This is a genomic window from Pseudomonas sivasensis (assembly GCF_052938085.1).
Map to the genome: position 1 here is coordinate 905,302 of NZ_CP176442.1, position 55,109 is coordinate 960,410.

55 protein-coding genes and 1 pseudogene (2 of these 56 only partly in view) are annotated in these 55,109 nt (G+C 59.4%); 25 read left to right on the forward strand and 31 right to left on the reverse strand.

Annotation, left to right across the window (positions count from 1 at the left end):
- The 5 genes in view from ACKZ62_RS04320 to ACKZ62_RS04340 are tightly spaced (at most 57 nt apart) and all read right to left on the reverse strand, a layout consistent with a single transcriptional unit that may run on beyond the window.
- Positions 1–249, reverse strand: the 5' portion of a protein-coding gene (locus tag ACKZ62_RS04320) for a DUF1244 domain-containing protein (protein ID WP_010206472.1). The gene continues 48 nt to the left of window position 1, outside the view; only the first 249 of its 297 coding nucleotides appear in the window; it begins with the start codon at positions 247–249; its stop codon lies beyond the left edge, outside the window.
- A gap of 16 nt (positions 250–265) precedes the next feature.
- Positions 266–637 carry a dihydroneopterin triphosphate 2'-epimerase gene (gene folX / locus ACKZ62_RS04325; protein WP_032857710.1) on the reverse strand — a complete coding sequence of 124 codons (372 nt, stop codon included), beginning with the start codon at positions 635–637 and terminating at the stop codon, positions 266–268.
- A 2-nt stretch (positions 638–639) separates the two neighbouring features.
- Positions 640–1,200: a GTP cyclohydrolase I FolE gene (gene folE / locus ACKZ62_RS04330; RefSeq protein WP_032885602.1), complete on the reverse strand. Its 561-nt coding sequence runs from the start codon at positions 1,198–1,200 to the stop codon at positions 640–642.
- A 20-nt stretch (positions 1,201–1,220) separates the two neighbouring features.
- Positions 1,221–1,931, reverse strand: coding sequence for a dihydromonapterin reductase (folM, locus tag ACKZ62_RS04335; protein WP_032885603.1), 711 nt, complete (start codon positions 1,929–1,931; stop codon positions 1,221–1,223).
- A gap of 57 nt (positions 1,932–1,988) precedes the next feature.
- Entirely contained in the window at positions 1,989–2,549 is a 561-nt protein-coding gene (locus ACKZ62_RS04340; protein WP_447096363.1) for a putative antibiotic biosynthesis monooxygenase, read from the reverse strand.
- 214 nt (positions 2,550–2,763) lie between these two features.
- Here ACKZ62_RS04340 and ACKZ62_RS04345 point away from each other — a divergent pair, with 214 nt between their 5' ends.
- Positions 2,764–3,723, forward strand: coding sequence for a MerR family transcriptional regulator (locus ACKZ62_RS04345; protein WP_447096364.1), 960 nt, complete (start codon positions 2,764–2,766; stop codon positions 3,721–3,723).
- A gap of 2 nt (positions 3,724–3,725) precedes the next feature.
- Here ACKZ62_RS04345 and ACKZ62_RS04350 read toward each other — a convergent pair whose 3' ends face one another.
- Both ACKZ62_RS04350 and ACKZ62_RS04355 read right to left on the reverse strand, forming a co-directional pair.
- Entirely contained in the window at positions 3,726–4,331 is a 606-nt protein-coding gene (locus ACKZ62_RS04350) for a hypothetical protein (protein ID WP_032885606.1), read from the reverse strand.
- 59 nt (positions 4,332–4,390) lie between these two features.
- Entirely contained in the window at positions 4,391–4,858 is a 468-nt protein-coding gene (locus tag ACKZ62_RS04355; protein ID WP_032885607.1) for a PAS domain-containing protein, read from the reverse strand.
- A gap of 128 nt (positions 4,859–4,986) precedes the next feature.
- Here ACKZ62_RS04355 and ACKZ62_RS04360 point away from each other — a divergent pair, with 128 nt between their 5' ends.
- The 4 genes from ACKZ62_RS04360 to ACKZ62_RS04375 all read left to right on the forward strand — a co-directional run bounded on the left by ACKZ62_RS04360 (position 4,987) and on the right by ACKZ62_RS04375 (position 8,355).
- Positions 4,987–5,442 carry a flavodoxin gene (locus ACKZ62_RS04360; RefSeq protein WP_095186375.1) on the forward strand — a complete coding sequence of 152 codons (456 nt, stop codon included), beginning with the start codon at positions 4,987–4,989 and terminating at the stop codon, positions 5,440–5,442.
- Positions 5,443–5,640: 198 nt separating this feature from the next.
- Complete coding sequence (locus tag ACKZ62_RS04365; RefSeq protein WP_447096365.1) at positions 5,641–6,423, forward strand: class II aldolase/adducin family protein; 783 nt, start codon at positions 5,641–5,643, stop codon at positions 6,421–6,423.
- Positions 6,423–7,325, forward strand: a complete 903-nt coding sequence (locus ACKZ62_RS04370; RefSeq protein ID WP_032885610.1) for an alpha/beta fold hydrolase — start codon at positions 6,423–6,425, stop codon at positions 7,323–7,325. Before ACKZ62_RS04365 ends, ACKZ62_RS04370 begins: the two co-directional genes overlap by 1 nt.
- Positions 7,326–7,443: 118 nt before the next feature.
- On the forward strand, positions 7,444–8,355 hold the full coding sequence (locus ACKZ62_RS04375; RefSeq protein ID WP_032885611.1) for an SDR family oxidoreductase: 912 nt from the start codon (positions 7,444–7,446) through the stop codon (positions 8,353–8,355).
- Between the two features lie 127 nt (positions 8,356–8,482).
- On the opposite strand, the gene ACKZ62_RS04380 is transcribed toward ACKZ62_RS04375, so the two are convergent.
- Positions 8,483–8,758, reverse strand: a complete 276-nt coding sequence (locus tag ACKZ62_RS04380) for a hypothetical protein (RefSeq protein ID WP_163034890.1) — start codon at positions 8,756–8,758, stop codon at positions 8,483–8,485.
- Between the two features lie 79 nt (positions 8,759–8,837).
- Here ACKZ62_RS04380 and ACKZ62_RS04385 point away from each other — a divergent pair, with 79 nt between their 5' ends.
- From ACKZ62_RS04385 to ACKZ62_RS04395, 3 genes are all read left to right on the forward strand, one after another.
- Positions 8,838–10,616, forward strand: coding sequence for a DUF1302 domain-containing protein (locus tag ACKZ62_RS04385; protein WP_032885612.1), 1,779 nt, complete (start codon positions 8,838–8,840; stop codon positions 10,614–10,616).
- Between the two features lie 26 nt (positions 10,617–10,642).
- Positions 10,643–12,001 carry a DUF1329 domain-containing protein gene (locus ACKZ62_RS04390; RefSeq protein ID WP_032885613.1) on the forward strand — a complete coding sequence of 453 codons (1,359 nt, stop codon included), beginning with the start codon at positions 10,643–10,645 and terminating at the stop codon, positions 11,999–12,001.
- A 228-nt stretch (positions 12,002–12,229) separates the two neighbouring features.
- On the forward strand, positions 12,230–14,731 hold the full coding sequence (locus ACKZ62_RS04395) for a LuxR C-terminal-related transcriptional regulator (RefSeq protein ID WP_122680702.1): 2,502 nt from the start codon (positions 12,230–12,232) through the stop codon (positions 14,729–14,731).
- Here the strand turns inward: ACKZ62_RS04395 and ACKZ62_RS04400 are convergent.
- Positions 14,728–15,600, reverse strand: a complete 873-nt coding sequence (locus ACKZ62_RS04400; RefSeq protein WP_032885615.1) for a helix-turn-helix domain-containing protein — start codon at positions 15,598–15,600, stop codon at positions 14,728–14,730. The two genes, ACKZ62_RS04395 and ACKZ62_RS04400, sit on opposite strands and share 4 nt — an antisense overlap.
- A gap of 136 nt (positions 15,601–15,736) precedes the next feature.
- Here ACKZ62_RS04400 and ACKZ62_RS04405 point away from each other — a divergent pair, with 136 nt between their 5' ends.
- On the forward strand, positions 15,737–16,639 hold the full coding sequence (locus tag ACKZ62_RS04405; protein WP_095186380.1) for a DMT family transporter: 903 nt from the start codon (positions 15,737–15,739) through the stop codon (positions 16,637–16,639).
- Between the two features lie 126 nt (positions 16,640–16,765).
- Here ACKZ62_RS04405 and norR read toward each other — a convergent pair whose 3' ends face one another.
- A complete protein-coding gene (norR, locus tag ACKZ62_RS04410; protein WP_447096366.1) occupies positions 16,766–18,310 on the reverse strand; it encodes a nitric oxide reductase transcriptional regulator NorR in 1,545 nt (514 codons plus the stop codon).
- A gap of 147 nt (positions 18,311–18,457) precedes the next feature.
- On the opposite strand from norR, the gene hmpA reads away from it, so the two are divergent.
- The 8 genes from hmpA (at position 18,458) to queC (ending at position 26,784) form a co-directional block, all read left to right on the forward strand.
- Positions 18,458–19,639, forward strand: coding sequence for an NO-inducible flavohemoprotein (gene hmpA, locus ACKZ62_RS04415; protein WP_032885618.1), 1,182 nt, complete (start codon positions 18,458–18,460; stop codon positions 19,637–19,639).
- 210 nt (positions 19,640–19,849) lie between these two features.
- The gene (locus ACKZ62_RS04420; RefSeq protein ID WP_032885619.1) at positions 19,850–20,356 is read left to right on the forward strand and encodes a disulfide bond formation protein B; all 507 of its coding nucleotides are present in this window, start codon (positions 19,850–19,852) and stop codon (positions 20,354–20,356) included.
- Positions 20,357–21,148: 792 nt separating this feature from the next.
- Positions 21,149–22,090, forward strand: coding sequence for a ubiquinol oxidase subunit II (gene cyoA / locus ACKZ62_RS04425; protein ID WP_447096367.1), 942 nt, complete (start codon positions 21,149–21,151; stop codon positions 22,088–22,090).
- Between the two features lie 3 nt (positions 22,091–22,093).
- Positions 22,094–24,112 carry a cytochrome o ubiquinol oxidase subunit I gene (gene cyoB, locus ACKZ62_RS04430; protein WP_032885621.1) on the forward strand — a complete coding sequence of 673 codons (2,019 nt, stop codon included), beginning with the start codon at positions 22,094–22,096 and terminating at the stop codon, positions 24,110–24,112.
- 3 nt (positions 24,113–24,115) lie between these two features.
- Positions 24,116–24,742 (forward strand): cytochrome o ubiquinol oxidase subunit III, encoded by a 627-nt coding sequence (locus ACKZ62_RS04435; RefSeq protein ID WP_032885622.1) that lies wholly within the window; start codon positions 24,116–24,118, stop codon positions 24,740–24,742.
- Positions 24,742–25,083: a cytochrome o ubiquinol oxidase subunit IV gene (gene cyoD, locus ACKZ62_RS04440; protein WP_017734785.1), complete on the forward strand. Its 342-nt coding sequence runs from the start codon at positions 24,742–24,744 to the stop codon at positions 25,081–25,083. Before ACKZ62_RS04435 ends, cyoD begins: the two co-directional genes overlap by 1 nt.
- A gap of 11 nt (positions 25,084–25,094) precedes the next feature.
- On the forward strand, positions 25,095–25,982 hold the full coding sequence (cyoE, locus tag ACKZ62_RS04445) for a heme o synthase (protein ID WP_014719864.1): 888 nt from the start codon (positions 25,095–25,097) through the stop codon (positions 25,980–25,982).
- Between the two features lie 103 nt (positions 25,983–26,085).
- Entirely contained in the window at positions 26,086–26,784 is a 699-nt protein-coding gene (gene queC, locus ACKZ62_RS04450) for a 7-cyano-7-deazaguanine synthase QueC (RefSeq protein ID WP_032885623.1), read from the forward strand.
- A gap of 41 nt (positions 26,785–26,825) precedes the next feature.
- On the opposite strand, the gene ACKZ62_RS04455 is transcribed toward queC, so the two are convergent.
- Together ACKZ62_RS04455 and ACKZ62_RS04460 are read right to left on the reverse strand one after the other, a co-directional pair.
- Positions 26,826–27,704 (reverse strand): queuosine precursor transporter, encoded by an 879-nt coding sequence (locus ACKZ62_RS04455; RefSeq protein ID WP_032885624.1) that lies wholly within the window; start codon positions 27,702–27,704, stop codon positions 26,826–26,828.
- Entirely contained in the window at positions 27,691–28,293 is a 603-nt protein-coding gene (locus tag ACKZ62_RS04460) for a helix-turn-helix transcriptional regulator (RefSeq protein WP_095186382.1), read from the reverse strand. The genes ACKZ62_RS04455 and ACKZ62_RS04460 overlap by 14 nt, the downstream gene beginning before the upstream one ends.
- 308 nt (positions 28,294–28,601) lie before the next feature.
- On the opposite strand from ACKZ62_RS04460, the gene ACKZ62_RS04465 reads away from it, so the two are divergent.
- Positions 28,602–29,957 carry a serine hydroxymethyltransferase gene (locus tag ACKZ62_RS04465; protein WP_447096368.1) on the forward strand — a complete coding sequence of 452 codons (1,356 nt, stop codon included), beginning with the start codon at positions 28,602–28,604 and terminating at the stop codon, positions 29,955–29,957.
- Positions 29,958–30,102: 145 nt separating this feature from the next.
- A complete protein-coding gene (gene ptaA, locus ACKZ62_RS04470) occupies positions 30,103–31,197 on the forward strand; it encodes a pyoverdine biosynthesis transaminase PtaA (protein ID WP_447096369.1) in 1,095 nt (364 codons plus the stop codon).
- 54 nt (positions 31,198–31,251) lie between these two features.
- Here ptaA and ACKZ62_RS04475 read toward each other — a convergent pair whose 3' ends face one another.
- From ACKZ62_RS04475 to ACKZ62_RS04505, 7 genes are all read right to left on the reverse strand, one after another.
- Positions 31,252–31,968: a hypothetical protein gene (locus tag ACKZ62_RS04475; RefSeq protein WP_122680697.1), complete on the reverse strand. Its 717-nt coding sequence runs from the start codon at positions 31,966–31,968 to the stop codon at positions 31,252–31,254.
- A gap of 131 nt (positions 31,969–32,099) precedes the next feature.
- Positions 32,100–33,350 carry a 2-aminoadipate transaminase gene (locus ACKZ62_RS04480; protein ID WP_447096370.1) on the reverse strand — a complete coding sequence of 417 codons (1,251 nt, stop codon included), beginning with the start codon at positions 33,348–33,350 and terminating at the stop codon, positions 32,100–32,102.
- A 217-nt stretch (positions 33,351–33,567) separates the two neighbouring features.
- Entirely contained in the window at positions 33,568–34,581 is a 1,014-nt protein-coding gene (locus ACKZ62_RS04485) for a diguanylate cyclase domain-containing protein (RefSeq protein ID WP_032885630.1), read from the reverse strand.
- 136 nt (positions 34,582–34,717) lie between these two features.
- On the reverse strand, positions 34,718–36,616 hold the full coding sequence (locus tag ACKZ62_RS04490) for an alkaline phosphatase D family protein (RefSeq protein ID WP_447096371.1): 1,899 nt from the start codon (positions 36,614–36,616) through the stop codon (positions 34,718–34,720).
- A 512-nt stretch (positions 36,617–37,128) separates the two neighbouring features.
- Positions 37,129–39,372: an ATP-binding protein gene (locus tag ACKZ62_RS04495; protein WP_447096372.1), complete on the reverse strand. Its 2,244-nt coding sequence runs from the start codon at positions 39,370–39,372 to the stop codon at positions 37,129–37,131.
- Positions 39,369–39,983, reverse strand: coding sequence for a biliverdin-producing heme oxygenase (locus ACKZ62_RS04500; RefSeq protein WP_447096373.1), 615 nt, complete (start codon positions 39,981–39,983; stop codon positions 39,369–39,371). The genes ACKZ62_RS04495 and ACKZ62_RS04500 overlap by 4 nt, the downstream gene beginning before the upstream one ends.
- Positions 39,984–40,177: 194 nt before the next feature.
- Positions 40,178–40,558, reverse strand: a complete 381-nt coding sequence (locus ACKZ62_RS04505) for a response regulator (protein WP_122755884.1) — start codon at positions 40,556–40,558, stop codon at positions 40,178–40,180.
- 277 nt (positions 40,559–40,835) lie between these two features.
- Between ACKZ62_RS04505 and ACKZ62_RS04510 the strand changes: the two genes are divergently transcribed.
- On the forward strand, positions 40,836–41,210 hold the full coding sequence (locus ACKZ62_RS04510) for a c-type cytochrome (protein ID WP_032885636.1): 375 nt from the start codon (positions 40,836–40,838) through the stop codon (positions 41,208–41,210).
- Here ACKZ62_RS04510 and ACKZ62_RS04515 read toward each other — a convergent pair whose 3' ends face one another.
- From ACKZ62_RS04515 to ACKZ62_RS04535, 5 genes are read right to left on the reverse strand one after another with little or no spacing between them, the layout of a single operon-like run.
- Positions 41,211–43,232 carry an LTA synthase family protein gene (locus ACKZ62_RS04515; RefSeq protein WP_447096374.1) on the reverse strand — a complete coding sequence of 674 codons (2,022 nt, stop codon included), beginning with the start codon at positions 43,230–43,232 and terminating at the stop codon, positions 41,211–41,213.
- On the reverse strand, positions 43,232–43,816 hold the full coding sequence (locus ACKZ62_RS04520) for a hypothetical protein (RefSeq protein ID WP_122680690.1): 585 nt from the start codon (positions 43,814–43,816) through the stop codon (positions 43,232–43,234). The genes ACKZ62_RS04515 and ACKZ62_RS04520 overlap by 1 nt, the downstream gene beginning before the upstream one ends.
- Positions 43,816–45,084: a sialidase family protein gene (locus tag ACKZ62_RS04525; protein ID WP_095186393.1), complete on the reverse strand. Its 1,269-nt coding sequence runs from the start codon at positions 45,082–45,084 to the stop codon at positions 43,816–43,818. The genes ACKZ62_RS04520 and ACKZ62_RS04525 overlap by 1 nt, the downstream gene beginning before the upstream one ends.
- 22 nt (positions 45,085–45,106) lie before the next feature.
- Complete coding sequence (locus ACKZ62_RS04530; protein ID WP_099602188.1) at positions 45,107–45,652, reverse strand: cytochrome b/b6 domain-containing protein; 546 nt, start codon at positions 45,650–45,652, stop codon at positions 45,107–45,109.
- Positions 45,652–45,918: a PepSY domain-containing protein gene (locus ACKZ62_RS04535; RefSeq protein ID WP_447096375.1), complete on the reverse strand. Its 267-nt coding sequence runs from the start codon at positions 45,916–45,918 to the stop codon at positions 45,652–45,654. The genes ACKZ62_RS04530 and ACKZ62_RS04535 overlap by 1 nt, the downstream gene beginning before the upstream one ends.
- Positions 45,919–46,065: 147 nt before the next feature.
- Here ACKZ62_RS04535 and ACKZ62_RS04540 point away from each other — a divergent pair, with 147 nt between their 5' ends.
- Positions 46,066–46,728, forward strand: coding sequence for a response regulator (locus ACKZ62_RS04540; protein WP_032885641.1), 663 nt, complete (start codon positions 46,066–46,068; stop codon positions 46,726–46,728).
- On the forward strand, positions 46,725–48,104 hold the full coding sequence (locus tag ACKZ62_RS04545) for a sensor histidine kinase (RefSeq protein WP_122763881.1): 1,380 nt from the start codon (positions 46,725–46,727) through the stop codon (positions 48,102–48,104). Before ACKZ62_RS04540 ends, ACKZ62_RS04545 begins: the two co-directional genes overlap by 4 nt.
- A 203-nt stretch (positions 48,105–48,307) precedes the next feature.
- Here ACKZ62_RS04545 and ACKZ62_RS04550 read toward each other — a convergent pair whose 3' ends face one another.
- The 3 genes and pseudogenes from ACKZ62_RS04550 to ACKZ62_RS04560 all read right to left on the reverse strand — a co-directional run bounded on the left by ACKZ62_RS04550 (position 48,308) and on the right by ACKZ62_RS04560 (position 50,181).
- Positions 48,308–48,532 carry a pyocin S6 family toxin immunity protein gene (locus tag ACKZ62_RS04550; RefSeq protein ID WP_122763880.1) on the reverse strand — a complete coding sequence of 75 codons (225 nt, stop codon included), beginning with the start codon at positions 48,530–48,532 and terminating at the stop codon, positions 48,308–48,310.
- Positions 48,529–49,662: pseudogene (locus ACKZ62_RS04555) on the reverse strand (colicin E3/pyocin S6 family cytotoxin). Before ACKZ62_RS04555 ends, ACKZ62_RS04550 begins: the two are co-directional and overlap by 4 nt.
- A 147-nt stretch (positions 49,663–49,809) precedes the next feature.
- Positions 49,810–50,181 (reverse strand): PH domain-containing protein, encoded by a 372-nt coding sequence (locus tag ACKZ62_RS04560; RefSeq protein ID WP_032885644.1) that lies wholly within the window; start codon positions 50,179–50,181, stop codon positions 49,810–49,812.
- Between the two features lie 127 nt (positions 50,182–50,308).
- Between ACKZ62_RS04560 and ACKZ62_RS04565 the strand changes: the two genes are divergently transcribed.
- A complete protein-coding gene (locus ACKZ62_RS04565; protein WP_122763879.1) occupies positions 50,309–50,944 on the forward strand; it encodes a LysE family translocator in 636 nt (211 codons plus the stop codon).
- Positions 50,945–50,950: 6 nt separating this feature from the next.
- On the opposite strand, the gene ACKZ62_RS04570 is transcribed toward ACKZ62_RS04565, so the two are convergent.
- Positions 50,951–51,280 carry a hypothetical protein gene (locus tag ACKZ62_RS04570; protein WP_122763878.1) on the reverse strand — a complete coding sequence of 110 codons (330 nt, stop codon included), beginning with the start codon at positions 51,278–51,280 and terminating at the stop codon, positions 50,951–50,953.
- A gap of 198 nt (positions 51,281–51,478) precedes the next feature.
- Between ACKZ62_RS04570 and ACKZ62_RS04575 the strand changes: the two genes are divergently transcribed.
- Together ACKZ62_RS04575 and ACKZ62_RS04580 are read left to right on the forward strand one after the other, a co-directional pair.
- Positions 51,479–52,375, forward strand: coding sequence for a hypothetical protein (locus tag ACKZ62_RS04575; protein ID WP_032885647.1), 897 nt, complete (start codon positions 51,479–51,481; stop codon positions 52,373–52,375).
- 18 nt (positions 52,376–52,393) lie between these two features.
- A complete protein-coding gene (locus ACKZ62_RS04580; RefSeq protein WP_032885648.1) occupies positions 52,394–52,678 on the forward strand; it encodes a hypothetical protein in 285 nt (94 codons plus the stop codon).
- A gap of 2 nt (positions 52,679–52,680) precedes the next feature.
- On the opposite strand, the gene ACKZ62_RS04585 is transcribed toward ACKZ62_RS04580, so the two are convergent.
- The 3 genes in view from ACKZ62_RS04585 to ACKZ62_RS04595 are tightly spaced (at most 54 nt apart) and all read right to left on the reverse strand, a layout consistent with a single transcriptional unit that may run on beyond the window.
- A complete protein-coding gene (locus tag ACKZ62_RS04585; protein ID WP_447096376.1) occupies positions 52,681–53,127 on the reverse strand; it encodes a hypothetical protein in 447 nt (148 codons plus the stop codon).
- 8 nt (positions 53,128–53,135) lie between these two features.
- Positions 53,136–53,876 carry a hypothetical protein gene (locus tag ACKZ62_RS04590; protein WP_099602183.1) on the reverse strand — a complete coding sequence of 247 codons (741 nt, stop codon included), beginning with the start codon at positions 53,874–53,876 and terminating at the stop codon, positions 53,136–53,138.
- 54 nt (positions 53,877–53,930) lie between these two features.
- Positions 53,931–55,109: the 3' portion of a hypothetical protein gene (locus ACKZ62_RS04595; RefSeq protein WP_447096377.1), read on the reverse strand. 315 nt of this gene lie beyond the right edge of the window; the window shows 1,179 of its 1,494 coding nt (coding positions 316–1,494); its start codon lies off the right edge, out of view; its stop codon occupies positions 53,931–53,933.

Sequence of the window (55,109 nt, forward strand, 5' to 3'; positions counted from 1 at the left end):
GGCTTCTTTCTGGTATTGGGCTTTCCACTCGGCGTACGGCATGCCGTACACCACTTCACGAGCGTCATCGAGGCTCAGCTCGATCTGGCGCTCGTCGGCCTCGGCTTTGTACCACTTGGACAGGCAGTTACGGCAGAAACCGGAGAGGTTCATCAGGTCGATGTTCTGTACATCCTTGCGGCTGTCCAGATGTGCTACCAGCCGGCGAAAAGCGGCGGCTTCGAGTTCGAGGCGTTGTTGATCGTTCATAGGGTCCACTTCAATGTCAGCGGCTGGCCGCCAGGGTAATCGAAACCGATTCGGCAAAGCGCAGCGCATGTGGCTTATCCACTTCGACCTCGGCGTACAGCACCGATTCATTGCTCATCACCAGGTCCAGCAATTCCTGGGTCAGGCGTTCCAGCAGCGCGAAGCGGTTGCCTTCCACGTGGGCGATGATCGCCTTGGTGATGGTGCGGTAGTTCAACGCGTGGTCAATATCGTTGTCACGCACGGCGTCCTGGGCTGCATACAGGATGGTCAGGTTGATCAGCACATCCTGCTTGTTGAGGATTTCGTCCTCATTGATACCGATGAAGGTACGCAGACACAGGTCCTTGACCCGGATGCGCGCCATGCCTGGTTGAAGTTGTGGCATTGCTACTTGCTCCGTCCAATCAGTTGCAGGAACTCCATGCGCGTGGTGTTCGACTCGCGGAACGCGCCGAGCATCACCGAGGTGTTCATGGTTGAATTCTGTTTTTCCACGCCGCGCATCATCATGCACATGTGCTTGGCCTCGATCACCACCGCCACACCGGCGGCCTGGGTCACGTCCTGGATCGCGTCGGCGATCTGCCGCGTGAGGTTTTCCTGGATCTGCAGGCGCCGGGCGAACATGTCGACAATACGCGCCAGTTTCGACAGGCCGAGCACCTTGCCGGTCGGAATATAGGCCACGTGGGCCTTGCCGATAAAGGGCAGCAGGTGATGTTCGCACAGCGAGTACAACTCGATGTCCTTGAGGATCACCATCTCGTCGTTGTCGGAGGCGAACAGTGCACCGTTGACGATTTCTTCGAGGTTCTGCTCATAGCCATGACACAGGTACTGCATGGCCTTGGCGGCGCGCTTGGGGGTGTCGAGCAAGCCTTCGCGTTCCGGGTCTTCGCCCAGGTTCTTGAGGATCTCGCGGTAATGGTGGGGCAGGGATAAGGTCATACAACATCCTCACAAACGGCTTACTTGATATGCCGCCCGCCGTTGACGGTCAGGGTGGTACCGGTGACATAGGGGTTGTCCAGCAGGTAGCGCACGCTCTGGTAAATCACCTCGGGTCCGGGCTCGATGCCCAGGGCTGATTTGGCCAACACCCGAGTGCGATAGGCCGCGTCGTCGTCTTCGTTGAACATCACCATCGCCGGGGCGATGCCGTTGACTTTGATCAGCGGCGCGAACTGCGCGGCAAACGACAGCGTAAGGCTGTCGAGCCCGGCCTTGGTGGCGCAGTAGGCAATGTGCTGGCGGCTGCCCTTGCGCACCACGTCATCGCTGATATGCACGATATCGGCAGGTGAAGAGCGTTGCAGCAAGGTCGAACAATGCAGGTTGATCAGGTACGGCGCAAGCATGTGTACGCTGAACATATCGGTAAACGCGCGGCTTTCGTCGCCCGGCGTTTCCGCGACCCAGGCCGAGGCGTTGTGGATGATCGCGCGCAGGCTTTGGGTGTGGGTACTCAGTTCAGCGATAAACGCCAGGATCCCAGCTTCGTTGGAGAAGTCGGCAAACACACCGATCGCGCCACGCTCGCGCAGGGCCTGCACGCCGGGGCGTTCGCTGCGGTAGCTGAAAATCACCGGTTGGCCCTCGTCCAGCAGGCGCTGGGCGCAATGCAGGCCGACACGTTGGCCGGCGCCGGTGATCAGGATCGGGGCGTTCTTTGCAGTCATGGGAGGCTCGCGTCGCTGGCAGGCGCAAATCATACCAGCGACGGGTCGCCCCTGTACTCACGCCGCCGCTTCGGCGGCCTTGCGCGGTGCAAGCGTGGGATGCAGCCAGTTCGCCAGCAGGTGTGTGGACAGCGGAATGAACCAGTAAACCATCAGAGGCGTGAGTGCCATCGTGCTGACCAGTACGCGAGGCACCAGGTCGAGCCCATTGAGCAACGGCCCCAAGACAAAGTTGAACAGCAGCGACACCGGGAAAAACGCCAGCCAGATTGCCACGGCCTGCTTCCAGCGCGGCGGACGGGCACCCGCGGCGCCAAACCAGCCATCGATGCCGCGCACACGGTGCTCGGAGGGGTCGGCAAACAAATCGCTGCCGCGGCTAAGCCAGGCACAACGGGAGGCGGAGAATTCCCAGGCATGCAGTGTTTTTTCGTCGGCGAAGCGGAAAATGATCTGGAATTCGTCATCGTTGGGCGGCGGTGCAAGTACGCCGGAGCCCAGATAACCGGGGAAGTCGGTAGCCAATTGCTCGCCTTCGCGCAGCCAGGCCATCAGTTCTTCGTAGCGCCCTTTGGCGACGCGGCGCGCAACCATCAAGGTGACGGGAGAGGTAGACATTGTGTATCTCCAAATGTACGGGTGCGCTGATCCGGGTAGGTGGCGCACAAACGAAGCTGCGGGGTGTTGCAGCGACGTAGAAAAAACAGGCAAGGATTATTCCGGTTTTGCCGAAATACGCCAGCGACATTGGTCCGAAAAGTACACACCTTGAAAAAGAGGGGTCTATAGGCGTTAAATGACCGCCCAATTACCGCTGGTTTGTTGGTCTTGAATGCCCGTGATTACTGCTCCTGCTGACAGCATTTCGTATCTGGATTCGCCTGATTGCGCTGAGCTTTTTCCAATTCGTGATGTATCAAGATTGACAGGCGTCAACCCGGTCACCTTGCGTGCATGGGAGCGTCGTTACGGCCTGATCCAGCCCATCCGCACCGAAAGTGGGCACCGCCTCTACTCCAAGGCCGATATTGAGACGGTCAATCGCATTCTTGGTTGGATTGAACGTGGCGTGGCGGTAAGCAAGGTCGGCAAGATTCTCGCCCGCGACGATCAGCAGGCCGAAGCGATTCGCGCTGAGCGCGACTCAGTCGAGGAAAGCGAATTGCCGCAATGGCGGGCGAGGCTGTTGCTGGCGGTCAAGGCCTTTGACGATCGTCAGTTGGAAAGCCTGTATGGCCAGATTCTCGCTACCTATCCCCTCAACGTGGCGTTCCAAGAGATCCTGATGCCTCTCTGGAACGAGCTGTTGCGCCACCAGGGGCGTTTTGGTCAAGCCAGCGAATGGCTGTTTTTCGACGCCTTCTTGCGTATCCATGCCTTTCAGCGCCTGCAAGCGGCGACACTGTCGCCTGCGCCTCGGGTATTGCTGTCAGCCATACCCGGCGAATGCCGCAAACTGGAGTTGCTGGTGGCGGCGCTGTTGATGAGCAGCGATGACCTGGTCGTGAAGGTGCTGGGGATGGGGCAGCCGTTTGATGAGCTGACCCTCATATGTGAAAAGACTCATCCCCAGGCGCTGATCATCTTCTCCAACCACTCCCATAACGTTGATCTGGCTGGCCGCCTCAACCGTTTGGCGTTGACCCTTGATTGCCCGTTATTTCTTGCTGGCGCAGTGTCGGACCTGGCGCAGAGCGCGCTGGCAGGTTCCTCCATCGGTTGTCTGGGCAGCGAAGGGCGCCAGATGCAACGCCGCTTGCAGCAGTTCCTCAGCGGTAATCTGGATACCTGAACTCAGGCGTGCATCTGCGGGTGCACCAGGCGGTGCTGATGCAGGATGAACTGGCGCAGGCGTTCGATTTCATCCGCATCGCTTTGACTGAGGCGATAGGCAAACAAACCCCGCGCGGTTTCCCTCTCAAAGGCGCCGCGCAGGGCAATGCGCTCATAGCCGGAAGGGCTGAACCAAAGGGAAAAGGTTTTTGGTGGTTTGATCCGGCCACGAATCTCCACCAGCACGCCCTTGAATGACACCTCATGCACCCACAGCGCACTTGCGGTGCCCTTGATGTTCTCCAGGGCCACCGGTGCTTCAAGTGCAAGACGCCAGGCGCGGATCACCGGGCCGTCTTCAAAAATACTCGGCACACCCAGACGCAGATGCACTGCATTGAACTCATCCTCCACCAATTGGAGGGGAAAGGTCAGTTGCTGGTTGTCGAACTGCGCTTGGATGGTGACATGGTCGTGGGCGGCCAGGCGGGTGAGCAAGTCGCGAATCTGCGCACCGCCGTTGACGGTCAGGCTCGACGACGCATCCCGCAGATTAAGTTGCGGGTTGTGTTGCATGTTCTGAATGAAATCCAGCTCATCCTTGGTCAGAAGCGCATCGCGTTGCATTGTGCTTGCTCAATAGAGGGGCATTAAAGTGCCATTATCCGCTCATATGGCCGTATTTTCTAAATTTTGTTCAATCCATTTGTCGACTTGAACGCGGCCAGTTCGGCTTTGACTTGGGCCAGTTCGCTTTCTAATTGCTCGACACGCTGCTGGGCCTTGACCTGGAGCGTGACGTCTTTTTGTACGCCGATAAAATAGGTTTGCTTATCAGCCGTGTTGAACACCGTTGAAAGCGACAGTTCGTTCCAGAAATGGCTGCCGTCCTTACGGTAATTGCGCAGGGTTTCTCGGCACGAACCACCCTTCGCCAAAGCATCCCGAATAACCGTCAGCGCTGGCTGATCACGGTCGCCCGACTGCAGGAAGCGGCAGTCCTGATAGAGGATTTCGTCCAGTGTGTAGCCGGTCATCCGTTCGAAGGCCGGGTTCACATAAATCAGGGGCTTTTCATCGCCTTCGCGTTCGGCGACCACGATGCCTTCGTTGGAAGCGTCGATCACCATCTGCATCAGCTTGGCGTTAATCATTGAGCGGTCCGTGGCGTGTTGTTGGAATGGGCAGTTTATGGCAAGTCGTGAATCTTGCACGGTGCGCCCCGAAATATTTGCGTCGCTGTTAATATCCCAGGCTTTCGCTCAACTACAGGATCAGATTGATGAAAGTCGCCATCCTTTCCGGCTCGGTCTACGGCACGGCTGAAGAAGTCGCCCGGCACGCCGCCGGCATCCTCAAAGACGCTGGTTTTGAAGCCTGGCACAACCCGCGCGCGACCCTGGCGGATGTGCAGGCGTTTGCCCCTGAGGCGTTTCTGGCGGTGACTTCGACCACCGGCATGGGTGAACTGCCCGATAACCTGCAACCGTTGTATTCGACGATTCGCGACCAACTGCCTTCGGCCTGGCGCGGTTTGCCCGGTGCGGTGATTGGTTTGGGCGACGCCAGCTATGGCGACACCTTTTGTGGTGGCGGTGAGCAAATGCGCGAGCTGTTTGGCGAATTGGGCGTGCGCGAAGTACTGCCCATGTTGCGCCTGGACGCCAGCGAGAGCGTGACGCCGGAAGCTGATGCCGAGCCGTGGTTGGCAGAATTGGTCACTGCACTGCGCGCTTGATTGAGCGGTTCCAGCGGTTTTCAGTCCCTTTATTGACGGCGTCTCTTTGACGCCGTTTGTATAGATCTAAACTATTCTCATAGCTGACTCGTACGGTCATCAAGCTGGCTGCGAAGGCAACTCCGTCCGCCAGGGCGTCTGACTAGACTGGCCCATCACTCGAAAAATAATAAGAAGTGCGCCAAGGAGGTCGTTACCGTGAGCCTAGCCCCTGTTGTGCCGCCACAGAATGTCAAAGATCAGGTCAGTGCTGCCGAGTGGCAAGCCCGTGTCGACCTGGCGGCCTGCTATCGCCTGGTGGCGTTGCATGGCTGGGACGACCTGATCTTCACCCACATCTCGGCCAAGGTGCCGGGCACCGATGATTTCCTGATCAATCCCTACGGACTGATGTTCCACGAGATCACTGCGTCGAGCCTGGTCAAGGTCGACCAGGCCGGCAACAAGCTGATGGACAGCCCCAACGAGATCAACCCGGCGGGCTACACGATCCACAGCGCCATTCATGAAGTTCGCCACGATGTCACCTGCGTGTTGCATACCCACACTGCCGCCGGTGTGGCGGTGGCGGCACAGAAACAGGGCGTGCTGCCGATCAGCCAGCAATCGATCTTCGTGCTGTCGAGCCTGGCCTATCACGCCTATGAAGGCGTCGCGCTGAACCACGAGGAAAAGGCCCGCCTGCAAGCCGACCTTGGCGACAATAATTTCTTGATGCTGCACAACCATGGCCTGCTCACCTGTGGCAGTACCATCGCCGACACGTTCCTGATGATGTTCACCTTTCAGCGCGCCTGCGATATCCAGGTGCTGGCGCAAAACGGCGGCGCTGAATTGATCGCCATTGGTCCGCAGATTCTTGCGGGCGCCAAAGCCATGGTCGCTGCTGTCACCAAGAGCGCTCAAGGTATGGGGGGCGCGCTGGCCTGGCCGGCGTTGCTGCGCAAATTGGATGCTCAAGATCCTGGGTATAGAAGCTGATGCCACTTGCCGAGATCCCGCTCAGAGCCTGGCGCAAACGCAGCCAGAGTTTCGAATTTCACGGACGCACCATCCGTTACTGGGTGTCGGGGCAGGGCGAACCGTTGCTGCTGATCCATGGCTTTCCCACCGCCAGTTGGGACTGGCATTACCTGTGGCAACCCCTGGCCCAGCACAACTTGGTCATCGCCTGCGACATGCTCGGTTTCGGCGATTCAGCCAAGCCTCTGGACCATGGCTACTGCCTGCTGGAACAGGCGGATTTGCAACAGGCTTTGCTGGAGCATCTGCGGGTGGATCAGCCGGTGCACGTGCTGGCCCACGACTACGGTGACAGCGTCGCTCAGGAACTGTTGGCCCGGCACTATGAAGGCCGATTCAAGATGGCCAGTTGTGTGTTTCTCAACGGCGGGCTGTTCCCGGAAACCCATCGCCCGGCGCTGGTGCAAAAACTCCTGCTCAGCCCGCTGGGCTGGATGATCGGCCGCGCATTCGGGCGCAATGCTCTGGCCGACAGCTTCGGCCAGATCTTCGGCCCCAACACTCGCCCCAGCGAAAGCGCACTGGACGATTTCTGGAGCCTGATCGACTGCAACGATGGCACGCGCATCCTGCACAAGCTGATCGCCTACATTCCCCAGCGTCGGCGCCTGCGTGATCGCTGGGTGGCGGCGATGCAGCAGGGTGACGTGCCATTGCGAGTGATCGACGGCGAGATCGACCCGATCTCCGGTGTCCATATGGTGGAGCGTTACCACCAATTGGTGCCCCATGCCGACACGGTGTTACTGGCCAACATCGGCCACTACCCGCAGATTGAAGCGCCGGTGCAGGTGCTCAAGCATTACCAGGCGTTTCGTGATCGGATTGGGCAGGTTGAAACCCGCATGGCTTATTCCTGAGCCTTAGGATCATCCCCCTGCCTTATCGAGCACCATTCAGCCTTGGCTGTCTTTATTGTGACCGGCAGCCCTGTGCCTGACACTCGACCCATTCCCATTGTCGCCATTGGAGTTCGGTATGAGTGAGTCAGTGCAGTTCCAGGATAAGGTCGTGATCGTCACCGGTGCCGGCGGCGGATTGGGCCGGGCCCATGCGCTGTTGTTCGCTAAACATGGGGCCAAGGTGCTGGTCAACGATCTCGGCGGTTCCACCCAAGGCGAAGGCGCCAGTGCTTCGGCGGCCGACCGTGTAGTGGCCGAGATCCGCGAGGCGGGCGGTATTGCCGAAGCCAACCACGACTCTGTCACCGATGGTGACAAGATTGTGCAAAACGCCCTCGACGCTTTTGGCCGCATCGACGTAGTGGTCAATAACGCCGGCATCCTGCGCGACAAAACGTTCCACAAAATGGAAGACGCCGACTGGGACCTGGTTTACCGGGTGCATGTCGAAGGCGCTTACAAAGTCACCCGCGCCGCCTGGCCCCATCTGCGTGAGCAAGGCTATGGCCGGGTGATCTTCACCGCGTCCACTTCGGGCATCTACGGCAACTTCGGCCAGTCCAACTACGGCATGGCCAAGCTCGGCCTGTACGGATTGACCCGCACCCTGGCGCTGGAGGGACGCAAGAACAACATCCTGGTCAACGCCATCGCCCCCACTGGCGCCACGCGCATGACCGAAGGCCTGATCCCGCCGCAAGTGTTCGAGCGCCTCAAGCCGGAATTGGTCAGCCCGCTGGTGGTGTACCTGGGCAGCGAAGCGTGCCAGGAAACGTCGGGGTTGTTTGAAGTGGGCGGTGGCTGGATCGGCAAGACCCGCTGGGAGCGCAGCCTGGGTGTGGGCTTTGATCCCGAAGCCGGTTTTTCACCGGACGATGTGGCGGCGCACTGGCAGCAGATCTGCGACTTCGAAGGGGCGGCTCATCCCAAGGACAACATCGAGGCCTTGAAGGAGATGATGGCCAACTTGCAGAAGTACAGCCTGTGATCATTGCTTGAAAAAGTTTGAATCTTACGGGGCGCTGATGGCGCCCCGTTTTATTTCAGGCAAAAAAAAGCCGCTGCAAACGCAGCGGCTGAAGTAAGACGTTGGATCAAGGAGCGACAAATCAACGTCAGTGAACACCGGTAACAGATTGAATAAAGACATCAATCCATTTGAGTCTGGCTTTTCTTCCGTTTGGGGAAGCGGGCCGTTTGCCCTGAAAGCCCGGCAAGAATAGTCGTTTGCGACAAGATGAGTAATAGCGCTTCGGGACAAGGACTGTTGTAAAAACTGCAACAGTCTTGACGCTCGCCATCCATGGCCCTGATAACCCGCCATCCACACGGTTCATGCCCCCGCCCAGACCCAGGCCAGAGCGCCCGGTAATCCTTTCGAGCGACAACACGAATCCCTCCTTGGTGCGCTTATCGCTCCTGATGTGCGGCAGTAGGGTGGGGCCTTCTGTCACTCACCGGGGAAGACGCATGACAAAAACAACAATGCGCGCCATCTTCACGCCACAGGCGCTGGCCGCTGCGGTTGCCTTGGGTTGCTGTGCCCAGGCTCAGGCTGTTTCGTTCAATATTGGCGAGATCGAAGGGCAATTCGATTCGTCGTTGTCGGTGGGTTCGAGTTGGGGCATGCGTGATGCCGATAAAAAACTCGTGGGTACCGTCAATGGCGGCACGGGCCAGGCTTCCACGGGGGATGACGGGCGGCTTAATTTCAAGAAGGGCGAGACCTTCTCGAAAATCTTCAAGGGCCTGCACGACCTTGAACTCAAGTACGGCGACACCGGTGTGTTCGTGCGCGGCAAGTACTGGTACGACTTTGAGCTCAAGGACGAAGACCGCGAGTTCAAGCAGATCAGCGACCACAACCGCAAGGAAGGCGCCAAGTCCAGCGGTGCGCAGATCCTCGATGCGTTCGTCTATCACAACTACTCCCTGGGCGACCTGCCGGGCACCGTACGCGCCGGTAAGCAGGTGGTCAGTTGGGGTGAGAGTACCTTCATCGGCAACTCCATCAACAGCATCAACCCGATTGACGTGTCGGCGTTCCGCCGCCCGGGTGCCGAGATCAAGGAAGGCCTGATCCCGGTGAACATGCTGTTTGCGTCCCAGAGCCTGACCAACCAACTGACCGTGGAAGGGTTTTATCAGTTGGAGTGGGACCAGACCGTGCTGGATAACTGCGGCACCTTCTTTGGCGGTGACGTGGCGGCGGATGGTTGCACCGGTAACTACACAGTAGGCAGCCCTGGGATCGCGCCGCTGCAATCGATTGCGGCAAACCGCGGCCAGGGTTTTGTGGTGACGCGCGAGGGTGTGGTGGTACAGCGTGCGGGCGACCGTGATGCGCGGGACTCCGGTCAGTTTGGGGCGGCTTTGCGTTGGCTGGGTGACGACACCGAGTACGGTTTGTATTTCATGAATTACCACAGCCGCACACCCACTGTAGGCACCATCACCAACAACACCACACTGCAAACCATCGGTGGCATCGCCGCCGCCGCTGGAGGTTTCGGTCAGGCCTTGGCCCAGAGCACCATGCTCGGTCGTGGCCAGTACTACCTCGACTACCCGGAAGACATCCGCCTGTTCGGCGCGAGTTTCTCCACAACCTTGCCCACCGGCACGGCGTGGACCGGGGAAATCAGCTACCGGCCCAATGCCCCGGTGCAGTTGAATACCACCGACCTGACATTGGCCTTGCTTAACCCAATCGCCGGCCAATTGGCCTCACCCATCCGCAGCAATTTCGGCAGCGACAACAAAGGCTACCGCCGCAAGGAAATCACCCAGATCCAAAGCACCATGACCCAGTTCTTTGACCAAGTCCTCGGCGCCGAACGCCTGACTTTGGTGGGCGAAGCGGCCGTGGTGCACGTGGCTGGCCTGGAGGACAAATCCAAGCTGCGTTACGGCCGCGATTCGGTCTACGGCGCTTACGGTTTCGAGGGTGACACCGACGGTTTCGTCACCTCCACCTCTTGGGGCTACCGCGCGCGGGCGATCCTTGACTACAACAACGCCATTTTCGGGGTGAACCTCAAGCCCAACCTGTCCTGGTCCCATGACGTGGCCGGCTATGGGCCCAACGGGATCTTCAACAAGGGCGCCAAGGCGATCAGCGTCGGTGTGGATGCGGACTACCGCAGCACCTACACCGCCAGCCTCAGCTACACCGATTTCTTTGGTGGCGACTACAACACCCTGACCGACCGCGACTTCCTCGCCCTCAGCTTCGGCGTGAACTTCTGATTTGGCTTAAAGAAGGACAAGAACTTATGCGTAAGACAATTGCAGTGTTGGCCCTGAGTCTGTTGGCTGCTCACGTAATGGCGGCGGTGTCGCCGGAAGAAGCGGCCAAGCTGGGCACCACCCTCACGCCGGTCGGTGCCGAAAAAGCCGGCAACGCTGACGGCTCGATCCCGGCCTGGACTGGCGGTATCCCGAAAAACGCTGGCGCGGTGGACAGCAAAGGCTTCCTGGCCGACCCGTTTGCCAATGAAAAACCGCTGTTTGTCATCACCGCCGCCACCGTCGACAAGTACAAAGACAAACTCTCCGACGGCCAGGTGGCGATGTTCAAACGCTACCCCGAGACCTACAAAATTCCGGTATACCCGAGCCACCGTACGGTCAACTTACCGGCGGACATCTACGAATCGATCAAGCGCAGCGCACTGAACGTCAAGGCGATCAACGACGGCAACGGCCTGGAAAACTTCACCGGCAACCGCTACTACGCGTTCCCGATTCCCAAGAATGGCGTGGAGGTGCTGTGGAACCACATCACCCGTTACCACGGCGGTAACCTGCGCCGCATCATCACCCAGGCCACCCCGCAGACCAATGGCAGCTACACGCCGATCCGCTTCGAAGAAGAAGTGGCGGTGCCTCAAGCGATCCCGGATATCGACGCGGCCAAGGCGGCCAACGTGTTGAGCTTCTTCAAGCAATCGGTCACCGCCCCAGCGCGCCTGGCGGGCAACGTGCTGCTGGTGCATGAAACCCTCGACCAGGTGAAAGAACCGCGCCTGGCCTGGATCTACAACGCCGGCCAGCGCCGTGTGCGCCGTGCTCCGCAAGTGTCCTATGACGGGCCGGGCACCGCGTCCGACGGCCTGCGTACCACCGACAACTTCGACATGTTCTCCGGGGCCCCCGACCGCTACGACTGGAAGCTGGTGGGCAAGAAAGAGATGTACATCCCCTATAACAGCTACAAGCTCGACTCGCCGAGCCTCAAGTACGACGACATCATCAAGGCTGGTCACATCAACCAGGACCTGACCCGCTACGAACTGCACCGCGTGTGGGAAGTGGTCGGCACGGTCAAACCGAGCGAGCGGCACATCTACGCCAAGCGCCACATGTACATCGACGAAGACAGCTGGCAAGTCGCGCTGGTGGATCACTACGACGGTCGCGGCCAACTGTGGCGCGTCGCCGAAGGTCATGCGCAGTTCTACTACGACCACCAGGTGCCGGCCTACACGGTCGAAACCCTGTACGACATCATTGCCGGGCGTTACATCGCACTGGGCATGAAGAACGAGGAGAAGAGCAGCTTCGTGTTCGGCTTCGCGGCCAAGGCAGCGGACTACACTCCGGCAGCCTTGAGGGCTGAAGGCGTGCGCTGATCCCGGATCGAAGCGGGGTCAAAATGTGGGAGGGGGCTTGCCCCCGATGAGGGAGTATCAGTCACTGGATTGGTTGACTGATACACCGCCATCGGGGGCAAGCCCCCTCCCACATTGGGTTCTGTGCATGGCCTTCAATCACCCTGCTGAATACTTCTTCAACAACCCCCCGCCACAGGACTAGGGTACGCATCACGTTGCATAACAATAAAAAAGCAGGATGCAGCAATGACCGCCATGACACGCTGCCTGGACCGTCCTGGATTCATGCCCCGGCTGTCCGCCCATCATTTGCTGCGCCCCCGCCTGGCCGAGCCTTTGCTGGCAGCACCGGTCAGGGTCAAGTTGTTATGCGCCCCCGGCGGCAGCGGCAAGAGCGCGTTGCTCGCCGAATGTGCGTTGCAGGCACCCATCGGTTGCCAGGTGTACTGGTTGCCGCTCAATGGCGCGTCGCTCAGCCCCCTCGACCTGTGCCAACGGCTGGCGCAAAACCTTGGCCTGACGTTTACCGACGAAGCCACATTGCTGCTGGACCTCAGCCGCTGGCAGGCCCAGGCATGGGTGTTCCTCGATGATTTCTGCCGCTTACCCACTCAAGACACCGACGCCTTGCTCGATCGCCTGCTCACCGCCAGCAGCCCGGCCCTGACCTGGTGGCTGGGCGCTCGACGGCGTCCGGCCTGTAATTGGCCTCGGCTGCTGCTCGACGATGAGTTACTTGAGTGCGGCGCCGAACTGGCATTTACCCCTGTGGAAATCCAGGCACTGCTCAGCCATGCGCCGGCCCAATCCGTCGACAGCGTGCTGCAGTTCAGCGCGGGTTGGTGCGCGGGTGTGCGCATCGCCTTGCTGGGTGATGGTCATCCCGATAAGACGTTGCTCGACTACCTGCAACACGAACTGTTCAGCACGCTGCCGCCGGAGTTGGCCGAGGCTTGGCGGGTGCTGGCCCATCTGCCGCGCTTCAATACTGGCCTGTGCGAACACTTGTTCGGCGCTGGCGACGGTGGCCAATACCTGAGGGATTTACACGCGCTGGGCGCATTTATCGAGCCGTGGGAAGACACCGACTGGTTGCAGGTTTTCCCGCCCCTGGCGCAGCTGATGCACAACGAACCCTGGCCTGCCAGGCGCTCTTGGCATCGACGCGCTTGCCAGTGGTTTTGCACCGAGCAGGATTGGCAGGCCGCTTTTGAACAGGCTCTGCTGGCCGAAGAATATGAAATGGCAGTAAGTCTCTTGCAGCACTTCAGCTTTGAGGACCTGTTCCGCCAGCAGAACGCCGTCTTGCTGTTGCGCCTGCATGAGCAGCATGGCGATGAACTGATGCTCGGCTCGGCGCAACTGGTGGGGTTGGTGACTGCTGCGCTCCTGTTCGCCGGGCGCTTCGAACAGGCGGCTGCGTGCATCGATCAGCTCGCTCGATTTGCCCCGCAACCCTCGGCGGCGCAACAGCGTTATTTACTGGCGCGCTGGCAGGCGCAGTGGGGCTGGTTGCTGCACCTGGGCGGCGATGCCGAGAGTTCCCGTCTGCATTTTCTTGAGGCCCTGCAAGCCTTGCCCGAGAGCGCCTGGACTTCGCGCCTGATGTGCCTGTCGGGGCTGACCCAACAAGCCTTGCTGCGCGGTGAACTGGACGCGGCCCAAGGCCTGAACCGCGAAGCGCTGTGCCTGGCGCGCGCCCATGGTTCGTTGGTGCTGGAGGCGTTGCTGGAGTTGGATCACGCGCAATTGCTGGAACAGCGTGGCGCGCCGTATCGGGCGCAAAGCCTGCTGGAAACGGTGCAGGCGATGTTGCTCAAGCAGCGGCTCAAGGCCGGGCCACTGGTTGGGCGCATCGCCTTGCGGCGCGGGCACTTGGCGCTGCGCCAGGGCCAGGACAGCTTGGCCGCCGACTGTTTCGAGACTGGCCTGAAGATGTGCCTGCACAGCCAGGACAAACGCGTGCTCTACGGTTTTCTCGGTCTGGCCTTGCTGGCCGCCAACCGGGGTGATTACGCCCAGGCCTTTGTGCAACTGCGCGAGGCCGAACGGCTGATGCAGCAGCGCCAGGTGCCGGACACGGTATACCGGGCGGTGCTGTTGCTGGTCAGTGGGCATTTCTGGTTGCAGCAAGGCCGCGCCGAATTGACCGTGGAAGCGGTGCGCCGTGTGCTGCGCCACTTCCGTGGCCCCCAGGCCAAACAGGCGCCACCGGCCACCCTGGAACTGATTCCACGCCTGGAATACCTGCTGGTGCTGGCGGAGGTGAAACTGGGCTGCGCCGATCAACCTGTGGCACGGCTCAACGCGTTGCTGGAAACCACCCATCAGCGCGGCATGCTCTGCCTGGAAACCGAGCTGCACCTGGTGCTGGGCGAAGTCGCTTGGCAACTGGGCGATGCTGCCTTGGCGCGCCGTTCGCTGCAAACCGGCCTGGAACTGGCCGGGCGTTGTCAGGTGCAACAGGCGATTCGTGAACTGCGTTTGCGCTCGCCGGGACTGCTGAGTGAGCTGGGCATGGAACCCCAGGCGTCAACCCCCGGCACGGTAGAAAACCCCTTGAGCCAGCGTGAATTGGAAGTGCTGCAACTGATCGCCCTGGGCAGCTCCAACCTGGAAATTGCCGACCGGCTGTTTATCTCCCTGCACACCGTCAAGACTCACGCGCGGCGCATCCACAGCAAGCTGGGCGTCGAGCGGCGAACTCAGGCGGTGGCCAAGGCCAAGACGTTGGGCTTGATGGTTTAAATGAACGCCTGACGGTAGTCGCCGGGCGTGGCGCCCATGGCCTGGCGGAAGCGATGAGTGAAGTGACTGGCACTGGAAAAACCGCACAGCAAGGCAATCTCGCCCAAGGGCAGGGCACCGCTGCGCAGCAGGTGTTGCGCGCGGGTCAGCCGACGCGCCAGTAAGTACTGATGGGGCGGCAGGCCGAAGCTTTGGCGGAACATCCGCGCAAAATGGTATTCCGACAGCGCGCACAGGCCAGCCAGTTGCCCGAGGCTGATCGGGTCTTCCAGGTGCTGGTCGATGTAGTCCACCAACAGCCGTCGCTGGTACGCCGCTAAACCACCTTTCAAACGCAGGCCTTCGCGGGCGCCTACCTGGCTGAGCAGGGTGTGGCTGAGCATTTCATGGGCCAGGCTGCTGGTCAGCAGGCGTTCGGCGGGCTCCTGCCAGTTGAGCGCGATCAACTGGTGGAAGCGTCGGGCCTGGCTGTCGTCTTGCAGAAAGGTGCTTTCGCGCAGTTCCAGGGTGCGCGGTTCGCGGTCGAGCAGGGTGACGCAGCCGAGGGCAAATTGCTCTGGGCTGAAATACACGTGGGCCAGGCGGATTTCACCGTTGATCACCCACGCCGACTGATGCTCGGCGGGCAGGATACACAGCTTGTCGGGGCCGCCCTTGGTGCCCGGCTGGTCACGCCGAAAGGTGCCAGTGCCACCGCCGATGTAGCAGGACAAGGTGTGATGGCTGGGCGCCTGGTAGTCCTGGGAATCGTGATGGTTGCTCCACAAAGCTGCCGACAAGCCGTCACCGAGCTCGGCGCAGGCTTCAAGGCGTGCGTTGGGCGAGCGGTTAAGGGCTTGAAAGACTTGTAGGGATTCCAGATCTGACATGGTGTGTTCTCCGACGTCTTGCATCCTACTCCGCGAGGTGGGCGCTGTGAGCCCACCGCCCGACAAAAGCGCAAGAATCTGCAAGAGCTCGGCGCCGGTTGAGGGCGACACTGTGGCTCAACCGATGGAGCCCGCTATGAACCTTTCCCTGTATTTACTCACCGTGCTGATCTGGGGCACCACCTGGATCGCCCTCAAATGGCAATTGGGCGTAGTGGCGATTCCTGTGTCCATCGTCTATCGCTTTGGCTTGGCGGCGCTGGTGTTGTTTGCGTTGTTGCTGCTCAGCCGCAAGTTGCAGGTGATGAACCGGCGCGGGCATCTGATCTGCCTGGCGCAGGGGCTGTGCCTGTTTTGCGTCAACTTCATGTGCTTCCTGACCGCCAGCCAGTGGATTCCCAGCGGCCTGGTGGCAGTGGTGTTTTCCACCGCCACGTTGTGGAACGCGCTGAATGCGCGGGTGTTTTTCGGCCAGCGCGTGGCACGTAACGTGTTGATGGGCGGTGGCCTCGGGTTGGCGGGCTTGGGCTTGCTGTTCTGGCCGGAACTGGTGGGGCACACCGCCAGTCCGCAGACCTTGTTCGGCTTGGGTCTGGCGTTACTGGGGACGATGTGTTTCTCGGCCGGCAATATGCTGTCGAGCCTGCAACAGAAGGCCGGCTTGCGGCCGCTGACCACCAATGCCTGGGGCATGTTGTACGGCTCCTTGATGCTGGCGACCTACTGTGTGGTGCGGGGTATTCCGTTTGAGATGGACTGGAGCGCACGGTACATCGGCGCGCTGTGGTACCTGGTGATTCCGGGTTCGGTGATCGGCTTTACGGCCTACCTGACCCTGGTTGGGCGCATGGGGCCGGAGCGGGCAGCGTATTGCACGGTGCTGTTCCCGGTGGTGGCGCTGAATGTGTCAGCGTTTGCCGAGGGCTACCAATGGACCGCGCCGGCGTTGGCGGGGTTGGTGCTGGTGATGTTGGGCAATGTGTTGGTGTTTCGTAAGCCTAAGTCTGCCAGTCCGGTCTTCCAGGCGAAGACAGTCTAATGGGGGAGGGGGCGTGCCCCCGAGGGCAGTGTGTCAGCCAGCCCCTCTATAGCTGGCCCACCGCTATCGGGGGCAAGCCCCCTCCCACATTCCCTGCATTGCATACATTTGGCCGAGCTGTCCTTGCTATTTCAGTCCGAGGCGCTTGGCCATACGGCCCAGGTTGGCGCGGTCCAGGCCCAGTTCGCGGGCCGCGCTGGCCCAGTTGTGTTGGTGGCGTTCCAGGCAGGCGCTGATGATCTGGCGTTGATAGTCTTCGGTGGCCTGGCGCAGGTCGCCGGTGACCACGGGTGCGGCTTGAGCCTGTGCTTCGATGACCGGCGCATTCACCGTCGGCAAGTCCAGATCCAGGGCACTCAAGCTCAGAATCCTCGGCCGTTCGCGACAGTTGCCCAATGCCTTCAACGCGCTGCGTCCGATCAAGTGTTCCAGCTCCCGCACATTCCCCGGCCAGTTATAGGCCAAAAGCGCGGCCTGGGCATCGCTGGTCAGCCGCAGACTGCCCAGGCCCATGCGTGAGCGGTTCTGTTCGAGGAAGAAGCCCGCCAGCAGCAACACATCGCGCCCGCGCTCGCGCAGTGACGGCACCTGCAGCGGGTATACGCTCAGACGGTGGTAGAAGTCCGCGCGGTAGTGGCCGTTGCGGACTTCGTCGGCGAGGTCGCGGTTGGTGGCGGCGATCAGGCGTACGTCAACCTGATGCTCCTTGTCCGAACCGAGGCGCTGCAACTGACCGCTTTGCAGCACCCGCAGCAGCTTGGCTTGCACGGTCAGCGACAGTTCGCCTACTTCATCCAGGAACAAGGTGCCGCCGTTGGCCAGTTCGAACTTGCCGCGACGCTCATTGAGCGCGCCGGTAAAGGCTCCGCGTACGTGGCCGAACAACTCGCTCTCCACCAGTGTCTCCGGCAGGGCGGCGCAGTTGAGGCTGATGAGCGGTTTATCCGCACGATTGGATGCCGAGTGGATAGCCTGGGCCACCAATTCCTTGCCCACTCCGGTTTCGCCGGTGATCAGCACGGTGAGGTCGCTGCCGCCCACCAGTTTGACTTCCTCGACCAAGCGTTTGTGGCTTTTGCTCTGGCCGATCATTTCCTTGTGCTGCTGGCCGCTGGCTTGACGGTAGATCTCGGCACGTTGGTGTTCGTCTTCAGCGCGCAGCGCCAGGCGCTCGATGCGTTCGGCGACGTTGACGGTGGCGGCAGCGAGGCTGGCGAAGGCTTGCAGGGCGTCCAGTTCAACCCGTTCGAAACGTTCGGTGTCGAGGGCATCCAGGGTCAGCAGGCCCCAGGGCTGGTCGTCGACAAACAACGGGCAGCCCATGCAGTCGTGCACTTCCAAGTGTCCGTGCAGGCCATCGACCAGGCCGTCGTAGGGGTCGGGCAATTCACTGTCGCTGTCAAAGCGCGTCGGGCCGGGGCTGCCGAGCAGGACGGCGAAGCGCGGGTGCTCGCTCACCTTGAAGCGTCGGCCCAAGGTGTCGGCGCTCAACCCGTCTACTGCCAGCGGCACCAGCCATTCACCGTCCAGGCGCAGCAACGCTGCGGCGTCGCACGGCAGCAGGGCACGCATGGCTTGCAACAGGCGGCGATAGCGCTCGCCTTCGGGCAGGTCGCGGGACAGGTCGGCGACCAAGGGCAGGAGGGTGGTGAGCAATGATTGCGCAGTCATAATGACTCCTTGTAGTCCTTATGACTATAGAGTGTAGGAGGTCATACTGACTACACAATGTTTAAGGTATTGAAAATTAACGATTTATTAGTTGGCATGAATACTGAGTAGCTAAGGGTAATCAGTAAAGAAGCCCAGGAGGCTCCCATGCTTAGTGCCCAAGACCGTGCCATCGTCAAATCCACCGTGCCCCTGCTGGAAAGTGGCGGTGAGGCGCTGATCACCCATTTCTACCGCATGATGCTCTCCGAGTACCCTGAGGTGCGCCCGCTGTTCAACCAGACCCACCAAGCCAGCGGCGACCAGCCTCGCGCCTTGGCCAACGGCGTGTTGATGTACGCGCGGCATATCGACCAGCTCGACCAACTGGGCGACTTGGTGGCGAAGATCATCAACAAGCATGTGGCGTTGCAGATCCTGCCGGAGCACTACCCGATCGTGGGCGCCTGCCTGCTGCGGGCGATTTCCGAAGTGCTGGGTAGCGAGATTGCCACGCCTGAGGTGATGAAGGCCTGGGGCGCCGCCTATGGCCAGTTGGCCGACATTCTGATCGGTGCCGAAGCCGCCATCTACGAAGAGAAAGCCCAGGCCCCCGGCGGCTGGCGCGGTGCGCGGGCGTTTACGTTGGTCAAGCGAGTGGAGGAGAGTGCCGAGATCGTCTCTTTCTATTTCGCGCCTGTGGATAACGGTCCGATCCTTGCCGCTGCGCCAGGCCAATACATCGGTATGAAGCTGGTGCTCGACGGTGAAGAAGTGCGCCGCAACTATTCCCTGTCGGCCCTAAGCGATGCCGGACAGTATCGCATCAGCGTCAAGCGCGAAGCCGGTGGCCGGGTGTCCAGCTACCTGCATGACCAGTTGCACGTCGGCGCAACCATCGACCTGTTCCCGCCGTCGGGTGAGTTCATCCTGCAGGCCAGCGATAAACCGTTGGTGCTGATCAGCGGCGGCGTGGGCATCACGCCGACCCTGCCGATGCTTGAAGCCGCTCTGGCCACCCAGCGTCCGGTGCATTTTATCCACTGCGCGCGTAACGGCGGGGTGCACGCGTTTCGCGATTGGGTGGACGCGCTCGCCGCGAAGCACCCGCAACTCAAGCGCTTCTATTGCTATGCCGAGGATGACGGTGTAAGCCCTGCGGCGGATAACGTTGGGCTCTTGAGTCTGGAGCAGTTGCAGGCCTGGTTGCCGCAAGAGCGTGACCTGGACGCGTACTTCCTCGGACCTAAAGGTTTCATGGCCGCAATCAAGCGCCACCTCAAGGCCCTGGGTGTGCCCGAGAAGCAAAGCCGCTACGAGTTCTTCGGCCCGGCTGCTGCCTTGGAATAACACGGTCAAAATGTGGGAGGGGGCTTGTCCTCGATAGCGGTGTGTCAGCTGAAGATAAGCTGGCTGATCCACTGCTATGGAGGGCAAGCCCCTTCCCACATTTGGCTCTCTATTTCTTCAGATTAATCCCCCGTTAACCCCCCTCTGTTTAAACCACTCTCTGTGTGTAAACTTGCGGCCATTGGCACAACCAAACAAAGGGATACGGGGATGAGTGACGAATTGCGTTTAGGCAGGGAGCGGCGCTTTCTGGTGTTGCTGGGCATCATCTGCCTGGCGCTGATCGGTGGGGCGTTGTACATGCAGGTGGTGCTGGGCGAGGCGCCGTGCCCGCTGTGCATCCTGCAACGCTATGCCTTGTTGTTGATTGCGATCTTCGCGTTCATCGGCGCAGCCATGCGCACCAAGGGTGCCCTGACCTTTTTCGAAGGGCTGGTGATCCTCAGCGCCGTTGGCGGGGTGGCCGCAGCGGGTCACCACGTGTACACCCAGTTCTTCCCGCAGGTCAGCTGCGGCATCGATGTGCTGCAACCCATCGTCGATGACCTGCCCCTGGCCAAGGTCTTCCCGCTGGGCTTTCAGGTCGATGGCTTCTGCAGCACGCCGTACCCGCCGGTGCTAGGCCTGTCCCTGGCGCAGTGGGCCTTGGTGGCGTTCGTGCTGACGGTGATCCTGGTGCCGCTGGGCATCTATCGCAATCGCCAGCGCAAGGCCTGAACCCAACTGTCAAACGCCCCGGTCCTTCTTTGACGAAGGCCGGGGCGTTTTTGTTTGTAGGCTTTTGTGAATAGAGCGTGACACGGGACAACTGAGGGTGCGCGAAGCGTGCGACATGTTGTCACACAGAGGCCGCCGCAGGACGTTTCTGCTCCGCGAAGCCATCGCTTAAATTTGCAAAAAACGCCCAAGGTGTGCTGTCAGTTCGTGGTCTGGACAACGTTGCGCACCTCGCGGCGGACACACCTTTGCGTGATGTCCCAATGCCTTGTTTTCTGGGGGGTTAGATAGGTTTTGCATGCCCTTACGACGACTGAAGGCCGTGGCGGTTCAGCCTATAACACCGCAATTTTTGTGGTTTTTGTTGAGAATCGAACGCGATAAAATCGCGAACCGTTGCAATATCGGTGAAGGATTATTGCTGTAATCGATAAAAATTATTTCTTTATAAGACATGGTTTATACATCGCTAGCTAACTACAATCGCACGCACTGAATGTCCCGTGCTGTTCAATATTTGAGCACTGGAGCGGTCGAGGGGCAGATGGATGGCTCTGTGCGACCCCAAGGTTCCGGCAGCCTTTCAACTATCCGCACCAAACGGAATTGGTCTGTAACAAGGCCTTTAACCACGAAATCGAATAAGAACTCACCGCAGGTCCGTGAAACGCTCCGTTATGGCGTGCCGGGCAGGCTCTTATTCAATCGAAGAGAAATGCCAACCCTTGGCAGGGTGAAGTGTTGGCGATCAAAACCCAACTGCATTGCGCAAGCTGCTTTAGAGGTCGTGAGATGAGTAAAAACAGGTACCCCCGATTACTAGGCTTTTTGCCGCTGCTTGGCATGATGTTAATGCTGGGAGGCTGCAAGTGGACCTTGATGGACCCAAAAGGACAGATCGGTCTGGATCAACGAAACCTGATCATCACTGCCACCCTGCTGATGCTGTTGGTTGTGGTGCCTGTGATCATCATGACCTTCGCCTTCGCCTGGAAATACCGCGCGTCGAACACCAACGCGACCTACGCGCCTAAGTGGTCGCACTCCACCAAGATCGAAATCGCGGTGTGGCTGGTTCCGATCCTCATCATCATCGCCCTGGGTTACATCACCTATAAGTCGACCCACGAGTTGGACCCGTACCGTCCGCTGGAGTCCAACGTCAAGCCGATCAACATCGAAGTGGTCGCGCTGGACTGGAAGTGGCTGTTCATCTACCCGGACCTGGGTATCGCCACGGTTAACCAGATCCGGTTCCCGGAGAACACCCCGCTTAACTTCCGGATCACCTCCGACGCCGTGATGAACTCGTTCTTCATCCCAGCCCTGGGTGGCCAGATCTACGCGATGGCAGGCATGCAGACTCGTCTGCACCTGATCGCGAACGAAAAAGCTGAAATGGAAGGCATCTCCGCGAACTACAGCGGCGCTGGCTTCACCGGCATGAAATTCAAAGCGATCTCGACGAGCCAGGAAGATTTCAACGCCTGGGTAGCCGAAGTCAAGGCCGCACCTAAACAGCTTGATCAAGCTGAATACGACGCCCTGACCAAACCAAGCCAGAACAACCCAGTCGCTCTGTACTCCGCGTATGAGCCGAACCTGTTTCAGAAAATCGTCGACAAGTACGAAGGTATGAAGCCAGGCAAGCCGGTCAAGCACGAGAAGAAAGAAGTGGCCGCGGTTGAAGGTTCTGACACGGGCTCGCATTCAACTGCTGGGGCAGAGGAGTAAACGATGTTTGGTAAATTAAGTTGGGATGCGGTCCCGTTCCACGAGCCGATTGTGATGATTACCATCGCCATGATCGCGCTGGGTGGTCTGGCACTGTTTGCAGCAATCACTTATTTCAAGAAGTGGACCTACCTGTGGACCGAGTGGCTGACGTCGGTCGACCACAAGAAAATCGGCGTGATGTACATCATCGTTGCCATGGTCATGCTGCTGCGCGGTTTTGCCGACGCCATCATGATGCGTACCCAGTTGGCCATGGCCACCGAAGGTTCGCCTGGCTACCTGCCGCCTGAACACTATGACCAGATCTTCACCGCCCACGGTGTGATCATGATCATCTTCATGGCGATGCCTTTCTTCACCGGCCTGATGAACCTTGCTGTGCCGCTGCAGATCGGTGCCCGTGACGTTGCCTACCCGTTCCTGAACTCCCTGAGCTTCTGGCTGCTGGTATCCGGCGTTGTGCTGATCAACGTGTCCCTGGGCGTCGGCGAATTCGCCAAGACCGGTTGGGTTGCGTATCCGCCATTGTCGGGTATCCAGTACAGCCCTGGCGTGGGTGTGGACTACTACATCTGGGCGCTACAGTTATCAGGACTCGGGACGACGCTGACGGGGGTCAACTTCCTGGCCACCGTCCTGAAAATGCGCGCCCCTGGCATGAAACTGATGGACATGCCGATCTTCACCTGGACCTGCACCTGGGCCAACGTCCTGATCGTGGCTTCGTTCCCGATCCTGGCCGCTACCATGGCGCTGCTGTCGCTTGACCGTTACCTGGATTTCCACATTTTCACCAATGAACTTGGTGGCAATCCAATGATGTACGTGAACCTGTTCTGGGCATGGGGTCACCCTGAGGTGTACATCCTGATCCTGCCAGCGTTCGGTATCTTCTCCGAAGTGATCTCGACCTTTACCGGCAAGCGCCTGTTCGGTCACCACTCGATGGTTTATGCATCGGGCGCGATCTCGGTACTGGGCTTCATGGTTTGGCTGCACCACTTCTTCACCATGGGTTCGGGGGCCAGCGTCAACGCCTTCTTCGGCCTGGCGACGATGCTGATTTCCATCCCGACGGGGGTGAAGCTATTCAACTGGCTGTTCACCATCTATCACGGTCGTCTGCGCATGACCAGCCAGGTTCTGTGGACCCTGGGCTTCATGGTGACCTTCGCCATCGGCGGCATGACCGGCGTACTGCTGGCCATCCCGGGTGCTGACTTCGTACTGCACAACAGCCTGTTCGTGATCGCTCACTTCCACAACGTGATCATCGGTGGTGCTGTATTCGGTTACATCGCTGGTTTCAGCTTCTACTTCCCGAAAGCGTTCGGCTTCAAGCTGCACGAAGGTTGGGGCAAGGCTGCATTCTGGTTCTGGATCTCGGGCTTCTTCGTCGCGTTCATGCCGCTCTATGCACTGGGCTTCATGGGCATGACCCGTCGTCTGAACGCTACTACCAACCCTGAGTGGGTACCGTACCTGTACGTTGCCATGTTCGGTGCAATCATGATCGCTGTGGGTATCGCCTGCCAGTTGATCCAACTGTACGTGAGCATCCGTGACCGTAAGCAGAACGCTTGCGACTCCGGCGACCCATGGAATGGCCACACCCTGGAATGGTCGACTTCGTCGCCGCCGCCGTTCTACAACTTCGCCGTGATCCCTACTGCGAACACCATTGATGCGTTCACCGAAGCCAAGGAAGACGGTACTGCGTACCAGCGTCCTAAGCACTACGAGCCGATCCACATGCCAAGCAACACCGCCACTGGCGTGGTGATGGGTGCGCTGTTGACTGTGTTCGGTTTCGCGATGATCTGGCACATCTGGTGGCTGGCAATCGTGAGCCTGGTGGGCACCATCGGCTACTTCATTGTCCACGCAGCACGTGATGATCAAGGCTACATGGTGCCGGTCGAAACGATCGAGCGCATCGAAGCCGAGCAGCACGCTCGCCTGGTCGCCGAGAAGAAAATCCCGGCCAACCGTGTAGAAACCTCGTTGGAACAGGCTTAAACCATGTCGAACTTAGTGACCAATGCTGGACACGCCCATGTCGATGACCATGGGCACGATGACCATCACCACGACTCGGGGCCGATGACCGTTTTCGGTTTCTGGCTCTACCTGATGACCGACTGCATCTTGTTTGCGTCGATCTTCGCGGTGTACGCGGTACTGGTAAACAACGTAGCGGGTGGCCCGTCGGGCCACGACATCTTCGAACTGCCTTACGTGCTTGGCGAAACCGCCTTGCTGTTGTTCAGTTCGATCACCTACGGCTTCGCCATGTTGGCCTTCTACAAGGGCAACAAGAAAGGCGTGCTGACCTGGTTGGGTATGACCTTCCTGTTCGGCCTGGGCTTCATCGGCATGGAGATCAACGAGTTCCACCTGTTGATCTCCGAAGGCTACGGCCCGCACCGTTCCGGTTTCCTGTCGGCGTTCTTCACGCTGGTCGGCACCCACGGTCTGCACGTTACTGCCGGCCTGCTGTGGATGGCGGTGATGATGTATCAGGTCAATAAACACGGCCTGACCAACACCAACAAGACTCGCCTGACTTGCCTGAGCCTGTTCTGGCACTTCCTGGACGTGGTCTGGATCTGCGTCTTCACCGTTGTTTACCTGATGGGGACTCTGTAATGGCTAATGCACACTCCCATGACCATGACAGCCATGATTCGAGCCACGGCAGCGTTAAGTCGTACGCCATTGGCTTCATCCTGTCGGTAATCCTGACGCTCATCCCGTTCGGTCTGGTGATGTACCCGACCCTGCCGAAGTCGATCACCTTGATGATCGTATTGGCATTCGCGGTGATTCAGGTCCTGGTTCACCTGGTGTACTTCCTGCACCTGGATCGTTCTAAAGAGCAGCGCGATAACGTGATTGCGTTCGTGTTCGCAGGCTTAGTAATCCTGCTGCTGGTTGGCTTGTCGATATGGATCATGTTCAGCATCCATACGTTCATGATGGCGAAGTGAGGTAAGACCCGATGTCGCTTAAGCACTTTATCCAAATCACCAAACCGGGGATCATTTTCGGTAACGTGCTTTCTGTGGCGGGCGGTTTCTTCCTGGCCTCCAAGGGACATGTCGATCTGGCCATCTTCCTGGCTGCGATGATCGGTACGTCCCTGGTGGTTGCTTCCGGTTGTGTCTTCAACAACTGCATCGACCGTGACATCGATATCAAGATGGAGCGCACCAAGAATCGCGTGCTGGTCCAGGGCCTTATCTCCCTGAAGCTGGCACTGATCTACGCGACCGTTTTGGGTGTTGCCGGTGTGGCACTGTTGTACAAGGTGGCCAACCCGTTGGCGGCGCTGTTTGCCGTGATCGGCTTTGTCATCTACGTCGGCCTCTACAGCCTGTACCTCAAGCGCAAGTCGGTTCACGGCACGCTGGTGGGCAGTCTGTCGGGGGCGATGCCGCCGGTGATTGGTTATGTGGCTGTAACCAATAGCTTCGACATGGCCGCGCTGGTGCTGCTGGTGATGTTCAGCCTGTGGCAGATGCCGCATTCCTACGCCATCGCGATCTTCCGTTTCAACGACTACCTGGCTGCATCGATTCCGGTTTTGCCGGTCAAGCGTGGCATCCAGGTTGCCAAGAAACACATCCTGCTCTACATCCTGGCTTTCCTCGTGGCGACCTTGATGTTGACCTTCAGTGGCTACGCCGGCATGAGCTACCTCGCCGTCGCGGCTGCCATGGGCATGTACTGGTTGTACATGGCCTGGACAGGCTACAAGGCGGTGGATGACACCGTCTGGGCGCGCAAGCTGTTCGTGTTCTCGATTTTCACCATCACCGCGCTCAGCGTGATGATGTCCCTGGATTTCCAAGTGCCGAAAGAGCTGTTGCTGACCTACGCACACTGAGTGTCTGAGTAGCAAAAGGCCCCGCCTTCGAAAGAAGCGCGGGGTTTTTTATTGAGTGACCTTTAAACTATGCCCACATCCTACCCATGCAGGACGCAGAACGATGAGTAAAAAAGCCGTAATCGTGTTCAGTGGCGGACAAGACTCCACCACCTGTTTAATCCACGCACTGCCGCACTACGATGAAGTGCACTGCATTACCTTCGACTACGGCCAACGCCATGTGGCGGAAGTCGAAGTCGCCCAGCAGCTTGCCAAGCAGTTGGGGGCCACCGTTCACAAAGTGATGGACGTGTCGTTGCTCAACGAGCTGGCCATCAGCAGCCTGACCCGCGACAACATTCCTGTGCCGACCGTGAACAGCTCAGGTGAAAGCCTGCCCAGCACCTTTGTGCCGGGGCGCAATATTCTGTTTCTGACCCTGGCGGCAATCTACGCCTACCAGGTGAAAGCCGAGACCGTCATTACAGGCGTGTGCGAAACCGACTTCTCCGGTTATCCGGACTGCCGCGATGAATTCGTCAAGGCGCTGAATCAGGCACTCAAGCTGGGCATGGAATACGACGTGCGCCTGGAAACCCCGCTGATGTGGCTGAACAAGGCCGAGACCTGGGCCTTGGCCGATTACCACCAGCAACTGGACTTGGTCCGCCAGCAGACCCTGACCTGTTACAACGGCGTCCTCGGCAGTGGCTGTGGCGAGTGTGATGCGTGCAACCTGCGTGCACGGGGCTTGAATGAATACCTGCAGAACAAGACGGATGTCATGCAGAACCTGAAGCAGAAGTTGCAGCTGAACTAAGGTGATGAAGCCGATGGGCAAGGCCCATCGGCGTGTTTCAATCAGGCAGCGTTGCCGGTGATATAGCGCTTGAACAACGAACGCGCGCCATAGGCCGGCAGAATATTAAAGAACGCAAAGCCCACCTTAATTGCGATCTGCACATAGATCATGCTCAGGATATCGCTGGTCTGCATGGCGCCGTAGAACGCAATAAAGCAGAACAGGAAGCTGTCGATAATCACCGCAAAGAACGTACTGAGGAAGATGCGCAGGTATAGGTATTTGGAGTTAGTCAGCTCTTTGATCTTGCACAGCAAATACGAGTTGATGTTTTCCGATACCAGGAACGACACCGAAGACGCGATCAACACTGACGACACCTGCACAATCACATCGTTATAGGGACCGTCGAGTTTCCACCCGGGCAAGCCGGGTAAGAAGGTGGAGCCGTAGAGCAAAATGATGATCATCGCGTTGCTGGCAAAGGCAAACAGGATGGCCTTCCTGGCGAGCCTCAGGCCAAAGTTTTCGTTGAGCAGATCCACGATCAGGAAGGTCAGCGGGTATAGGAAAGTGCCCGGCGTAACGATGATGTCGAGGGACTCGATGTAGATCGGTTTCGTCGCGGCAATGCTGGTGAAGATGTAAAAGGTGAAGAGCAGCAGGTTGAGGATGATGTAGATCATCCACGAACTTTCATTGCGATCGTTGAGGTCGTACGCCGTCACCGTGCCCGCTTGGGAGTAGTACTTCTTGTACAGGTTTTTAACTTCCATTTTATTCAAGTTATCCATGATTTCGCTGTTTAAGACTTCGCTCAACTTGACCCGAATGATCTTGCCCGTGGCGATGATCATGATCACCGCCAGGCGCTTGTCATTTTCGAAGCCCAGCAGTTTGTATTTACTGTTTTCGATCTCGCTTTCATACGTGGTCATTGAAGCGCTCCTCAATGATATCCCCCAGTACACACAGGCGTTCTGAGCTGGCGCAGGCTTCACGGCTGATAAACAGCGTGTGGGTAGCCCTGTCGAACACCAGTTTTTCCTTATCGTCGCTCGACGAACCCTTCTGGATGATCAATAGGTCACCCGGCTCATTCGCACCCGGTATAGGGCGCTCCAGTCGCACGCCGATCAGGTTGTGGGAGGTGCCGAAGTAGTACGTGAGCGGGAAGAGGGTAGCCAGTTCGCCAATGCGCTTATCCAGGTGCTGCATGACCTGGCTTTGCTTGAGCACCGGCACGGCTGCGGGGTTCATGTTGCCTTGGGGCGAGGCACTGCTCTCGATGATTTCCTTGGCTTCAAAATCGATAGTCTCGATTTCTTCGTAGGACACGCCGAAGAAGTCGGAAATCTTGCGCAGGGTCGACTGCTGAACATTGACGACCTTGCCTTCGAGGATGTTGTAGATCGTAGTGCGGGTCAGGCCGGCGGCGTTGCACAGCGACAGCTGGGTCTCGCCACGGCTCTTGATCAAGTACTTTATGTTGCTCTTCAAATGCTCGGTTTTTTCTCGTCTGTGCATCACGTGCTCACCACTTCCCTATAGTAAAAACCGTCGATCTTTGAAGACGCCGTATAGATTGTTTCAACAGTGAAACGCCCATCCAGGGCGTTTCATACGTCGCGGCGGGCGCAAGTGTTGCACGCGTGCGACCTAACAATAAAGTCCCGGATGCGAGGGATCCGTATTGCGCAAGGCAAATGGCCATCCGCTCGGTAAGGGGGGACAAAAGCGAACATTTAATTTGGAAAATGTTTAATTTCCTGTTTAATTGAACGCCACGGTTCAGGACGAACTGATACGCAGCGACCAAGGAAAGGACACCCGCCATGGCATTCAATACCGTACACCTGCAGGATCAGGCTGACCTGTTGCGCCGAGGCATGGCGGACCTGCGCGCAGAGGACCTGGAACTGGCGATGCTGCTGGACGCCGAAGTGGCACGCCAACATCGCACGCTGTCATTGGTCGCGTCCTCCTGTGCAGTCAAGCCTCGCACCCTGGCGGCTTCCGCGTCCGCACTGGTCAACGTTACTGCTGAGGGCGCGCCCGGCAAGCGTCATCGCGCCGGCTGCGAGAATGTCGATCTGGTTGAGTCCCTGGCGATCCGCAGGGCGCGTGAACTGTTCGACGCCCACTACGCCGGCGTGCAATCGCACTCGGGTTCCAACGCCAACGCTCAAGTGTTGTCCGCCCTGCTTGAGCCGGGTGATACCTTGCTGGGCATGGCCCACGATCACGGAGGTCACCTGACCCACGGCAGCCCCGCCGTGTTTACCGGGGCCTACTACAAAGCGATTCGCTACGGCACCACTGCCGAGGGCCTTATCGATTACGAGCAGGTGCGCAGCCTGGCGCTGGCCCATCGTCCACGGATCATCATTTGCGGCGCATCGGCTTATTCGCGTGTGCTGGATTTCGAGCGGTTTCGCGCGATTGCCGATGAAGCAGGCGCGATCCTGTTGGCCGATATTTCCCATATCGCAGGGCTGGTTGTGACCGGTCGCCACCCCAGCCCGATTAACGCGGCTCACGTCACGACCACTTGCACTCACAAACAGTTGGGTGGCCCGCGTGGTGGGCTGATCCTGTCCGGTCGCGACGCCCATACCAAGGTGCCTGGCTTGAAGGCGACTTTCAGCCGTGTGCTGGATCAAGCCGTCTTCCCGCGTATGCAGGGCGCGCCGGCGGTCAATATGATCGCCGCAAAAGCCGCGGCGCTCGGCTACGCAATGACGGCGAAATTCGACGTTTGCATGGGGCGGGTTCGCGCCCTGGCCGACGAAGCGGCCTACGCGTTTCAGGCCCATGACTATGACGTGGTCGGTGGGCGCAGCGAAAACCATACGGTGTTGATTCGTTTGCGCGGGGACATGACCGGTGCTATCGCCGAGTCGGCGTTGGAAGGCTGCGGAATCGTTGTGAATAAAAGTCGCGTACCCGGTGAGACCCGTTCGTCTGCCGTTGCCAGTGGCCTGTGTATTGGCACAGGTTCCATGGCCCAACGCAATGTGGATGCCGATGGCTGTCGGCAAGTCGTCGATCTGGTGTGCCGGGTACTCAACCAGGTGACGCCGCTTGGTGAATACGAGTACCACTTCGAGCCTACTGCGCAGGCGCAATTGCGCTCTGAACTTGAGCATTTGTGTGCCAAATACCCCATCGCGGACTATTGGGAGCACTGAAAGCCCGCCCATGAAAAAGCCCCGTCGTCGAAAGTCGTACGGGGCTTTTTCATGGGCGCTCGGTTAAATCCGCCGCGTATTGTCTCGTCATACTCACTTGTACGAGCAGTGCGAATCCATCATCCGCCTACAAGGAGTAGTCACCATGGTCAGCGTTAGTCGTCGATCCCTTCTCGCCCTCGGCGCCGCCCTGCCTTTACTCGGGCGCCTGGATTGGGCGGTGGCCGCGTCGTCGGCAACCAAGACTGACAAGGTGCTGCTCAACTACAACGAAAGTCCCTACGGGCCCTCGGCAGCGGCCCGCGAAGCGATGCAGCGCGGCATCGACACTGCAGGGCGTTATCCGTACAAACACATGTACGCCCTGGCCGAGTTATTTGCACAGCAACAAGGGATTACCGAAGATCAAGTGGCGGTGTTTTCCGGCTCCATGGCCGCACTGCGCTACGCGGTGCTGGCGTTTACCAGCGAAACCCGGGGCCTGGTGATGGCGACGCCGTCCTACGAGGTACCACGCCAGGCCGCTAAATCGCGCAAAGCGCCGGTGAAAGAAGTGAACCTCAACGCCGAGCATGCCCACGACGTCCAGGCCATGCTCGCGGCTGACCCCCAGGCCGGCATGCTCTACCTGTGCAACCCCAACAACCCGACGGGCACCGTGACGCCGACCGAGGCCATCCGCCAGGCTTTGGCGAACAAACCCAAAGGCTGTGTGCTGGTGGTGGATGAGGCCTACATCGACTTCGCCGATACCCCAAGCGTGGTGAGCTGGGTCAAGGACCACGACGATCTGCTGGTGCTGCGTACCTTCTCGAAAATCTACGGCATGGCCGGCGCTCGTCTGGGCCTGGCGATCGGCCACCCGGCGCTGCTGGAGCGCTTGGCGGTATTCGGCGGCGACAACGTCCCGGCCGGTTCGTCCTTGCTCGGCGGCCTCGCCAGCCTGGAGGATGTGAAGGTGCTGCCCCAACGCAAGGCGCTCAACGCGCAACTGCGCGAAGAAACCATCACCTGGCTTAAGGGCCGTGGCTTCACTTGCACGGCATCCCAGGCCAACTGCTTCATGATTGACGTGAAGCGCCCGGCAGAGCAGGTCATCGACACACTGGCCGCCCACGGCGTACTGATCGGACGAGTGTGGGAAAACTGGCCGCAGTGGGTGCGGGTCACGGTGGGGAATAAGCGGGAGATGGCGCGGTTTCGCGAAGTGTTTGCGGCGCAGATTCAGGGCGCCAGCTGACACCGCGCAAAAAAAATGTGGGAGAGGACTCCCACATTGATCCGAGGGTGTTGGTTACTGCTGCGCGATGCTGTAACCCGCAAACGCCGTCTGCTGTTGCAGTGCAGTAATCACGCTCTTGCGGCTCAGCGGCTGCTCGACGCCGGCGTTGTCCACAAAACTTTCGACTTGCAGCTCGGCTTCATCGCCTTCACCCACAAAGCTGAAGCCCAGGAACTCGAACGCCTCGCGGTCGACGTTCAACTTGGAACGTGGCGTGCGCAGCGGCAGCGTGACGCTGATGCCGTCCTTGCTGATCACAAACACTTCAGCTTCTTTCTTGGGGCGAGCCGCCTTGCCCTTGCCGGCGCTTGGGTTGCTGATTGCCTGGTGAGACTGGTTCAGCACCTTGAGGGCCAGGCCGTAGACCAGTTCCTGAAACTCGGGGTCGTCCTTGAAGCTGGACAGGATGCGGCTGATGGAGAATTTGCTGCTCAGGTCTTCCAGCGCGATGTTATCGGCGGCTTCGGCGTCCTTGAGCTGCTTGAGCTGGCCCATCAGGTCGTAGGCCTTGTCGTCGTCGAAGGCGTCGTGGGCCTGGCGGATGGCGACGCGCAGTTCGCGGATCTGGTCGCTTTCCTTGGAGGTGTGAAAGGCGTCCAGCACCATCTCGCTGATGATCTTGGCGGCTGGCACGTGCTGTGAAAGATTGATGGCGTTTTCGTATTCAGCTTTGGCGTGCAAGGCGGCTACGGATTCTTCGGCGGAGTGTTCGGTGTAAGAATCGGACATTGAAATTTCACTACTTCAGTAAACGGGGAAGACAAAAAAGCGTCGCGCATTTTCAGGGGGGAGGGGGATCAGGTCAAGGCAGCACAATGCCCCTATCGCGGCGCAAGGCTGCCGACCGGCGGATACGGGCGTTAAACCAATTGCTTGAGGCACGCTTGAAGAATATCCAGTCCTTCTTCCAGCACCGCAGGCTCAATGGTCAGTGGCGCCAACAGGCGAATGATGTGCCGCGACCTGCCGCTGGGCATCAATAGCAACCCGGCGTCTCGCGCCAGGCTCAACAATTGGGTCAGTTGCTGAGGCGCTGGCGTGCCGTCGGTGCTGGTCAGCTCGATGCCGCGCATGGCGCCGACGCCGGTCAGGCGGCCCAGGTACGGCGATAGGCGCTGCGAACGCCAGGCTTCATAACGGCCGACGATCGCTTCTTCCTGCTGCGAGCCCCACTCCTGCAAATGCTCATCGGTCATTGCATCGAGGGTGGCCAGCGCCGCTGCGCAGGCAATGGGGTTGCCGGAGTACGTACCGCCCAACCCACCTTTGGGCAGGTTATCCATCAACGTCTTGCGCCCGACCACTGCGCCCAAGGGGACGCCGCCGGCGATGCTTTTGCCGAGCAGGATCAGGTCCGGTTCTATCCCCAGGCGCGAGAAGGCAAAACGCTGGCCGGTTCGGCCGAAGCCGGATTGGATTTCGTCAGCGATCAACAGGATGTCGTGTTCATCGCAAAAGCGCCGCAGCGCCTGAGCGAACGCGATATCCAAGGCGAGGAATCCGGCTTCGCCCTGCACCGGTTCGATGATGAAACAGGCTACGTCGCTGATATCGATTTCCACACTGAACAGTCGATCCATGGCCTTCAGTGCCTCAGCGCAGCTCACGCCGTTATCGGCGCTGGGGTAGGGCAGGTGATACACCGGGCCGGGCAGGACGCCGACCTTTTGTTTGTAGGGCGCCACTTTGCCATTGAGGTTGAGAGTGGCCAGGGTGCGGCCGTGGAAGGCACCGTCAAAGGCGATCACTGCAGTGCGGCCGGTGGCGCCGCGGACGATCTTCAAGGCATTTTCCGCGGCTTCCGCGCCGCTGTTGGTGAGCATGCCGCTGACGGGGTAGTTCACTGGGATAAACGCTGTCAGTCGATCCATGAGTTCGATGTAGGGCGTGTGCGGCGCGGCGTTGAACGCAGAGTGGGTCAACTTCGTCGCTTGTTCACGAATAGCCTCCACCACACCGGGATGGCAATGGCCGAGGTTAAGCACGCCGATGCCGCCGACAAAATCGATATAGCGCTTGCCCGTGGTGTCCCAGACTTCGGCGTTCTTGCCGTGGCTGAGGCTGATGGGATGAACGATGGAAATCGACTGGCTGATGGTTTCGCGGCTCATGAATCTCGGACTCGGCAGTGGCGGGCGTCGTTTTATCTAAGCCGCAGGCCAGCCCTTGTCGCAAACGAAATAAAGTCGCCGGGTCATTCCAAATCGGAAGGAGCCGTTGCCAAAAGTCGTTTGTGGCAACGCGCTGAACCCGTCAAGCGCGGCCTCAATGCGCTGTGGAGCAGAGGCGGCATCCAGTACCCGGCGCCAGTACGTTGACGGGCTTGACCTACTCCGACACCCCATCTTTCCCCGCCGCTTTGGCGCGATACAGTGCCTGGTCGGCACGCGCCATCAGGGCGGCGGGAGATTCATCCATGCGCCGCTCGGCCACGCCCAGGCTCAGGGTGACGGTGAGATCACCGCGCACCGGGATCTTGCGCATCGTTCGGCAGATGTTCTCAGCCAACGCCCTGGCGGTTTCCAGTGAGCTTTTGGGCAGCACCACCATAAACTCATCACCTCCCCACCGAGCCAATAGGTCGCCTGGGCGAATGCACCTCTCCAGGCATTCCACGACGTGCACCAGGGTTTGGTCGCCCACGCCGTGGCCATGTCGGTCATTGATTGGTTTGAAGTCATCGATATCCACCGCGATCAATGCCAACGGCAGGCGAAAACGTTGTGCGCGGCCGCACTCTTCCAGCAGTACCTTTTCCAGGCGGTAGCGGTTGGCGACGAGAGTGAGGGCGTCCCGTTCGGCCAGGGAGCGGTTCTCGTTCAGCTGTAGTTGTAGTTGCTGATTGACCCGCGACAGCTCGCGCGTCCGCTCGGCCACCAGTGCCTCAAGGGATTGATTGCGTCGCTCCAACTGTTCAACGGAGGATTTGCGCAGATCGATGTCGCGATGGGCGCCCACCATCCGTGCTACCGAGCCGTCCTCATTGCGCGCAATGACATAGCCGCGATCCTCGATCCATAGGTAGCTGCCATCTTTTTTGCGGCAACGGTATTCGGTTTGGTAGTGAGGGGTACGCTGGTGGACGTAGTCATCGAACACCGTCATCACACGGGGGTAATCGTCCGGATGGATAACGTTTTCCCAGGTAAACACGTTGTTTTCCAGGGAATGGCGAGGGTAGCCCAGCATTTCGTACCAGCCTGGGTTGCGGTAGACGAACCCGGTATTGGCGTTCCAGTCCCAGATGCCGTCGCTGACCAGCTCCAGCACGGCATGCAACATGTCGGCGTTAAGGTGGGAAAAATCATGGTCCAGCGGGTTGTTGCCGGAAGTATCGTCCATCTGCGCATTCCTTGCGTGGGCAGGCGCCTAGGCCTGCCAATGTTGTCGCCGATACTCCGTGGCTGGGGCTACTGTACAGCGGGGATTGAAGGCTTTGAATAGGATGGGTGTGCTGCTTTTGGATGATGGCTATTGGCTATTGCTGCGGCGCCACCATCCTTGTTCGAGGTTTGCCGTCCGCGTTGTGCTGGTAAATAGCCTCCGGCTGCCCCCGCTCGTTGAAAAACACTTGGCCAATTCCGGCCGAATTCCATAACCGTTCACCGGCTTCGGCATGTTCCGGGATATGGGGGACCACCTGCATGGTGCGGCGGCGAGTGAACCAGTTCAGGGGCGATCGCGGCGAATAAAGCCAGCGGTTGAGGCGGTCGAACCATTCCAGCAATCGGGGTGGGAATTCGTTCTTGATGCCGCTGCTGGTGATCTGCCAGATTCTCGGGCCGGCGTTGCGGTGGCGGATCAGCACTTCATAGACAAACGAGTAGTGCACGTCGCCCGAGAGGATCACGTAGTTACCCGGCGTGCGCGAGTGGCGGAAGATGTTGAGGATGACCTTAGCTGCGCCGCGATGAGCCATCCAGTTCTCGGCGTCCACCAATAAAGGATGGCCGCACCAACTGAAGATTTTTTGCACGGTCTCGATCAGCTTGACGCCAAAAATCGGCGCGGGAGAGACGATGATGGCTGAGGGATGATCGAGCAGCTCTTGTTGCAGTTCGCTCAAGGCTTCCCAGTCAAGGAGGCCTGATGGGTGCTTGAGCGTGAATTCGCTGCGCCAGCGCCGGGTGCGGGTGTCGAGCACCACCAAGGCCGGCGTTGTGGGCAGGACGTAATGCCACTGCTGGAACTTCAGCAGTGTCTCCACCAACTGGTCCTGCGCGAGCGCGTCCAAGTGATTGTCCTGCGTGTGGGTGACCAGTGTCTGCGTTTGGCCCACCAGCTCAACAAAGGCATCCGGGTTATTCCCCCAACCCTGGCACAGCAGGTAGGCGAGCAGCGCGTTACCTATGATGCGTTTGGAAAACGGATGGCCGTAGGCGGTTTCTTCCCATTGGGCGCTGAGGTTCCAGTCGTCGGTGATGTCGTGGTCGTCAAAGATCATCAGGGTGGAGAGGTGGGCAAATACCCGTGCTACGTCCGGCAAACCCTCACGGAATGTATCCAGCGTCACTTGCTCACGCGCATAGCGCGATGACTCCTCGGCGCTCAGTTGCGGCGGTTGTGGGGTGATCAGGTTCCAAGGCGCAGGCGACCACACCAGCAAGTACATCGCCATGACTTCGGCGAAGGTCACCAGATGGTTGTCGGCGGTGCTGCTGGTGAAAATCGGTTTTTTCACGCCGCCAAAAAAACGTTCACGCAGGGTCTCGTTGCTGTCCAGCGCCGGGAGCAGATCGGCGCGGTTGTAGTAGCTGGCGTGATGCCCGTAGAGGCTGGCGCTATCGTCTACCACGGCGCCTTCCAGGTATTCGTCGAACAGGCCCAGGCGCGCAATCAGCCCATGGATCGCGCGCAGCATCGGCCCGGCGACATCGTCGGCATACACTTGGTCGCCGCTCATCATCAACAAGGCCGGGCGCTCGGTTGGGTTCTGCGCATTGGCCAGCAGGCGATCAACGCAAAGCAGGCCTTCGTCGGCACTGTGGTGAGGTTTGCGGCACGAGCCGTGCACCAGTTGATGGATACGGCTGTGCAGCACGAAGCTCGGGTATTGGGCGTTGGCGTACAGCAAGTGGGGCGCCCACTGGGCTATGCCGGTGCCGTCGACGAGCAAGTCATAGTCGATGATCACATCCTGCGGCAGCGCCTTTTCCAGCCGTATATCAATCAGGTGGACAAACGCCTCGCGGCCCACCTGCACGACTTGGCATTGGTCCTGGCCCAGCGGGATATCCAGGTGCTGCTCGGCAGATTGCAGCCTCAGGGTCAGGGTTAATGCTCGGCTTCCCACCAGCCACAACACCAAGCGTTGGGGTTCCAGGCGCCGCAGCAGAGGGCCGGCGAGTACGGCGGGCAAGGTGTCGGGATGTGGCATGCAGTAAAAGGCTCCGGCCAGGGTTGAACCGGAAAGATTAGCGCAACGGATGTCAGTGTTTTGTTAAGACGCGACGACCTACAAAGACGAGGGGCAGTGCACTGCCCCTCGTACGACGGTTTAAGGCAAGTTGCCCTTGCCCAGGCTGTCTAGGCTGCCGGTATTCCTGTGTCGGCCATCGCGCGCCGAACCGTCAGCGTCCTGAGGTTCGAGCTGCGATTGAGGGCCGTCGATGCTGCGCTTATTGCGTTGAAGGGGGGCGTCGTCATGCGGTGCAGTGGGGTATTGAGCAGGCAGAGGGGGAGAATTTATAGGGCCGAGCATGGAAGTATCCTTCTATCAGTCGAGGGTGACTTCGCCCTGTTGAGCGAAGTGGCGACAAACTTATAGAGGACGAGGGGCGTCGAGCTATAAACGCCCTGCTGCAAGATATGACGGAGGTTGAGGCCGCTCTCTAGAGCAGGCCATGTCTGGTTATTGCCAGAGACCCCTTGCCACAAGGTCGCTGGCGCTTAGGTCGGTGAGTTTTCAATTACGTTCGGCACCGTAAACCGGAACTCGCTGCCGCGCCCCACTTCACTTTCAGCAATGATCTTGCCGCCGTGGGCGTGGACGATGCCCTGGGTGATGTAGAGCCCCAAGCCACTGCCCGTTGGATTGTTTTCGGTCTGGGTCCAATAGCGGTCGAACACATGGGGCAATTGCTCCGGCGCAATGCCCTCGCCGGAGTCGCGCACCGAAAACACGGTCTCCTCACCATTGCTCATGGCACTGATGCCGATAGTGCCTTGGCGCGGCGTGAACTTGATGGCGTTGCCGATCAGGTTCGAGAGCACCTGGAACATCCGCTCAGGGTCGCCGTTGATCACCAGATCAGGCTCGGCGCTGAACGACAGGTCGATGCCTTTTTCCATCGCCAGCGGTGCGAGCAACGAGTAAGCCTCTTCGAACATCTGGCTCACATCCAGCGCCACTGGCTTGACCACATAGCGCCCGGCCTCGATTTTCGAAGTGTCGAGCAAGTCTTCCAGCAGCACATTCATACGCCCGGCGGCTTGCTGCATGGTGTCGATGGCCGTGGAAATCCGCCGCGACGTGTGTGGGCCATCGGAGCTGAAGGCCTTTTGCATCATGCCGCACAACATCGAAATGACCGTCATCGGGTTGCGCAAGTCGTGGGATACCACCGCCACCAGTTCATCACGGGCGCGCACGGCTTGTTGCTCACGCGCTACCTGGCGTGCCAGGTCGTTTTCCAGGGCGGAGCGACGCAGGTCATTGGCGGCAAACAGGTCACCATGGCTCCACTTGGTGGAGATGCCGGCCATTTCCACTTTCCAGATTTCAAACGAAGTGCGTGGGCGAAGGCGCAAGCCAGCGTCGGAGTTTTCCAGATCCAGTGGCTTGTTCGGGTCGCCGCTCCAGTTGATGTTCTCCTTCACTTCCGGGCGGAACCACAGCACACCGTTATCCACCGGTTTAGGCAGGCTCATGGCCAGGACACCGCTGGCCATCTGCTGAAACTCAGCGGCCGGCGGGTAGACGGAGGCCAGGTTATGGCTTGAAAACACCGTATCGCCGCTCTCTTGAAGCCACTTGTGCAACGCGCGGATCTGCGCCGGTTCCGGGCAGTTGCCGTAGCGGTGCAGTTGCTTGTCTTCGATGATCGCCACACCGCCGGACAGGGTCAGGTCCATCAGCACTTGGCCTTGCAGGGCCAGGCCATCAAACACGTTGTCCGCCGAGGCTTTCATCGCCTGATCCAGTAACGCCAGGGCCTCGACTTTTTCCTCGCGCTGGCGGCTCAGGTCCAAGGCTTCCATGGCGCTGATCTGCAATGACAACACCTGGCCGATGGTCTGGCAGGCGGTGCGCAACTCGTTGGGCACCAGCAGCGGTTCACGGTTGCCGCAGCTGATCAGGCCCCAGAGTTTGTCGCCCTTCATCAGCGAGATGCTCATGGACGACAGCACACCCATGTTCTGCATGTACTGACAGTGAATCGGCGACACACTGCGCAGGGTGGCGAAGCTGAGGTCCAGCGGCTCACCGTTGTCCGGGCGCAGTTTGGGCAGCAGTGGCACTGGCTCGTAGGCCGCGTTGGGAATGATGCGCAACCAGTTGGTGCGATACAGTTCGCGGGCCTGCTCGGGAATATCGGACGCGGGGAAGAACAGCCCGTTGAACAGTTCCATGGACGGCGCGGACGCTTCGGCGATCACTTGGCCGTGGCCTTCCTCTTCGAAGCGGTAGATCAGCACGCGGTCGTAGCCGGTCATGGCTTGGATTTCATGCACGCTGATTTCGTACAGCGCTTGCAGGGTTTTCGCCGCCTGCAAACGTTGCAGCATCTTGCCCAAATCACTGGTGCGACGATTCATTGCACGCGGCTGGAAATTCTCCAGCAACGGTTCGAATTCCAGTATCAGCACGCCCTGATGGCGATGAAGCAGGCCATCGAACTTGGTGCCGTTGAAAGTGACGTGCAGCGGCGGCGCGTCGATAAAGTTGTTGAGCTCGACCATGTGTTGCACAGCCTTAGCGTGCTCTGCGCCCAGCAACCGGTGCAGCGGCTGGTCCAGCAGCGTCTCCGGTGCATGATTGAACAGGCTGGCGACGTTGGCGCTGACTTGGATGATCTGCAAGCCGGGGTCAGACAGCGTCAGCAACACACCATGGGGCTGGATGGCCCCTGGAATGCGAATAGGCTCGTCCGCACAGTTGGCAAGCAGCTCTTCAAAATCATCGGGTTTCATAGCAATACCTCCTGGCTGTCGAGCCATTGCTCAAAGCAGCGGAATGTCGAACGGGCCGCGTCTACCGCGTGTTGTTTGGCTGGTGCGTCCAGCGGCTGGTGGCCCAGATAGTCGAGAAAGTCTTTCCAGCGCCGACCAGTCTCGGGGCCATACACATTGAGAAACGCACCGCCGTTATCGGCGTCCAGACCCAGGCGCTGAGCCATTTCCCGGCGCAGTACCTGGCCGCCCAGCGTAGCGCCTTCGAGCACATACAAGGCGCCCAGGCATGCAGCAGGGGTATCGAGGAGCGGCAGTTGGGTGCAGCGGGGCAGGTCGTTGATAGCCATGTCATTCAGGCCAAGGGCGAGAAGATCGCTCAACAGAGTGGGCGTTTTCACACGCAGTTCTGTGTCATAGCCATCAGGGATCAACTCACAATCGTACAGCGCTGCTTCCATTGGCCCATAAAACCCGTAATACGCCTGGAGCAAGCGTCGAAACCAGTCGGCATTCAGGTATTCGCTGAAAAACGGCAGGCGCTTTTCCAGCGCTACATGCAGCAGGGCCGTGCCTGTGCGCAACGCTTCCAACAACGAGGGCACACCACCGTCAGGGGCCTGTGAATGCATTCAATAAGCTCGAACTGTGGGCCTGCCGGCCATAAATGACGCATAGAATTGGGCAGTGATTCTACACACCTCATGGCCATTGGCTGTACGCACAAGGCGAAAAGCCTGACCAGCGGATCAGAAAAGTCTCTCCTTGCTCATTAATGACCGCAGTGTTTGTCCCAAAGTTCGGCTTCAGTGATGTTGCGATGCTATCAATGCAGGTGCGGGCTTTGCTGGGTCAGTGCCGTTTGCACGCACTCAATCAGGTGTTCGGCGCTCCACGGTTTCGGTAGAAACCGCACAGAGCTACCCAGTTGCGCCGCGATCTTAGTGTTGCCGGATGTCAGCACTACCTTTACCTCTGGCCAACGATGGGCCACTACCCGGCTCAAGTCATAGCCGTTGAGCAAACCTGGCATCTGAACATCACTGACAATCAAGTCGACCGGTTCATCATCCCGCTCCAGAAAAATCATCCCTTCATCCGCCGAAGGAAATGACGTCACATGAGCCCCAAAATCCTCAAGTACATCCACCATTAACGAGCGAATGATCTCGTCGTCTTCCAGTACTAAAATCGATGGCTGAGCCATGATCGTTACTCCACCATCAGGGTTCAGTAAGGTGGAGTGGAAGACCATCGGATAGGTTCGATTGGATATGTCCAAAACGATGGGTGGTTACTCAGAGGGGTCTATTTTGCTTGTTTGCGGGGAGGTGCGGCACGATCCCTGTGCTCTGCAATGCACGCAAAAGGCTGTCGACCCTGAATGCTCCCCTGATCGAGCGTGGACCGAAGCGCTGATCTGGATGGGCATGCGTTCCTGACAAACAGGCATAATCGCCCGCATTCGCCGATGTGGAGTTCCCATGAAGTACGTCCTGCTCACCCTCGCCCTGATCCTCAACACCCAGTCAGCCCTCGCGGCCGGCGACGCCGAGGCGGGTGGCAAGCTCTTTACCAAGACCTGCGGCGGCTGCCACAGCGTCGGCGAAGGGGCGCGCGGTGGGTTCGGCCCGGAACTCAACGGCATCATCGGCAGGCCTGCCGGCACCACCACCGACTATCAGTATTCTGACGCGATGAAAAACTCCGGCGTGGTCTGGACGCGGGACAAGCTCGCCGCCTATATCGAGGCGCCGAAGAAGGTGGTGAGCGGTACGCGGATGATCTTTTGGGGCATCAGTGATCAGGAGAAAATCGACAACATCCTGGCCTACCTCGAAACCTTCCAACCCAAATAATCACTCCCGCACATTTTTGAACAGCATCAACCGCGCACTCTCATGCAGCCCACGGGTCAGCGCCTGCAAACGCTGAAACTCTGCGGGATGTTGCGTTGCCACATCCTCTCGCGGTGTCTTTGAGGCCAGGTCATGCAGGGTCGGTGAGCTGCCGTCGTGTTGCATTTGCAACAGGAAGTGTTGGGTCACGCCGCCGATGATTGGGAACGTTCCCTCACGCAACACCAGCGGCACCACGCGTTCCCCTTCCGGAGCAGGCTGTTGGATATCCCGGCCCATGGCGCCATTGGTGAACGGCACGCCTGCCATGCCCGCAACGGTCGGCAACAAATCCGCCAGGCCCACCGCCTGTTCGATCACCCTAGGTGCCAGGCCCGGCGCGTGGATCAACAACGGCACGTTGTTGCTTTCCAGCCCCAGCTGTTCAAAGGCAGGCGGCATGTGCGGGATCTGGCTGATGCGCGTGTTGTGGTCGCCGAAGAACACAAAAATGCTGTTGTCGTAGTAACCACCGGCCTTGGCGATTTCCATCAAGCGGCCGATGTTGTAGTCGAGCAGGCGCACCGCGTTGTATTGCTCGACACTGCGCGAACCGGCTGCCTGGACTTGCTCCAGGGTCACGTTCGCCACCTGGAAACCGTCGTTGTCTTTGGGAATCGTGAAGGGTCGATGGTTGCCGGAGGTTTGCAGGTAGGCGAAGAACGGCTGGTCCTTGGGCATCCTGCTCAACAGTTCGTCACCTTCCTTGAACAGGTCCAAGTCTGAAATACCCCACACATCCACCCGTGGCGATTGCCAGTCGCTCTCTTCAAACAGCTGCACGTCGTCGATGCTCTGGCGGATCAGCGCGTTGATGTTCGCCCAGCCGGCGTTGCCGCCGATCATGTAGAACTTCTGATAGCCCTCGAATGCGTTGATCACCGTGTGTTGCCGGGTGATCAGCGGATTGCGCGTGGCAGTCTCCTGGCGGGTGACGTCGGGCACGCCGGTGATGCTGGCCCAGACAGTCTTGGCGGTGCCGGTGACCGGTACGTAGAAGTGCTTGAAGAACCAGCTTTGGCTGGCCAGTTTATCCAGGTTCGGCGTGGGATTGAGCGGGTTGCCGTAGGCCCCGACGGCGCTCGTGCCAAGGGATTCGAGCATCACGAAGATTACGTTCAGCGGGCGCTCGCCGGCCAGGCGATAGGGCTGCACACCCTGGTGGCGGGTGAAATTCAGTTGCTGGGCGTCCGGTTGATCCACCCCCAAGTACTGGGCGACTTGCGGGTAATGCTTACGCACCTGGGCTTCATCGAACTGCGATTGGCCGACCTTGAGGGTGTCGTACAAAAACAGCACCGGGTTGAGGCCCACGGCGGCCACCTGGCTGTTGCCGGAAAAGAACGCATCGCTCCAGCGCAGCGGCACCGGGTTTTCCAGGTTGAGGTTGGCCACGCGCCCCAGCAGGGCGAGCAGCACGGCGACCACGCCAACTACTGAGACTGACGTCACCGCCCATCGATTAATGGGGGTTGGCGCACGGTCCAGGGTCAGGCGCTCCAGGCAGATCAACGCCCATACCCACAACCCCACTGCCGCCAGCCAGCAGGCGGTTATCCACAGCACTGGATAGGTTTCCCACACCATCTGTTGTGAAATCTGTGCGTCTTGCAGGTAGCGCAGCACCGTCGCATTGATGCGTACGCCGAGGTAGGCGTAATGGCCGAAGTCGATGATGTACACCAGGCCGATCATCGCCAGTGCGACCACCAGGTAGGCACGTGCCAGCCAGCGCAGGACTGGCAGCGTGGTGAGGTTCCAGCGCGGCAGCCATGCCAGCACGGCCAGCGGCAGCAGCAGCAACACCGCCAGGCGCAGATCGAAACGCAGGCCGATGCCGAGGGTTTCCAGCAGTGCAGGGGTTATCACATCAAGGCCGGAAAAACCCAGCACAAACACCAGTCGCAACGCAGCCAGCAGCACAAACACCAACCCGATCGCGCCCATGCCGTAGCGCAGGCGACGTGATTGCAACGCACTCATCAAATTTTCCATTCTTTAAAGCAGTACAGTTTGAGTTGCATTAATCCAGCGACGACGCAGTAGCCTGCCAAGAGCGGATCAACCAGATAATCCCAATAGTTCTCTGAGGCCTTGAGCCGCAATGCGAACGCCAGCGTGCCGATCACCAACATCCACACCGCCAGCGCATTGCGCAGCCACAGCATCAACAGCGCCGCCACCGCGACCAGCACAATCATCGGTCGAGGGTTGAAGCCCAAGCGGTACGGGTCGAAATAGGTCAGGCCTAACGTGGCCGGGTATAGCACCAGGCTCAGTAGGCCAAACAGCAGCAACATCTGCACCTGATGTGGTCGAGCCAGCGGCTGCACCACGCCCAGACGGCTCAGCGCAACCCACCCCAACAACACCAGCGTGCTGATCGCCAAATCATCGGTAAAACTGCGGACATAGGCCGCCAATGGCAGCTCATTGATCGGGATAACGCTCACCACCACCAGGACTGGCAGCAACCACGGTCGCCATCGGGCGGTAAATCGAAACGTGCTTAACAGCACAAACCCCAACAGCACAAAACTCAAATGCGCCTGCCACAGCAACACCATCACAGACGCTCCGCCAGCCAGGCTTCGTTGAAGCTGACATGTTTGATAAACGTGTTATTCCATGAGTACACCAGGTGGTACATACCGTCCGGGCTGCGGCTGAAGTACGGGTACTCGTATTCGAAATCGCAGCCACGGGGTTTGCACACGCGGTAGTCGAGGCTGCTGAGAAAACGTTGCTCCAGCGGTAAACGCTGCGCGCCGCTGGAGGCGCGAAAGCCTTCGCCGATGATCTCTTTATAAGCTTCGGGGGCGAACGGTTGGCCGAGCGGGTCCGGTGATTCGTCCAGTTGCACCACAGTGCGCCACTGGCTGAGCTGGGCGTCGGTGCCATAGAGGCTGAGCTTGAAGCGGCCGTCCTGCAGGTCATTGAGCGCCACCAGCAACCCATCGTCCACCGTGCCCACCGCCGCCAGCGACGAGTTAGGGTTGGCCGGTTCCAGCGGGTACGGCTGGCTCCAGGTTTGCCCGGCGTCTTCAGTGCGGCTGGCCAGCACGCGGTGATGGGTGTCGCCGGCATAGCGCAACATCGCCACGGCGCGTTGGCCGTCCAGGGGCACGATGGTCGGTTGCAGGGAATTCTTGCCGCGGCTGATACGGAATTTGTCGATCACCGCTCCGTCTGCGCTCAGGTACAGGTACTCGGCAAACTTGCCCATGAACTCGTGGTACACCGGCAGGCCGATGGAGCCGTCGGCGTGGAACACCGGCGCGGCGCGGACCAGGGTGCTGATATTGAAGAACGGCGAGGTCACCAGTTGCCGAGGGGCCGTCCAACTGGCCCCCAGGTCATCCGACACCATCACGTTGATCGCACTGGTGGCCCAGCCGCCCACTGACACCGACACATAAAACATCCACAGGCGTTTATCCGGCGCCAGGGCAATCACCGGGTTGCCGAGCTTGCGGATATAACGCTGGGTTCCGTCGCGGGTGCTTTCCCGCGTGGCCAGCACCTGTTCGGCGCCCCATTCGCCGGTGCGTGCATCAAAGCGCGCGGTGCGCACCTGCACATCAGCGGCGCCTTCGCGTGAGCCGGCGAACCACACCGCCATCAAGTCGCCGCCGGGCAGGGCGGTCACGGATGAGGAGTGCACAAAGTCGGTGAGCTGGGTGGATACGAACCGGCTGCTGTACTGCGCCGGCGCCGCCACTTTTGCGGTGTTCGGGCTGGTCTGGGCAAACGGCGCCAGCACATGGGGCGGATGGCTTTGCCAGGCAGCGAAAAACACTGCCAGCAGGCTGCATATCAATAAGGCGGAGCGCATAGGGAACCTGTGGGTAAAAGGATTACTGCGCACGTTCATCCGGCAGGCGCTTCCTGCGACCGGTGAGCATGGATAACGGCAGGTTGTCCCGCACCTGGATACTTTCAAACACGGCAGCCAGCACATGCAGGCATACCAAGCCAAGCAGCGCATTGGCGGCGGTCTCGTGGACTTGCAGCGGCCAATCGGCGCCCCAGAGGGCATCGACTTCCTGCATCAAAAAGCCACTCACGCCGACGGTGAGTAACGCCAGCAACATCAACAGCATCACCAGCGCGCCAATCGGCGAATGCCCCAAGCGGTGTTGCGGCTTACCCTTGAGCAACGAGCGCGCGTGGGCATTCAGCCTTTTTGGCGTAGGCCAAAAGTCTGCCCACCGTGCGCTGCGCGGTCCGACAAATCCCCACACCGTTCGCACCAGCAGCCAGGCCATGGCGTAATAACCCAGCCAGACATGCCAGTCGTCGCCGGCTTCGTTGAAGAAGTAATTGGCGACGAAGACCCCGGCGATGGAGGCGTGGAACAGCCTCACCAGCGGGTCCCACAGGCGTAGGGATTCGCCTGGCATCAGCCTTTGATCTCAGTCTTCACGGCCTTGCCGGTGACCGGGTCGTGGTAGATCTCAACTTTGCGCTTGTCCTTGTCGAACCCGTAGATCTCATAGCAGTTGCCATCAGTGACCTTGAACTTGCTGATGGTGTAGCCCTCGGCCTTGAGCTTGTCCTGGAAGGCTTTTTCGTCTTGCCATTGCGAGCGCTCGGCGGTGGTGCATTGCGGGCCGGCGAAGGCCAGGGGGCTGGCGAGGATCAGGGACAGCAGGAAAATTTTGCGCATGGAAAAGCTCTCAGCAAATGTGGGAGATTTCACAGTGCAAAACCAACCTTAGGGCAACCTTAGTTGGCAACGAGCCGTAACATCTTTGCTGAAATAGCCCCGGCCATAACCCGGCATGATGCCGCCGATTCCTACAGAGATTTTGCTATGCGCCTACTCCTTGTCGAAGATGACCGTGCCCTCGGCCAAGGGATTCGTGTGGCCTTGGGCGCCGAGGGCTACACCCTGGATTGGCTGCAGGATGGCGTTGCGGCGCTGCATGCGTTGCGCACGGAGAGCTTCGATCTACTGCTGCTGGACCTCGGCCTGCCCCGCCTCGACGGCCTCGACCTGTTGCAGCAACTGCGCGCCGAGCAACATGATCTTCCGGTGCTGATCCTCACCGCCCGCGACGGCACCGCCGAGCGCATCGCCGGATTGGACGCTGGCGCCGACGACTACTTGGTCAAACCCTTCGACGTCGAAGAGCTCAAGGCACGCGTGCGCGCGCTGTTGCGCCGCAGCCAGGGCCGTGCGCAACCGATGCTCGAACACGCCGGCGTCAACCTCGACCCCGCCACCCAGCAGGTGCGTTACCTGGATGAGGACATCATCGTCACCCCCATGGAATACCAACTGCTGCACCAACTGATGGTACGCCCCGGCAAAGTGGTGACCCGCGAGCGCTTGTCTCGCGCGTTGTATGGCTGGCAGGACCGCGTCGAAAGCAACACCTTGGAAGTGTTGATTCACAACCTGCGTAAAAAGTTATCCACCGAGCTCATACGCACCGTGCGCGGCGTTGGCTATGTGCTGGTACTCAAGCCATGACCTCCGTGCGCGCGCGCATCCTCGTGCCGGTGCTGGTGTTGATCCTGCTCGGCGATGCCCTGATCAGTTGGCTGGTGCTGCGCGACAGTCACCACGAAATCGAAGAAGTCTACGACGCCCAACTCGCCCAAAGCGCGCGCCTGCTGCAAGGCGTACTGCGCCAGCGCGACCCCGGCGAGGCGGATTGGGACCGCTTGTACCAGGCGTTTGATCAGGCCATGAGCCGCGTGGGCGAAGAGGGCGTGGCTCATCCCTATGAAACTCGCCTGACCTTCCAGGTGTGGCGCAGCGACGGCCAGCTACTTGTACGCTCAGCCGAAGCGCCGGTGCTGGCCGCACCGCCCGCGACCCTTGGTTCCCACGACATCATCGACAACGGCAACGACTGGTGCGCCTTCCTCCTCGCCGACCCGCAACAGGGCCTTTTGATTTGGGTGGGTGAGCGCGACGACATCCGCCAAGACGTGATCCAACGCATCATGCGTCACACCCTCTGGCCGACCCTCATCGGCGTGCCGCTGCTGACGGTGTTGATCTGGCTGTTAATCGGTTGGGGTCTCAAACCCCTGCGCGCCATGGCACTGTCGATTCGTGGACGCAATTCCGACACCTTGCAACCGCTGCACCTCAAACCGCTGCCCTCCGACCTGGAACCCATGCAAACCGCGCTCAACCGGCTGTTGGTGCAGGTGGACGAGTTGTTGGAGCGCGAACGCCGGTTCATCGCCGACGCCGCCCACGAACTGCGCACCCCCCTGGCGATCCTGCGTATCCATGCGCAAAACGCCCAAAGCGCGGAGACAGTGGAGCAACGACGCGAGGCATTGGAATTTCTGGTAAGCGGTGTCGACCGCGCCACCCGCATCGGCAGCCAGTTACTGACCATGGCGCGCATTGAGCCGCAGTTGAACAACCCTGTGCGCAGCCGTGTGCAATTGACAGAGTTAGTACGCGAAGAATTGGCAGAACTTACCCCGCTGGCCATGGAGAAAGGTGTGGAGCTGGTGCTGGAGGGTGACGAAGAATGCTGGGTTGAAACCGAGCCCGTGGCACTGGCCATCGCCCTGCAAAATCTGGTGACCAACGCTCTCAACTTTTCCCCCCCGGGCAGCGAGGTGAAGGTGGTGATTGGTGCCTTTTGCCTGAGCGTGCAGGACCAGGGGCCGGGGATTGATGAAGCGGAAATCGGGCGTTTGTTTGAGCGGTTTTATAGCCGTGACAATGCCAATGGCGCCGGGTTGGGGCTGGCGATTGTCGAGATGATCGTCGGCAAGATCGGCAGCCGGCTGGCGTTGCACAACCTGGAGCGTGGTGGGTTGTGTGCGCGGTTGGTATTTAACGAAGAAATCCAGAACAGCAGCCCTTCAACTGCCTGAGCTGAAAGGGCATGTGTAGTGAGCGGGCTTGCCTCGCGCAGGTCTGCGAAGCAGCCCCAACTCGGCCACCGAGATTTTCCATAGGAACCGCAGGGCTTGGTTTCAGGGCCGCTTCGCGCCCCAGCGCGGGGCAAGCCCGCTCACCAGGGAGATCCTCGTCAGCCTTTAGTCGGCGAATGGAGTTTGAATGCCCCTTGGCTCACTTAGTCGTGTGAGGTAATGAATAAGTCAAAGTGAGTGGGCAGCTTTAGAGCAATCGCTTTTTCTATCTTGAGTACTTGTTCTTCCGTCAGTAGATAGTCAAATACGCAATCCTCCAGTTTCTCCCACCCCATAATGTCCATCAGGTCTTGAGTGGACAGAGGTAGCGCCTGTTCAAAGGATGCAAAGTCCTCGTTAGGCAAAACGCCCATAACTGAGTGGTTCATGGTTCTACCGTCCTTTCAGGCTTGGCTGGCTTAGGTTGGTTACCGGTCAAATGATCGAACTCGCCGAGATGAATTCCGCGCTTGGAGTACTTTTCCACAGCGCCATGTTGAGCGTCCCATTCATAGATCGTCCCGTCGGGATCTTTCCATCTTGGGCGTTGGCCACCCCCCGTCATTGGAGTTTTCGAGCGAGCCCACTTGGCTTTCGGAAATGCAGCTAGGAGTTTTGGTTTGGGGTGATAGGTATGATCCCCAGCCCGAACACTGACCACCACATACAACGGCCGACCCCCCCACTCCACCGGGAACACCAGAATAAAATCCCGATATTCCGGCGGATAAACCGGGTTCACCAAAATCTGCGCAGCCTTCTGGTTTGGCGGGTAAATCCAAATTACCGGCGCCTGCGGTGCAGCCTCCAACGCTGGGATTCCCAGGGCGTCCCCCGGATCAACCGCAGGCGTCCAGATCAGCTCCACACCTTGGCCCAAATCCGCCACAAACTGATCGCCACGGCTTTGCAACTGCACCACATCGATCATCTGACAGTCGGCATTGTTGCCGGTGTAAAACCCATAGCCCTTGAGCGTGCCGTCCTTCAACTGCTCAACATGCAAACGCATCTGTGAGCGAGCCCGTTGCATCGAGCGCAATTGCTCATCGCTGTACAGCGCGCTATCACCCAGCGCCGATGGCCAGGCCAACGCCACTAACCCCGTCAACAACGCCCCGGCTACAGAGCCGACAGCAGTCGCTGCCGACTCCAACACCGCTGCACGCAACGCCTACTGCCCCAAGCCAACGGGCAATGCGCTTCCGCTGATCTTGCGCAGCGAGACCGTCCTCCGAGCGTCCACTTCACGCCCGCCCAGCAGGCTGAAATGTCCGTACTCCTTGACCAACTCCAGCGGTACGAAACCGCTGGGATCGGCGTAGTGGGTGATGCCGTCGGGCAGTTGGCAGGGTTTGGTGAATACGCAGCCGGGAGGCTTGGTGGGGGAGGGGGCTGGCGCGGGAGGACTGTCGAATAGATGGAGCGATGGCGAAAAAGGCCGCCGTGCCGGTTGCGGTGTCAGGATTCGCTGTTTGAGTTGTTGTTCTTCGGTGAGAGGGTATGCGCGCTCTGACATGACAGGCTCACCTCCTTGTGTGGGGACGTGAGCCTAAGAGGGGGTATGAGCGGACTAAGTCGGATTTGTTCGATGATGGGTGTGGGAAAACGAGACAGGGGTCAGAAGAGCGCTATCGTTTCGAATATTTTGATTTTTACCTGCTGATCAGGTCAGCAGGTGCTTGGAAATCAACCGCGAAATCTCAACAATCGACGTCTTCCCCGTAAATTCAAATTTCACCTTCCCCAGCGAAGAAAAGTAAATCTCCAACTCCGAATCCAGATCAAACGTGCCGGACGTTTCCACCGAGTACGCCACGATATTTTTATACGGCAGCGACGTGAAGTCCTTCTTGCTCCCGGTAATCCCCTGCACGTTCACGGCGATGATGCGCTTGGTGGTAAACACTACGCCGTCGCGCATGGCTTTGTAGGCGTCGACCACTTCCTCGCCGTCCAGCAGCAGGGCGGCTACGCGTTCGGCGTATTCGTTGTTTTGTTTGAGCTTGAAGAAACCTTTGTTGTTGAAGTCGATCATGGGCCTGCCTCGTGGGTGTATGCCGATTTGCTCGTGGATCTGTATCTAACGCGGGCATTTTGAACGCCCTACCATGGCGACCAACCTTACAACCTTGCCCAGATGTTTCAACAACCGGAGCCGCACCATGCCTGAACTATCCAGCTGGCTTGCCTATGCGCTGATCTCCCTCGGCATGGTGCTGACGCCCGGACCGAACATGATTTACCTCATATCCCGCTCGATCTGTCAGGGCCGTACGGCTGGATTGATTTCCCTGGGCGGCGTGGCGTTGGGTTTTTTGGTTTATATGCTTTGTGCGGCGTTGGGAATTACCGCGTTGGTCATGGCGGTGCCGTTTGCCTACGACGCGCTGCGGTTTGGTGGGGCGTTGTACCTGGCCTATATGGCGTGGCAAGCGATCAGACCGGGCGGGCGTTCACCGTTTCAGGTGCGCGATTTACCCAAGGACAGCCCACGCAAGCTGTTCACAATGGGGCTTGTGACCAACCTGCTGAACCCCAAGGTGGCGGTGATGTATTTGTCGTTGCTGCCCCAGTTCATCGACCCGAACGGCCATAGCAGTGTGCTGACACAATCACTGGTGTTGGGCTTTACGCAGATTTTTATCAGCGTGGGTGTCAACGCGGTGATTGCCACCCTGGCGGGCTCCATCGCGGTGTTTTTCGTCACCCGGCCCGGTTGGCAAGTGGTGCAGCGCTGGCTGATGGGCTCAGTGCTGATGGGGTTGGCGGTGCGCATGGCGGTGGAAGGGCGGCGGTAGGTCGCCTCACTGGATGTCTTTTAGATAATCCTTGAGGGTGGTTAACGGCTCGGGCAGTTCATCCAGTTGATGGGCATTTTGCACAGCCGCCGCCAGCCGTTGCAGTTCACGTCCCAGTACTGTGTCGGCACCGCCCACCGCCATCAAAGCCTGGCCCGCACACTCATCAATCTTCACCAAGATTTCAGCCAAATCCCCCTGCCGCACCAACAGCCCAAACACCTCCCTGTCATAGCCAACCATCACCGGATCATCCCGCAAAACCGGGCTGCCACCGTCCACCTCATGCACCAACTTGAGTGCAAAAAGCGCCACAGCTTCCAGCGTCAATTCCATGGTCTTGGTTCCTCAACATACGGGGGGAGGGGGATGATCACTGTTCTGTGTGTGAAAAAAAAGACCTGGCCCACTTTGCGGCGTGCATCACATTAAGGCCTCTGCACAAGGAACGATACTAATTGGCCATGTTCCAACTCGCCGTGCCAAGCGCACCCAAGCAGCCCGCTTTATCTACTTACAAGGACGCAAGCCCCCATGCCCTCATCCCCTTTTCAATCGCCTTCCAATACTGGTGAGCTGATCGCCAGCTTCCGTCATGGCAAAGCCTTTCTTGTGGTCAGTTTGATCTTTGGTTCTGTGATGCTGGGGATGGCCGGGTTTGTGCTGTACCTGAGCACCATCCTGCCGCAGGGCAACAATGGCCCCGTCACTCTCCAGACGTCACGCGGCATGACCTTGAATTTCAGCGATCCGCTTATGGTGTTTTATGCCACCAGCGCCTTGCTGGCGGTGATCGGCCTGAGCATGTTTGCGGTCTACGCCTGGCACAAAAAGCTGCGTGCGCCCCGTTATGACGTGTACGAGCACGGCATCGAGCGCTTCGTGAACGATGAGCGCGAATACACGGCCTTTGCCGATATCGAGGACCTGTATCTGTTCGGCTCCGGCCAAACCGTGTTGACCGGTATGGTTACCAACGTTGCCTATCGCCGCAATGCTTCGGAACCGTTTCACCGGGTGATCGAGACCCTCAAGGGCTTTCACGATTTCCAGCAGCTGGTGCGTGAACTGCACGTACGCGCACGCCTGCCGGCGGTGGCGGCGACGCTGGAGGCGGGCGGGGCGGTAACGTTCAATTGCATCAGCACTGCGCAGGTCTGGGGCAAGCGGGTCAGCGGCAACTTCCTCAAGATCACCACGACGCCAATTCTGGTCAGCGCCGCCTTCCTTGAGTACCAGGGCCGCAAAGTGCCGATGGCATCGTTGCGCACCGTCGACCTCAACGCCTGGACCGAGAACGTGGTGATCAAGGACGACAGCGGCAAGCCCGTGCTGTCGACCATCGCCACCGGCATCCTCAGCCATGACCTGTTCCTCAACACCCTGGATGTGGTGTTTGCGGTTGAAGAACAAGCCCGTGAGTTGGCCTAAGCCCAGGAGTATCAAACGATGATTTATCGCGGCGCAGGCTGGCTCACGCTGTTCACTCCGGTGGCCATGGTGCTGTTGTTGATGGGGTTGTGGCCTGATCCCAGCGTCAAGCCAGGCAATGTCTCGCTGATGCAGTTCCTGATAGGCGCGGGTGTTGGCTCGGCGATCAACGTGGTGCTGGGCTTCGTGCTCAATCGGCATCCGCACGCTGATGGGGTGCGCCATCACTTCTTTTTCATGCCGATGCAGTGGCCGGCGCTGGTGATCACCGTGGTCTGTGCGCTGATCGCCCTGTTGAAATAAACCTACCGGCCGCTCGGCAAGGGCGGCCGCGTGTCGCGTTGTTCCAGATTGACGCGGAACGTGGTGTACGTGTCGCCATCGGCCAGGTAGAGGTTGCTTCGGTACACCTCGACTGCACCATCGAGTTTGATGTGCAGGCCATTGGCGACCCGTTCGATCACTACATTCTGCAAGTCGGTGTCCGAAACCAGGAACGGTGGCTTCTTGCCCAGGCGCACCTTCATCACCTCGTCGCTGCTTTCGTAATCGTCTGCGTAGAACCGCAGGCTTTTGGGCTCCCCTGCGTTCCTCGCGTCTTGCACGATGTACACCCACTGCCCGGGTATGAACGCTTGCTTGAGGACTATTTGCGACGGGAATTGCGGTTTATGTACGAGCGCGTAAGCCAACAGCACTGCCAGGCAGGCTAGAAAGGCCCAACCGAGAAGCTTTTTGGTCCGTTGAGTCATCACTTTGCTCAGCTGTAGTCGAAGGTAAATAACACCAGGCCTTCAATCGGCTCGTAGAACATCACGATCAAGTCGGCCCCCGCGGTGCGGTAATGCCAGCCGGGCACGCTGGCGACGTGGAAAAACCGGTTGCCGGCCGGGCTCAAGGGATACACGTTCGAATCGCCACGGTCGGGGTCCAGTTCAATGATCTGCATCGGAAACTCCACCGACTCCACCCAGTTAGCCAAGCCGTCGACTTCGCCGCCCAGTTGGGTGACAAACTCCACCGCATCCAGCGGCTCGCCGTCTTCGCGCGCCAGTACCCCGTGGGTGTTGAACCGCTCGACCGTGCGGGCAAATGCGCGGTGTTGCTCAGCACAGTGACGCTCCAGGTCCGCCCGCGCGCCGGGGTGAGGGTCGGCCAGTTGCGCGTTGCCTGCATGGAGAAAGAAGTAGCGCGGGTCGCCGCATAGGCGGTATCGCCCCTGCTCAAGCTGAAAGCCGATCCAGTTGGTTTTCAGCAGGTCACCGTGAAAGCCGTCCCATTCGGTCAGCTCGCCGACAAGACTCTCATAGGGCTCCAATGGGCTCAGCATGTGCACGACGCCCGACCATTCGGGATTCACCTGGCCCAGGTCAAGGCTGAAGAGCGGATGCAGATGCTTGGCCAGTTCCAGTTGATCGGCGACGAATACGTCTTCAATCGCCGGAAAGGGCTGCATGCCTGTGGGGATTTGGGTGAAGTCTTGGGAGAGCGTATTGGTCATGGGGTGTCTTCCTTGATCGTGGATATCAACGCAAAAAATCAGGTAACGGGCATGTTAACGCCATGCCCCTCGGGTAAGCGCGGTGCCGGGCAATTCCAACTGTATATACGCAATCACCGCGACCATTACTGCGCAAAACAGCCATTGGGGCGCACTCAGCCCGGCAATCCGATAGATCGCCTGCAACGGTCGCCGCCAGCGGTACTCATACTCGGCTGGCGCCCAGCGTGCCGGCTGGAGCACGCCGATCAAACCGGTCACTGCGTAGGTAGCAAGCCCCAACCACCCAAGCCATTGCCACACGACAAAACCCAGCGCTACTAATGGGCCGCCGTTGCGGATCACCCGATAGCGGCGGTCGGGGATCCATTTGCGGCGCGCACACCAGCGGCTGACGCGTTGGTCGAGGTCTTGCAGGCTCTCGGCCATGACGGTCCAGTAGGTCAGCAGCCACTGGCCGACGCGGGCCATCAACCAGCCGCCCAGTAGGTATAGCGGCAGCATCAATAAGGTCGGGCCGAGTGCGAATCGGCTGGAGAGACTACCCAACGCCAGGCAGGTTGCAAGGACGGCGGTGGCTCGTTTCAGGCCGTGGCGGGTGGGGCGATAGCCGACGAGGGCGTGCCAGAACCACGGGTTGTGATTGGGGAACAAGCCCAGCAGGTCGGGGAACCGTGTGGAAAACGCTGCGGACAGTTGCTCGCAGGCCTGCCAATCGGCTTCTCCGAACGTGGCGGCCAATTGCGCTTGCTGCGCGGGTTTTGCACACATCAAAAACAACGCCGCCGCACCCGGTTGTTGCGCCTGATCTCGCAACGCGTTCAGCCAGACGTGTTGCTCGCTGCGCCGGACCAGGGCCTGCCACCGGGCTTGATCGATAGGCACCGCAGCGCCAGCGTCCCAGGCGAACAGCTGGCAGACCTGTTGGAAAAGAGTCGGCGACCAGCTTTCTTGCACCGTGAACAGGTGCAACACCTGCACCTGCAACGCCTGGTGATGGGTCAGGTCAACCAGCCAGCCCTGGCGGCATGCCCGCTCCAGTCGTTCGAAGAACGCCTGAGGCTGGGCGTCTGCCAGGTATTTTTCAAGGTCGTCGTACAGCTCGCCCTTGAGTGCGTGGACCAGGCGTTGATGGGGAAAACCGCCGCTGTTTATTTGCTGCCATGGCGTGAGCCATTGGCGTTTTTCAACGCCCCAGGTCAACAGCGGTAGATGCCGGTCGGGTGCGTTGAC

What these genes read in the sequence shown, in the direction of transcription:
- ACKZ62_RS04495 (WP_447096372.1), bottom strand. Translation starts at nt 39,372, where the DNA reads ATGAAACCCGATGATTTTGAAGAGCTGCTTGCCAACTGTGCGGACGAG.
- ACKZ62_RS04560 (WP_032885644.1), bottom strand. Translation starts at nt 50,181, where the DNA reads ATGATCGACTTCAACAACAAAGGTTTCTTCAAGCTCAAACAAAACAAC.
- folX (WP_032857710.1), bottom strand. Translation starts at nt 637, where the DNA reads ATGCCACAACTTCAACCAGGCATGGCGCGCATCCGGGTCAAGGACCTG.
- ACKZ62_RS04540 (WP_032885641.1), top strand. Translation starts at nt 46,066, where the DNA reads ATGCGCCTACTCCTTGTCGAAGATGACCGTGCCCTCGGCCAAGGGATT.
- ACKZ62_RS04565 (WP_122763879.1), top strand. Translation starts at nt 50,309, where the DNA reads ATGCCTGAACTATCCAGCTGGCTTGCCTATGCGCTGATCTCCCTCGGC.
- ACKZ62_RS04420 (WP_032885619.1), top strand. Translation starts at nt 19,850, where the DNA reads ATGAGTGACGAATTGCGTTTAGGCAGGGAGCGGCGCTTTCTGGTGTTG.
- ACKZ62_RS04460 (WP_095186382.1), bottom strand. Translation starts at nt 28,293, where the DNA reads ATGCACAGACGAGAAAAAACCGAGCATTTGAAGAGCAACATAAAGTAC.
- ACKZ62_RS04375 (WP_032885611.1), top strand. Translation starts at nt 7,444, where the DNA reads ATGAGTGAGTCAGTGCAGTTCCAGGATAAGGTCGTGATCGTCACCGGT.
- ACKZ62_RS04550 (WP_122763880.1), bottom strand. Translation starts at nt 48,532, where the DNA reads ATGAACCACTCAGTTATGGGCGTTTTGCCTAACGAGGACTTTGCATCC.
- ACKZ62_RS04515 (WP_447096374.1), bottom strand. Translation starts at nt 43,232, where the DNA reads ATGAGTGCGTTGCAATCACGTCGCCTGCGCTACGGCATGGGCGCGATC.
- ACKZ62_RS04435 (WP_032885622.1), top strand. Translation starts at nt 24,116, where the DNA reads ATGTCGAACTTAGTGACCAATGCTGGACACGCCCATGTCGATGACCAT.
- ACKZ62_RS04575 (WP_032885647.1), top strand. Translation starts at nt 51,479, where the DNA reads ATGCCCTCATCCCCTTTTCAATCGCCTTCCAATACTGGTGAGCTGATC.
- ACKZ62_RS04485 (WP_032885630.1), bottom strand. Translation starts at nt 34,581, where the DNA reads ATGGACGATACTTCCGGCAACAACCCGCTGGACCATGATTTTTCCCAC.
- cyoA (WP_447096367.1), top strand. Translation starts at nt 21,149, where the DNA reads ATGAGTAAAAACAGGTACCCCCGATTACTAGGCTTTTTGCCGCTGCTT.
- ACKZ62_RS04345 (WP_447096364.1), top strand. Translation starts at nt 2,764, where the DNA reads ATGCCCGTGATTACTGCTCCTGCTGACAGCATTTCGTATCTGGATTCG.
- folM (WP_032885603.1), bottom strand. Translation starts at nt 1,931, where the DNA reads ATGACTGCAAAGAACGCCCCGATCCTGATCACCGGCGCCGGCCAACGT.
- ACKZ62_RS04585 (WP_447096376.1), bottom strand. Translation starts at nt 53,127, where the DNA reads ATGACTCAACGGACCAAAAAGCTTCTCGGTTGGGCCTTTCTAGCCTGC.
- ptaA (WP_447096369.1), top strand. Translation starts at nt 30,103, where the DNA reads ATGGTCAGCGTTAGTCGTCGATCCCTTCTCGCCCTCGGCGCCGCCCTG.
- ACKZ62_RS04530 (WP_099602188.1), bottom strand. Translation starts at nt 45,652, where the DNA reads ATGCCAGGCGAATCCCTACGCCTGTGGGACCCGCTGGTGAGGCTGTTC.
- ACKZ62_RS04465 (WP_447096368.1), top strand. Translation starts at nt 28,602, where the DNA reads ATGGCATTCAATACCGTACACCTGCAGGATCAGGCTGACCTGTTGCGC.
- ACKZ62_RS04475 (WP_122680697.1), bottom strand. Translation starts at nt 31,968, where the DNA reads ATGTCCGATTCTTACACCGAACACTCCGCCGAAGAATCCGTAGCCGCC.
- ACKZ62_RS04480 (WP_447096370.1), bottom strand. Translation starts at nt 33,350, where the DNA reads ATGAGCCGCGAAACCATCAGCCAGTCGATTTCCATCGTTCATCCCATC.
- cyoE (WP_014719864.1), top strand. Translation starts at nt 25,095, where the DNA reads ATGTCGCTTAAGCACTTTATCCAAATCACCAAACCGGGGATCATTTTC.
- ACKZ62_RS04520 (WP_122680690.1), bottom strand. Translation starts at nt 43,816, where the DNA reads ATGGTGTTGCTGTGGCAGGCGCATTTGAGTTTTGTGCTGTTGGGGTTT.
- queC (WP_032885623.1), top strand. Translation starts at nt 26,086, where the DNA reads ATGAGTAAAAAAGCCGTAATCGTGTTCAGTGGCGGACAAGACTCCACC.
- ACKZ62_RS04505 (WP_122755884.1), bottom strand. Translation starts at nt 40,558, where the DNA reads ATGGCTCAGCCATCGATTTTAGTACTGGAAGACGACGAGATCATTCGC.
- ACKZ62_RS04490 (WP_447096371.1), bottom strand. Translation starts at nt 36,616, where the DNA reads ATGCCACATCCCGACACCTTGCCCGCCGTACTCGCCGGCCCTCTGCTG.
- ACKZ62_RS04405 (WP_095186380.1), top strand. Translation starts at nt 15,737, where the DNA reads ATGAACCTTTCCCTGTATTTACTCACCGTGCTGATCTGGGGCACCACC.
- ACKZ62_RS04500 (WP_447096373.1), bottom strand. Translation starts at nt 39,983, where the DNA reads ATGCATTCACAGGCCCCTGACGGTGGTGTGCCCTCGTTGTTGGAAGCG.
- ACKZ62_RS04580 (WP_032885648.1), top strand. Translation starts at nt 52,394, where the DNA reads ATGATTTATCGCGGCGCAGGCTGGCTCACGCTGTTCACTCCGGTGGCC.
- ACKZ62_RS04390 (WP_032885613.1), top strand. Translation starts at nt 10,643, where the DNA reads ATGCGTAAGACAATTGCAGTGTTGGCCCTGAGTCTGTTGGCTGCTCAC.
- ACKZ62_RS04400 (WP_032885615.1), bottom strand. Translation starts at nt 15,600, where the DNA reads ATGTCAGATCTGGAATCCCTACAAGTCTTTCAAGCCCTTAACCGCTCG.
- cyoD (WP_017734785.1), top strand. Translation starts at nt 24,742, where the DNA reads ATGGCTAATGCACACTCCCATGACCATGACAGCCATGATTCGAGCCAC.
- ACKZ62_RS04360 (WP_095186375.1), top strand. Translation starts at nt 4,987, where the DNA reads ATGAAAGTCGCCATCCTTTCCGGCTCGGTCTACGGCACGGCTGAAGAA.
- ACKZ62_RS04455 (WP_032885624.1), bottom strand. Translation starts at nt 27,704, where the DNA reads ATGACCACGTATGAAAGCGAGATCGAAAACAGTAAATACAAACTGCTG.
- ACKZ62_RS04370 (WP_032885610.1), top strand. Translation starts at nt 6,423, where the DNA reads ATGCCACTTGCCGAGATCCCGCTCAGAGCCTGGCGCAAACGCAGCCAG.
- ACKZ62_RS04570 (WP_122763878.1), bottom strand. Translation starts at nt 51,280, where the DNA reads ATGGAATTGACGCTGGAAGCTGTGGCGCTTTTTGCACTCAAGTTGGTG.
- ACKZ62_RS04545 (WP_122763881.1), top strand. Translation starts at nt 46,725, where the DNA reads ATGACCTCCGTGCGCGCGCGCATCCTCGTGCCGGTGCTGGTGTTGATC.
- ACKZ62_RS04340 (WP_447096363.1), bottom strand. Translation starts at nt 2,549, where the DNA reads ATGTCTACCTCTCCCGTCACCTTGATGGTTGCGCGCCGCGTCGCCAAA.
- folE (WP_032885602.1), bottom strand. Translation starts at nt 1,200, where the DNA reads ATGACCTTATCCCTGCCCCACCATTACCGCGAGATCCTCAAGAACCTG.
- ACKZ62_RS04385 (WP_032885612.1), top strand. Translation starts at nt 8,838, where the DNA reads ATGACAAAAACAACAATGCGCGCCATCTTCACGCCACAGGCGCTGGCC.
- ACKZ62_RS04395 (WP_122680702.1), top strand. Translation starts at nt 12,230, where the DNA reads ATGACCGCCATGACACGCTGCCTGGACCGTCCTGGATTCATGCCCCGG.
- cyoB (WP_032885621.1), top strand. Translation starts at nt 22,094, where the DNA reads ATGTTTGGTAAATTAAGTTGGGATGCGGTCCCGTTCCACGAGCCGATT.
- ACKZ62_RS04535 (WP_447096375.1), bottom strand. Translation starts at nt 45,918, where the DNA reads ATGCGCAAAATTTTCCTGCTGTCCCTGATCCTCGCCAGCCCCCTGGCC.
- ACKZ62_RS04350 (WP_032885606.1), bottom strand. Translation starts at nt 4,331, where the DNA reads ATGCAACGCGATGCGCTTCTGACCAAGGATGAGCTGGATTTCATTCAG.
- ACKZ62_RS04525 (WP_095186393.1), bottom strand. Translation starts at nt 45,084, where the DNA reads ATGCGCTCCGCCTTATTGATATGCAGCCTGCTGGCAGTGTTTTTCGCT.
- ACKZ62_RS04510 (WP_032885636.1), top strand. Translation starts at nt 40,836, where the DNA reads ATGAAGTACGTCCTGCTCACCCTCGCCCTGATCCTCAACACCCAGTCA.
- ACKZ62_RS04590 (WP_099602183.1), bottom strand. Translation starts at nt 53,876, where the DNA reads ATGACCAATACGCTCTCCCAAGACTTCACCCAAATCCCCACAGGCATG.
- hmpA (WP_032885618.1), top strand. Translation starts at nt 18,458, where the DNA reads ATGCTTAGTGCCCAAGACCGTGCCATCGTCAAATCCACCGTGCCCCTG.
- norR (WP_447096366.1), bottom strand. Translation starts at nt 18,310, where the DNA reads ATGACTGCGCAATCATTGCTCACCACCCTCCTGCCCTTGGTCGCCGAC.
- ACKZ62_RS04355 (WP_032885607.1), bottom strand. Translation starts at nt 4,858, where the DNA reads ATGATTAACGCCAAGCTGATGCAGATGGTGATCGACGCTTCCAACGAA.